Here is a 53,211-nt window from a genome sequence, read left to right as displayed (position 1 = left end):
ACGATCTCGCACTTGCCGAGAATGGTGCGTGAGGCCGCTCCAACCGGAAAGGCTTCCAGCGACAGGTCCTGCGGGCAGCCGGCATTGATCGCAGCAGCCGCCGCCGGGCCAGTAACGGCGAAGGCGACGTTGCGATGCGAGATGCCGACCGCCGAATGCAGCGCGGTCACTTTTGCGCAATCGGCGAGCGGATCCTTTCCGGCCTCGTCGATCAGAAACCATTCGTCCGGCCCGAGCCACAGTGCCGTACGGCCAGCCTTGGTCGCCGAGCTCTTCGGCTGCTTCGGCAAGGTCAACCCGAGCGCCTTCGACAGCGCGGCGACGGAAGCCTCCGGCGCGCGCAGCGAGATGCGCTCCGCCGGCGGCAGAACCTCGACCTTGACGTTCTTCGCCGAGACGCTGCGCCCGGCCTGTGCCGGACGGCGCTCAGCCGACGATGCGTTTGCTTTCGCAGCAGCCTTAGCCATTGAGGCGCCCTCCCGTCTCGTCGAAGAACACCATGCCGGTAACCTCCACTTCGATGACCCCGTTCGGCATCGGCACGTAGAGCGTCTCGCCCATCCGGTCGCGCCCGCCGGCGACCAGCGCCAGCGCGATCGAGCGGCCGCAATTTTCCGACCAGTAGCTCGAGGTGACATGGCCTATCATCTTCATCGGGATCGCCTGCTTGGGGTCGGCGACGATCTGCGCGCCTTCCTCCAGCACCACTTTCGGGTCCTTGGTCTTAAGGCCGACCAGCTGCTTGCGGCCCTTGGCGACAAGATCGGGCCGCGTCAGGCCGCGGATGCCGACGAAGTCGGTCTTCTTCTTGCCGACCGCCCAGTCGAGCCCGGCATCGTTCGGCGTCACCGTGCCGTCCGTGTCCTGGCCGACGATGATGTAGCCCTTTTCGGCGCGTAGCACGTGCATCGCCTCGGTACCATAGGCGGCAGCGCCATGCTTCTGGCCCTCGGCCCACAGCGCTTCCCAGACGGCCTGGCCGTAGTCGGCCGGCACGTTGACTTCAAAACCGCGCTCGCCGGTGAACGACATACGGAACAGCCTTGTCGGCACGCCGCAGATCTTGCCTTCGCGCACCGACATATGCGGCAGCGCCTCGTCCGACATGTCGATGCCTTCGACCAAGGGCGCGATGATGTCGCGCGACTTCGGCCCCTGCACGGCGATGACAGCCCATTGTTCGGTGATCGAGGTCAGCCAGACATTGAGATGCGGGAATTCGGTCTGGAGATAATCCTCCATATGGTTCATGACGCGCGGCGCGCCGCCCGTCGTCGTCGTCACATGAAAGCGGTCCGGCGCCAGCCGGCCGACGACGCCGTCATCATAGATGAAGCCGTCCTCGCGCAGCATGATGCCATAGCGGCAGCGGCCGGGCTCCAGCTTCTCCCACGGATTGGTATAGAGCAGCTCCATGAACTTGGCGGCATCCGGCCCGACCACTTCGATCTTGCCCAGCGTCGAGGCGTCGAACAGCCCGGCATTGGTGCGCACCGCAACGCATTCGCGGTCGACCGCGGCATGCATGTCCTCGCCGCCCCTAGGGAAATACCAGGCGCGCTTCCACTGGCCGACATCCTCGAACACAGCACCCTGCGCTTCGGCCCATGGATGGATCGCGGTTTTGCGCGTCGGGTCGAACAGCGGCCCGCGCGAATGGCTGACGATCGCGCCGAAGGTCACCGGCGTATAGGGCGCACGGAAGGTGGTCAGGCCGACCTCCGGGATCGGCTTGCCCAGCGTCTCGGCGGCAATCGCCAGGCCGTGCATGTTGGAGGTCTTGCCCTGGTCGGTCGCCATGCCGTTGGTGGTGAAGCGCTTGACGTGCTCGATCGAGCGCATGCCTTCATGCACCGCCTGGCGGATGTCCTTGGCGGTGACGTCGTTCTGGAAATCGACGAAGGCCTTGACCGTCTTGTCCGGTCCGGCGCCGGGCGCCGCGCCCAGCATGCCGCGCGACCAGCTTTCGCTCGCATCAACCTTCGGTGTGACTCCCTTGGCCGCCTTGGCGCCGGCGTCTTTCGCCGCCTTGGCGCCCGCCGCATAGGCTTCGTCGATCGACGCCGACAGCCCGTCCGTGCCGTTGCATGCTCCGACCGAGACGCAGTCCTGCGCGTAGGTGCCGGGCACGAAGCGCTTGGTCTCGTCGTTGAAGGCGACCTTGCCGCGCGATTGCGAGAACAGATGCACCGACGGCGTCCAGCCGGCCGACATCAGGATGGCGTCGACGGGAATGGTGCGCTCGCCGCCGCCATTCTTTGGCTGCACGGTCATCGAGGTCACACGCAATTTGCCGTCGGCGCGGATCACCGCGCGGCCGAAATTGATCTCGATGCCGAGCGCCCTCGCCTCGTCGATCACCGGCCCGGTCGGATGGTCGCGCAAATCGACGATCGCCGCGATGTTGACGCCGGCCTTCTTCAGGTCGATCGCCGCCGCGTAAGCCGAGTCGTTCGCGGTGTAGACGCCGACATTTTTGCCGACCGCCACGCCATAATGGTTGAGATAGATGCGTGCCGCCGAGGCCAGCATGATGCCGGGCCGGTCATTGTCGGCAAACACCATGTGGCGCTCGATCGAGCCTGTCGCCAGCACCACGCGCCTGGCGCGGACCTGCCACAGCCGCTCGCGCGGCACATCGTGGCCGGGGCTTTGCAGATGGTCACTGACGCGCTCGACCAGGGCGACGAAATTCTGCGCGTAGTAGCCGAAGGCCGTCGTGCGCGACAGCACGCGGACATTGTCCATGGCCTTGAGTTTCGCGATCGCGCCTTGCGCCCAGGCATAACCGTCCTGGCCATCGATCTTTGCGCCGGTCTCGAAGCGCAGGCTGCCGCCGAAATCCGCCTGCTCGTCGGCGAGGATGACGCGCGCGCCGGTTTCGGCAGCGGCAAGCGCCGCCGTAATTCCGGCCGCACCACCGCCCAGCACCAGCACGTCGCAATGCGCATAGCGCGACGAATAATGGTCGGGATCGGGCTTGTCAGGCGAAACGCCGAGGCCTGCAGCAGCGCGGATCTTCGGCTCGTACAGGCTCTTCCACGCCGCCTTCGGCCACATGAAAGTCTTGTAGTAGAAGCCGGCAGAGAACAGCGGTGACGCGATGTCGTTGACTGCGCCGACGTCGAAGGCGAGCGAGGGCCAGCGGTTCTGCGAGCTTGCGACCAGCCCGTCATAGAGCTCTTGCACGGTGGCGCGGATGTTCGGCGCCTTGCGCGCCGCGTCGCGCTCGATTTGAACCAGCGCATTGGGCTCTTCCGCCCCGGCCGACAGGAAGCCACGCGGACGGTGATATTTGAACGAACGTCCCACAAGATGCACGCCATTGGCGAGCAGTGCCGAGGCCAGCGTATCGCCTTCGATGCCGGTGTAGGACTGGCCGTCGAAGCTGAAGCGCGCGGTCTTTGCCTGGCTGAGCCGGCCGGCGCTCGGAATACGGAACGCGCCGCTCATTTGGAAGCTCCCGGCAACTTCGCAGGTTTCGGCTCGCCCGCCTTGTAGGTCATGACGAACTTGTCGGTGACGGTGTCACGCACCGCGTTGAAGAAACGCGCGCAGCCGTGAATGTGGCGCCAACGCTCATAGATGATGCCCTTGGGGTTCGAGCGGATGAAGAAGAACTTTTCGAAGTCGTCGTCGCTCTCGCCGGCAATATTGGCCGAGCGCGCAATATGCGCCTCGCCGGCGTTGCGGAACTCGAGCTCCGGGCGCTCTTCCTCGCAATAGGGGCAGCGGATGAGAAGCATGGTTTCCGATCCTTAGATTTCGCTAGGGCCGACAATGGTGCCGGGCGGCTGATCGCAGAGCGCTTCGCCCAAGGCGGCATAAGGCCCTAGTCGCCGAAGAAACTCCTTCAGGCTCGGTGTCTGGGCAAACATGCTGGTGCTGCCTAAACCGGCCAGATTGATTTTCTTGGGATCGAGCGTGATCAAGACGCCACGATCCCCGGGACCAGTGTCTTTGAGGTTAGGGTTCTGGGGCAGCCTTTCGAAGAAGAAAACAACCTTTTGGCTGCCCAGAAAGGTGCAGAGCAGGTAGCCGGTGTCGACCGAGAACGGCCAGTCCTTCTCGATGCCGACTTTGGAGATCGCTTGCGCCCGAAATTCATCTTCGGCCGCGACATACGTCAAATCCCCGCTCCATGACGAAGACAGAGCCGAGGCTGCGACTATGGCGAGCGCCAGCGAGCTCATCCGTAGACTCTCCGAAACGAGATGGTGGTGGCGGCATCCATCATCAGTGCGCCACCGCCGCCGCCGCTGCCTCGTCGATGAGGCGGCCGGTGCGGAAGCGCTCGATGGTGAAGGGCGCGTTGATCGGGTGCGGATCGTCCTTGGCAATGGTGTGGGCAAAGACATGGCCCGAACCCGGCGTCGCCTTGAAGCCGCCCGTGCCCCAGCCGCAATTGACGTAAAGGCCGGGCACCGGCGTCTTGGCCAGGATCGGCGAGCGGTCGGGCGTGACGTCGACAATGCCGCCCCACGAACGCAGCATCTTCATGCGCGTGAAGATCGGGAACATTTCGCAGATAGCGTCCAGGGTGTGCTGCAAGATGTGCAGGCCGCCGGTCTGCGAATAGGAGACATACTGGTCGGTGCCGGCGCCGATCACCAGCTCGCCCTTGTCGGACTGCGAGATGTAGGCATGCACCGTGTTGGACATCACCACGCACGGCACCACCGGCTTGACCGGCTCCGACACCAGCGCCTGCAGCGGATAGCTTTCCAGCGGCATGCGAACGCCGGCCATGTTCATGATCACCGAGGAATGGCCGGCGGCAACCACGCCCACCTTCTTGGCGCCGATGAAGCCGCGCGTCGTGTCGACACCCATGACCGCGCCATTGGCGGCGCGCTTGACCCCGGTGACCTCGCAATTCTGGATGATGTGCACGCCGCGCGCCGAAGCGCCGCGCGCATAGCCCCAGGCCACCGCATCATGGCGCGCCGTGCCGCCGCGGCGCTGGAGCGCTGCACCGACGACGGGATAGCGTGCCTGCTTCGAAATGTTGAGCGGCGGGCAGAATTCCTTGGCCTGCTCGGGCGTCAGCCACTCATTGTCGATGCCGTTGAGGCGATTGGCATGGACATGGCGCTTCAGCACCTGGATGTCGTGCACATTGTGCGCCAGCATCATGACGCCGCGCGCCGAATACATGACGTTGTAGTTGAGCTCCTGGGAGAGCCCGTCCCACAGCTTGAGCGCATGGTCGTAAATGCCGGCGCTCTCGTCATAGAGATAGTTGGAGCGGATGATGGTGGTGTTGCGGCCGGTGTTGCCGCCGCCGAGCCAGCCCTTTTCCAGCACCGCGACATTGGTGATGCCGTGCACTGTGGCGAGATAATAGGCGGTGGCCAGGCCATGGCCGCCGGCGCCGACGATGATGACGTCATATTCCTTGTTCGGCTCGGGCGAGGACCATTGTTCCTCCCAGCCCTTGTGGCCGCGCATGGCCTCGCGGGCGATGGCGAATACCGAATATTTTTTCAACGTTCCAGCCTCGCAAATGGCGGCAGGGGCATTCACTCGGCCCCGGCGCGCGAGGTGTATCACTAGCGAAACAGCGCTTCCACCCTTGCGCTGTTTGCGACGGCGCTTGCCGTTTTGCGCCGTGGCGGAAAAGACCGGCCCGGACTGGCAGCCAAGGTTACGTTCGGCCACACTGGCGGTCGCGAGACTCTGGAGGACAAGTATGGGCAACGCCTGGTGGAATCTGACGTTGCGCTTCCTGCTGGAACTTGCCGCTTTGCTTGGTCTCGGCATTGCCGGCTGGAGCCTCTCCGGCGGATGGTGGCGCTGGCTCCTCGCTCTGACCTTGCCGCTCATTGCAGCCGTGCTGTGGGGAACCTTCGCGGTGCGCGACGACCCAAGCCGGTCAGGTCGTGCGCCGGTGCCTGTGCCGGGTGCGGTGCGGCTGGTGTTAGAACTGGCGATCCAGTTTGGCGGTGCTGCCGGATTCTACGCCGCCGGTCACACGACCACGGGCATTATCGTCACGCTGCTCATCGCCATCAGCTACGCATTTTCGCTCGACCGCCTCGGCTGGCTGCTGAAGCAATAGTCAGGGCGGCTGTACCGCCATCATTCAGTTCAGCAAACCGAACAGTGCGCACGTATCGGGTGGCTCGCGCCGCCCCAGGCTGCGATTACCCATCCCGATTGCCGGCGCTGCTGGCGAAGAAAAAGGATGCAGAAAACGTTCGCACTCGCCAACAAGGTCGCCATCGTCACCGGCGCCAGTTCCGGCATCGGCCGCGCCACCGCGAAACTCTTTGCCGAGGAAGGCGCCAAGGTCGTGGTCGCCGCCCGTCGCCAGGCCGAGCTTGAGGCGCTGGTGGCTGAAATCGAGGACGCCGACGGCACGGCCATCGCGCTTGCCGGCGACGTCACCGACGAGGCCTATGCAAAAGCGCTTGTCGACCTGGCTCTCGAAACATTCGGTGGGCTCGATGTCGCTTTCAACAATGTCGGCTCCGTCGGCCCAATGGGTCCGATTTCGGAACTGTCGCTCGAGGGCTGGCGCGAGACGCTCGACGCCAATTTGACCAGCGCCTTTCTCGGCGCGAAATACCAGGTGCCGGCCATGGTCGAGCGCGGCGGCGGATCGCTGATCTTCACCTCCACCTTCGTCGGCCACACCGTCGGCCACACCGTCGGCATACCCGGCATGACCAGCTATGCCGCCAGCAAGGCCGGGCTGATCGGGCTGACGCAGGTGCTGGCCGCCGAATACGGCGCCAAAGGCGTGCGGGTCAACGCGCTGGTGCCGGGCGGCACCGACACGCCGGCAAGCATCACCAACGCACCGGGTGCCGGCCCTGAAGTGCTGGCTTTCGTCGAAGGCCTGCACGCGCTGAAGCGCATGGCGCAACCGCAAGAAATCGCCCGCGCGGCGCTCTTCCTGGCTTCGGACGCGTCGAGCTTCACCACCGGATCGGCGCTGTTTGCCGATGGCGGCGTCTCGATCACCCGGACGTGAAGCATTTCGCGGTCACAGCCTACCCCGATCAGCCATAGAGCCTCGAAACCGGACTTGCTTTTTCCTCGCGATTTGGCAATTCGGTTTCGAGTGAGGAGACGGATATGCTGCTGATCAGAACCTATGTCGCCCAGAGCGCAATCGAGGGCGTCGGCGTGTTCGCCGCCGAGCCGATCAAAAAGGGCGCCTCGATCTGGCGGCTCGATCCGGATTTCGACCGGCTGATCCCGATGGACAGATACGAAGCGGCCCCTCCGCATCTCCGCGAACTGCTCGACCGCTACGCCTATCCGAGCCCGGACCGCCCCGGCTTCATGGTCTATGAGGTCGACAATGGCCGCTTCATGAACCATGCCGAGCGGCCGAACACCGACTTTTCACAATATGGCGGCGCCACCGCCACCCGCGACATCGCCGCCGGCGAGGAGATCACCTGCGACTACGGCGAATTCTTTGAAGATTTCGCCCGGCTTCACCTGGCCAGCGCCTGATTGGCGCCCTATCTCGAGGCGACCGTGGCAAATTGGCGGTTGTCCTTCATTTCGAGTGTGGACAGAGCGGCCTGATTCTGCTATCAGCCGCCACAATTCGTGGTGTAAATCGCCGCGGAGGCATGTGGCTATTGCCGCTTGCCTGTTGATATCAAACCCGAAAGACAGGATTGCCCGTGCAGGTACTCGTCCGCGACAATAACGTTGATCAGGCGCTTCGCGCTCTCAAGAAGAAGATGCAGCGTGAAGGCATTTTCCGCGAAATGAAGATGCGCGGCCACTACGAGAAGCCTTCCGAGAAGCGCGCCCGTGAAAAGGCTGAAGCCGTTCGCCGCGCCCGCAAGCTGGCCCGCAAGCGCGCTCAGCGCGAAGGCCTGCTGCCGATGACGCCGCGCCCGGTTGCTGCCGGCGCCGCCGGTGGCCCTGGTGGTGCTCCGCGTCCGCCGCGGTTCTAACGCCAATTTTTCGTCCTTTTCGAAGGATATCAGAGGTGGCGCGATGCGGAATCGCCGCCACCTTTTTGTTTAGAGCGCCGCCTTTTTGTTAGAGGGCGTTCCCTTGAACGCGCAAACGACGCTCTAGATTTTGTTACGACAATCTGTGGACCCGGCCCGGAGGGGGACCTGGACTGAGCGACGCGACTGAAGTGAGGACAGGGCAGACATGAACGCAACCAGCGTAGAGCGCAGAACCACAATGCGCGGTTTCGCCCTGACGGCAGCCTTGCTCTCCGGCCTGGTGCTTGCCAGCTGCCAGAGCGTCCCGACCGGCGAGTTCAACAACATCGACAAGGCGCAAGGCTCGACCGAGAACATCTCCTCGCTGTCGGCGGTGATCCAGCGCAATCCGCAGGATCCGGAAGGCTACAATGTGCGCGGCTCGGCCTATGGCCGTGGCGGCCAGTACCAGGCGGCGCTGAAGGACTTCGACACCGCCATCCAGCTTAACCCGAATTTCTACCAGGCCTATTCGAACCGGGCGCTGATCCAGCGCTTCCTCGGCAACCAGTCCGCCGCCCTTGCCGACTACAACCGCTCGATCCAGATCAATTCGAACTACGACGCCGCCTATATCGGCCGCGGCAACCTCTACCGCAAAGCCGGCCAGACCCAGCAGGCCTTCAACGATTTCCAGAAGGCGATCCAGCTCGACACCACCGATGCCCGCGCCTACCACAATCGCGGCCTGATCTATCAGAGCCAGGGCCAGCACAAATTTGCCATCGAGGATTTCTCGACCGCCATCTCGCTGGCGCCGGATGCCGCCGAACCCTATAACGGCCGCGGCCTGTCCTATCTCGCCATGAATGACGAGGATAACGCCTTCTCCGACTTCAACATGGCCATCAAGCTCGACGGCAAGAACGCCGAGGCCTGGTCCAATCAGGCGCTGATCTACGAGCGCCGCGGCGACAAGGTCAAGGCGTCGAAAGCCTACCGCGAAGCCGTCCATCTCGACCCGACCTATCAGCCGGCCAAGGACGGCCTGTCGCGCACGTCGACCGCTGCCGCCGGCTGATATCCAGCCGGCGCGCCACCACCGGCGTCGACCTTTTTCAACAATGTTCCGTTCCTGATGCAGCGCCTCGCAAGGCGCTGCGCAGCAAAATCGCAATCTTTGCGTTCCAGAATGGAAGCCGGACCGCGACATCGGAACGGCACCGCGATGGATGAAAACGAGCTCCTGATCAAGCAGCAGATCGCCTGGCTTGAAACCGCCTCTCCCGACGATTGGCATCGGGCTGTGCTCGACTTCAACTGGGATTGGGATATCGACCCGCTGCTCTGGATCGCCCGCCAGCCGCAATGCGACAAGGCCACGGCCTTGACCATGTTCTGGCTGGGGCAGCCGGCCTATTACCTCATCCTGGCGGCGGAGAATGGCGGAACGGACGATAGCGACGCCCCGGTATGGGAGATGCTGAAGTTCATTGCCCAGCGCATCAATGCCAATGGCTATGTCCGTTCGAAGATCGCCTTCGACGTCGATGATTTCATAGAGCAGGATTTTGAAGAGCTGGTCGAGAAAGCCGGTCAGCTCGCCCACTCGCCGCTGAAGCCGCATCCCGATATGCGCCGCGCCCTTCGCGGACGCCGGCCCGTCAACGACATCGACTTCTACCAACGGTACCCCCAGGATTTACACGGCACGGTGCTGGTCGATTTGCCGGACCCAGGCCCGCTGGACAAGGCCTGGTCGGCGCTCGGGCGCTTGTGGCGCCACTGAGCTTTGGCCGACACGCCCTCACCCAATCTTAACCACCGATGGCAAAGCGTTAACCCTTGCCTTGATCGCGCCAAGTTTTCGGCGGAACGCTCCGGGCCATTCAACCGTTGTTGAAGGCAATTTTCGAAAGGACTGACCCATGATCAAGAAAATCATCTGTGCCGCAGCGCTCGCCACGACGCTGTTTGCCGTTCCCGCTAGCGCCGGCAAGCTTCAACTCGGCACGCTCGATTGCACCATCGACGGTGGCGTCGGCTACGTCGTCACGTCGAACAAGGGCGTCGACTGCACCTTCCGCCCGTACCACCATGGACCGTCCGAGAAATACACGGGGATGATCTCCAAGCTCGGCGTCGATCTCGGTCAGACGCATCAGGGCCAGCTGGTGTGGGCAGTTCTGGCCGCCACCCGCGGCCATGACGAGGGCGACCTTGCCGGCCATTATTACGGCGTCAACGCCGAGGCGAGCGTCGTGACTGGCGGCGGCGCCAATCTGCTGGTCGGCGGCCTGGACGGCGCCTTTGTGCTGGAGCCGCTCAGCGTTCAGGCGCAGACCGGCGTCAACGTGGCGGTGGCGGTGACCTCGCTGGAACTGATCCACTCGTTCAAGTAAGCATCGGCAAATAAGGATCGACTGATCCCTCTACGTGCGGCGCGGAACAGGATACTGTTTCGCGCCGCATGCATTTTGGGGGAACCGCCATGCTCAAGACCGTAGTCGCCGCCGCTATCATCGCCATTGCCTGGACAGGGCAGACCCGGGCGCAGGACCAGGGCCTCGAACTCGGCGTGCTCGATTGCGCCATCGGCGGCGGCACCGGCTTCATCTTCGGCTCCAGCAAGGATCTGAGCTGCACCTTCACGCCGGCCGACAAGAGCTTCTCGCCGGAGGCCTATTTCGGTGCCGTCAACAAATACGGGCTCGACATCGGCACCACCAAGCAGACGGTCATGCAGTGGCTGGTGTTGACGCCGCTGAAGAACATCTATGCGCCGGGTGCGCTGGCCGGTGACTATGTCGGCGCCAGCGCCGAGGTCACGGCGGCGGTCGGCGCCGGCGCCAATCTCCTGGTCGGCGGTTCCTCGCAGGCCTTCACCTTGCAGCCGCTCAGCCTGCAGACCCAGACCGGCATCAACATCGCCATCGGCGTCAGCCAGTTCCAGCTGCGCAGCACCGAGAACTGATCGGCGAAAAAAGCCGCTTGAACTCAACCGTGGTTGAGGTTTTACAAGCCTGCCCTGACTGAAACAGCGCGCATGGCCCCGCCGGAAACCCTTGCTGGCTTCTGGCGCCATGCGCCGACATAGAGATATGCAAGGCAGGGTAAAAAGAATGACTGACATCACCAGCAACAAAGTCGACTGGCGGGCATTGCGGGCAAGCGGCGACCTCGCTCGCTTCTGCTTCATCAGCCTCGGCATCCTGCTGCACGCCACCAACGAGACGATGGTGGCAACCGTCATGCCGGCCATGGTCGGCGACCTCGCCGGCGTGCAGTTCGTCGGCTGGTCGCTGGCCGTCTACGAGCTCGGCGCCATCGTCGCCGGTGCTGCCGCCGGGCGCATGGTCAGCTATGTCGCTCTGCGCTCCAACGTCACGGTCGCCGCTTTGCTCTATGCCGCCGGCGCACTGATCTGCGCCACCGCACCGTCAATGCCGGTGTTTCTCGCCGGCCGCCTGGTCGAGGGTCTCGGCGGCGGCGCGCTGGTGTCGCTGGCCTACGTCTCGGTCCAACGGCTGTTTGACCGCAACATCTGGCCGCAGCTGTTCGGCATCATGTCGGCGATCTGGGGCGTTGCCGCCTTCAGCGGCCCGATGCTCGGCGCCATCATGGTCGAGCTGTTGTCCTGGCGCTGGGCTTTCGGCGTCTTCGTGCTGGGCGGCATCGCCATGGCGCTGGCGAGCTTCATCGTGCTGAACACGCCGGAGGCGACAAAGCCGCAAGCCGCCGCCGGCACCTCGCCGCCCTTCCCCTTTGCGGCACTTGGCTGTCTCGCCATCGCCGTTGTGCTGATCGCCACCGCCGGCGTCGACGTCGCCCTGCTGCGCTCATCGCTGCTGCTCATCCTCGGCCTCGCCGGCCTGGCGTTCTTCGTCTTCGTCGACGCCATGAAGCCGCGCTCGCGGCTGTTCCCCTCGCAGCTGTTTTCGTGGCGCTCGCCGCTCGGCAGCGGCATGACCGTGGTTGCCGCCTTTTCGGTGGCGACCGTCTCCTTCTCGATCTACGGGCCGCTGCTGCTCACCACGCTGCACGGCATCCCGATCCTGACCACCGGCTACATCATCGCCGCCGAATCGATCGCCTGGTCGATCCTGTCGATTGCCGTCGCCAATGCGCCACTGGAGCGTGAGCGCCAGATCATCGTCATCGGCGCGCTGATGATTGCATCCGGCCTCGCCGGTTTCGCCTGGTCGATCCCGTCGGGATCGATCCCGCTGATCCTGGTCTGCGCCCTGCTGCAAGGCGGCGGCTTCGGCGTCACCTGGCCGTTCCTGACCCGCATCATCGTCGCCTCGGCTCGCGATGGCGAGCAGACGATCGCCTCGGCCGCCGTGCCGACCATGCAGCGCATCGGCTACGCCGTGGGTGCCGCCGTGGCCGGCATCATCGCCAATGCCAGCGGCTTCTCCGCCGGGCTGAACCGCGACGCGGCGGCCAGCGTCGCCGGCTGGCTGTTCCTTGCCTTCGTGCCGCTCGGCATTGTCGGCTGCCTGGCGGCGTTGCGGATGGCTTTGACGGCAGGCCGGCCGCAATTGGCGACAGGCTGAGGCCATCGCTGGATTGGCCGGTCGCCGGTAACCGGCCACCTCTCAAAGCAACGGAAGAACGCCGCGTATGTGATTGGCAAACGCCTCGACCGCGGGGGATCGCTCCGTGTCGGCAAAAGCAATCAGAATGCCAAGGCGCGGCAGTGGAGGCAGTGGCAGAACATGCAGGTCGGATGGCACCGCCTCCTGCGCCATCACGCTGATGGCGAGACCCGACCGCGCCACGGCGATCAACCCGGCAAGGCTGTTGCTGGCATAGGCGATCTTGTAGCGCAGCCCGGCGCGGGCCATGGCTTCGCACGCCGCTCTGTGGTCGACGGCATTCGACGCCGACAGCGCCAGCGGAACGGTTTCTCCGAACGCGTAGAGGTCGAGCGCCGGCTTGCTTCCCACCCAGACCAGCCGTTCCGTGCGCACGACGCCTTGTGCATCGTCTGCATCCGAAACCAGCGCGAGATCGATCTGGCGCCCGTTGAGAAGCGTCCGCAATTCGACCGTCGGCGCCGAAACGACCTTGATCTCGACATCGGGATACATCGTGCCGAAACTCTTCAAGAGCGCGGGAAAGAAGGCGCTGAGATAATCCTCGGGGCTGCCGAAAATAATCGAGCCGTGCAGGCCCTTGTCGGACAGCGCCGAGATCGCCTCGTCATGGAGTTTGAGGATGCGCTCGGCATAGGCGAGAAACCGCTCGCCGCTGCCGGTGAGCCGCACGCCGCTGCCGCTGCGATGAAACAGGTTCTGGCCCAGCGCCTCCTCGAGCCGCTGTATCTGCATGGTCACGGCCGACTGCGTGCGGCCGACCTGTATGGCGACCGCGCTCAGGGTCCCCGAATGAGCCGCCCGCACGAAGGTCGCCAGCAGTTTGAGATCGAGTGGAGCCTGCATATCAATTCCATTGATATCGGAATCCGATTACTATCAATTTTACTGCATTCGTACCATCGGCTATTTTTTGCTCCTCAACGGTTTGATGGAGCAGCGGCATGTCGAAAAACGCGGATCGCGAATTCTGGGCGGCGGCGCAGAAGCATTTGATCCGCTATGGCGGCAGCTTCGAACCCGCCATCATCGAGCGTGCCGCCGGCTCCTTCGTCTACGATGCCGACGACAGGCCGATCCTCGACTTCACCTCCGGCCAGATGAGCGCGCTGCTCGGCCATTCCCACCCCAGGATCGTTTCGACGGTGACACGCCAGGTCGAGAAGGTAGCCCACCTCTTCAGCGGCATGCTGTCGAGGCCGGTGGTCGAGCTTGCCGAACGGCTCGCAGCACTTGCGCCGGGGCTCGACCGGGTGATGCTGCTTTCGACCGGTGCGGAATCGAATGAAGCCGCGATCCGCATGGCGAAGCTGGTGACGGGAAAACACGAGGTCGTTGCCTTCTCGAAGAGCTGGCACGGCATGACGGGTGCGGCGGCCTCGGCGACCTACAGCGCCGGCCGCAAGGGCTACGGTCCGGCCACGGTCGGATCGCTCGCCATCCCCGCCCCCAACAGTTTCCGGCCGCGCTTCAGGAATGCCGACGACTCGCTGGACTGGCTGACTGAACTCGACGACGCCTTCGATCTCGTCGATAGCCAGTCGACCGGAAGCCTGGCGGCCTTTGTCGCCGAGCCGATCCTGTCGAGCGGCGGCATATTGGAACTGCCGTTGGGCTATCTGGCGGCGCTACAGCAAAAATGCCGCGAACGCGGCATGCTGCTGATCCTGGACGAAGCGCAGACCGGCATCGGCCGCACCGGAGATATGTTCGCCTTCCAGAGGGACGGCGTCACCCCTGACATTCTCACCCTGTCCAAGACCATCGGCGCCGGCCTGCCTCTGTCGGCCGTGATGACGACAGCCGAGATCGAAGACGCCGCGCATGAAAAAGGCTTCCTGTTCTACACCACGCATGTCTCCGACCCGCTGCCGGCGGCGGTCGGACTGGCAGTGCTCGATGTGGTGGAGGAGGAAAAACTGGTCGACCGCGCCCGGCATATGGGCGCGAAATTGTTCGACGGGCTGTCGCGGCTGAAGCAGCGGCATGACTGTGTCGGCGACGTGCGCGGGCGCGGCCTTCTGCTCGGCGTCGAGATCGTCAAGGACGGCAAGCAGCCGGACCACCAGCTCGGCGCCGTGATTGCGGCGGAAGCGTTCCGGCGCGGGCTCAGCATGAACATCGTCAAGCTGCCCGGCATGGGCGGCGTCTTCCGCATCGCCCCGCCACTGACCATCTCCGAACAGGAACTGGATCTTGGCTTGCGGATCATCTCGGAGTCGATCGAAGCCGGACTTGCAGCCAGCGCTCCCGGCATCGCCGCGGAGTGAGCCGGGCGGCTGGTGCGGCTGCTTAGACCACGATCGTCTTCAGCCGCTCGGCGATGAGCGCGGCGAGTCGCGCCGCCACTTCGTCCTTGCCCATTTCCGGCCATTCCTCGACGCCGGCTTTCGACACGATCCGCACCTTGTTGCGGTCGCCGCCCATGACGCCGGTGGGGCCGACGCCGCTTTCATGCGAGACATCATTGGCGACGATGAAATCGGCGCCTTTCTTCTTCAGCTTGGCCTCGGCATTGGCGATCAGGTCCTGCGTCTCGGCGGCGAACCCGACGACCAGTCCCGGACGCTTCTGGTGATGCCCCACGCCGGCGAGAATGTCGGGGTTTTCGACCATCTGCAGCGCCGGCGGCCCCTCGCCCGCCACCTTCTTGATCTTCTCGCCGGCCGTACCGGCGGTGCGCCAGTCGGCGACCGCCGCGACGAACACCGCGGCATCCGCCGGCAGCAGCTGCTCGACGGCCGCCTTCATCTCGGCTGCGGTCTCGACATGCGTCGTCGCAACGCCGGCCGGGTCGGCAATGCTGACCGGACCGGAGACCAGCTGCACATCCGCACCTAGTCTCGCCAGCGCTGCCGCAATCGCATGGCCCTGCTTGCCCGACGAGCGATTGGCGATGTAGCGCACCGGGTCGATCGGCTCATGCGTCGGCCCTGAGGTGACGATGATCCTGCGGCCGGCCAATGGCTTCGGCTTTGTGTCGAGCAATGCCTCGATCGCCGCGACGATCTCCAGCGGCTCGGCCATGCGGCCTTCACCGGCCTCGTTGCTCTCGGCCATCTCGCCCTTGGCAGGGCCGACAAAGGCAATGCCGTCCTTGGCCAACGTCAGACGGTTGCGGCGCGTCGCGGCATGCGACCACATTTTCGGGTTCATCGCCGGCGCCAGCAGCACCTTCTTGTCGGTGGCGAGCAGCACGGTCGAGGCCAGGTCATTGGCGTGGCCGTTGGCGAGCTTGGCCATCAGGTCGGCGGTGGCCGGCGCCACCACCAGAAGGTCGGCCTCGCGCGACAGCCTGATATGGCCGACATCATGCTCGTCCTTGCGGTCGAACAGTTCCGTAAAGACGTGGTCGGCCGAAAGCGCCCCGACTGACAAAGTGGTGACGAACTCCTGCGCGGCCGCTGTCATCACCACGCGCACCGCGGCACCGCGCTCGCGCAGCCGGCGGATCAGGTCGAGCGCCTTGTAGGCGGCAATGCCGCCGCCGATGATGAGGAGGATGCGCTTGCCGGAGAGAGAACCACGCGGCTGGGTCTTGCTCACCGCAGCAACGACCGGTGCTGCCGGGCTGCGTGCAACAGCCAACTCCCGCAGCGTTTCTTCGATCCGCTCGATGCGACCGGAGGGGCCAAGCTGGCCCTCGACCGCGGCACGGATCATCACCCGCGCCTGCTCTTCCATCGAGCGGTCATTCTCTGCTGCGAGTTGCCGCAGCAGGTCTTTCACGTCATCGTCGAGATTGCGGATGGTGATGCTGGCCATATGATTGCACTCTGCTCGACACAACCGGAAGCAATGATAGCAATGCAATCAGTTGGGGACAAGCCGCTCCTGGCAGACCGCTAGAACAGCTTCCAAGCGATATAAACCAGCGTCAGCGCAATCACCCACAGCGCCACTCGGCCGGAGCGCGTATAGCGCGCTTCGGCCTTGCCGATGGCGCGCGAGGTCGCCTCGTCGAAGCGCAGGCCATGCTCGGCCATCAGATCGATCTCGCGCGACAGCCGCTCGGTGCGGGCGACAAAGTCCGGCGCCTGGCGAGCGAGCGCCAGCAGCGCCTTGGCGCCGTCGCGCGCGTCCATGAGCAGGCCGCTCGGACCCAGATTGCCGGCGATCCACTGGCCGACCACCGGCTCGGCCGTCTTCCACATGTTGAAGGCCGGGTCGAGCGTGCGCGCCACGCCTTCGACCACCACCATGGTCTTCTGCAGCAGGATCAGTTCCGGCCGCGTCGCCATGTCGAACAGTTCGGTGACCTCGAACAGCAGCGTCAAAAGCTTGGCCATCGAGATCGTCTCGGCCGGCTGGCCATGGATCGGTTCGCCAATGGCGCGGATCGCCTGCGCGAAGGCAGCGACATTATGCTGGCGCGGCACATAGCCGGCCTCGAAATGCACTTCGGCGACGCGCAGATAGTCGCGGGTGATAAAGCCGTAGAGGATTTCGGCAAGGAACCGGCGCTCCTTCTTGCCGAGCCGTCCAGCAATGCCAAGATCGACGGCGACGATATCGCCGTTGGCCTCGACGAACAGATTGCCCGGATGCATGTCGGCGTGGAAGAAGCCGTCGCGCAACGTGTGGCGCAGGAACGACTGGATCAGGTTGGTGGCGATCGCCTTGAGATCGTGACCGACCGCCACGAGACCAGCCACGTCGTTCATTTTGACGCCGTCGACCCACTCCATGGTCAGCACGTCGCGGCCGGTGCGTTCCCAGTCGACCGACGGCACGCGAAAACCGGGATCATCCTTGGTGTTTTCGCCGAGCTCCGAAAGCGCAGCCGCCTCGAGCCTGAGATCCATCTCGACCTTGGTGGTCTGCGCCAGCGTCTCGGTCACCTCGACCGGCCGCAGCCGGCGCGACGACGGGATGTATTTCTCCTGCAGCCGCGCGGCGAGGAAATAGCTCTCCAGATCCTGGAAGAAGCGGCGGCGCACGCCCGGCCGGATCACCTTCACCGCCACCTTGGTATCGACGCCATCATGGATGGCTTGCGCCGGATGAACCTGGGCGATGGAGGCCGCCGCCACCGGATCGCCGAACGCGGTATAGAGCTCGCCGATCTTGCGCCCGAGCGAGCCCTCTATCGCCGCCACCGCTTCCGCCTGCGGAAAAGTGTGCATCTTGTCCTGCAGCATGGCGAGGTCGAGCGCCATGTCGTTGCCGACGACATCGGGCCGCGTCGCCAGGAACTGGCCAAGCTTGACGTAGGAGGGCCCGAGCCGGACCACCGCCTTGGCCAGCCGGTCGCTGCGCTCGTAGGCGAGCGCGCGGCGGCGAGTGAACAGCCTGGCCATGCGCCAGCCGAATTTCGGCAGGCCGGTGAGTTCGTCGCCCGGAAGTGCTGCGATCACGCCCTCGCGGACCAGCACCCAGCCGGCCCGTGCCAGCCGAAAGGCGGCGCCGACGCTGCTCATGCCCGGACCTGCTTCAAAGAGACCTGCTGCAAACTGTCCTGCCTCAAAGCTTCCAGCCCGAATGCAGGGCGGCAATACCGCCGGAATAGTTGCGGAACGAAACCCGCTCGAAGCCGGCGCGGGTGATCATCGAAGCAAAGTTCTGCTGGTTGGGGAATTTGCGGATCGATTCGACCAGATAGGAGTAGGGTTCGCCGTCGCCGGTCACCATCTTGCCGATCTGCGGGATGGCGTTGAACGACCAAGCTTCATAGACCTTGTCGAGCAGCGGCATTTCGACCTCGGAAAACTCCAGGCACAAAAAGCGCCCACCGGGCTTCAGCACGCGGAAGGCTTCCGTCAGCGCGACATCGATGCGCGGCACGTTGCGGATGCCGAAAGCGATGGTGTAGGCGTCGAAGGTGCCGTCCGCAAAAGGCAGTTCTTCGGCATTGGCCTCGACGAAATCGGTGCTTCCGGAGAGGCCCTTCTTCTCAGCCCGGTCGCGGCCGACGCCGAGCATCGAGCCGTTGATGTCGAGCACTGTGGCATGCGCGTTACCGTGGCTGGCGTCGACGATGCGGAAGGCGATGTCGCCGGTGCCACCGGCCACGTCGAGCACTTTCCAGCCTGGACGTTTCGGCGGATTGAGCCATGTCACCATGGCGTCCTTCCACAGCCGGTGCAGTCCAGCCGACATCAGGTCGTTCATCAGGTCGTAGCGGTTCGCCACCTTGTGGAAAACGTCGTTGACCAAGGGCTGCTTGTCGCCTGGCCCTACGCTCTTGAAACCATAGGAGGTTTCCATGCCGCCCGCGGCCGTGGTTCTCTCAACTGACATTATTTTGATCCGTCATAAAACCGGCGGGACCATAGCCGATCGATGGTGCGGGCGCTATTGTTTAAGGCGCGGTGTTCAGCCGCGCTTCCAGGTGGTGGGCTTTTTCGACCTGGACTGACAGACGGGATGTTTGAATGCCTTTGAAAGCAGAACTGCACTGCCACATTGAAGGGGCAGCGGCGCCCGAGCTCGTCATTCGCCAGGCGCAGAAATACGGCAAGGACACCTCGCCCTATATCCAGAACGGTTCCTTCGTCTGGCACGACTTCACCTCCTTCCTCGCCGCATACGATTTTTCCGCCGATTTGTTCCGCACCGAGGAGGACTATGCCCGCCTCGCCGACCATTATCTGACCAGCCTGGCGCGCGACGGCGCCATCTATTCCGAGGTGTTCACCTCGCCCGACCATGCCGTCAGGGCCGGCCTGTCGCCCAAGGCCTACACGGACGCACTCGGCGAAGGCATGCTGCGCGCCAAGGCCAAGACCGGCATAGAGGGCCGCATGATCGTCACCGGCGTGCGCCATGTCGGCGTCGAATCGATCGAGCAGGCGGCGCGCTTCGCGGCGCGCTGCGGCAACCCGCTGGTCACCGGCTTCGGCGTCGCCGGCGACGAGCGCATGGGCGAGATGGAGGATTATGTCCGTGCTTTCGAGATCGCCCGCGAGGCCGGCCTCGGCATCACCATCCATGCCGGCGAACTGACCGGATGGGAGACGGTGCAGGCAGCCCTCGACTACATCCGCCCCTCGCGCATCGGCCACGGTGTGCGCGCCATCGAAAACCCCGATCTGGTGCGGCGCATCGCCGACGAGGGCATCGTGCTCGAGTGCTGCCCCGGCTCCAACATCGCGCTAAAAGTCTACGACAGTTTCGCCGATCACCCCTTTCCGGCACTGCAGGCTGCCGGCTGCAAGGTGACGCTGAACTCCGACGATCCGCCCTATTTCTGGACCTCGCTGAAGCGCGAATACGACATTGCCGCCGAGCATTTCGCTATGAACGAAAAGGCGCTGACCGCCGTCACCAAAACGGCGATCGAGGCGGCTTTCGTCGACAGGAAGACCAAGACTGCGCTTCTGGCACGTCTGAACAGCGCCGCGCGCTGACCGCTTCCCGACGATTTCCCGCGACAAAACTGTGGCCGGTCACGCCCAAGCGGTTCCTTGGCCGGCGCATTGTCGCTAGGGTCTTTCCCAAGCAGCGAAAAATTCAGGAGCAACCCATGCAGGGCGTCACCGTCGTCGACCACCCGCTTGTCCAGCACAAGCTGACCATCATGCGCAAGAAGGAGACGTCGACCGCCGGGTTCCGGCGGCTGCTGCGCGAGATCTCGCTGCTGCTCGGCTATGAGGTCACCCGCAACCTCGAACTGACGACGACCACCATCGAGACGCCGATAGAGACCATGGAGGCGCCGACGCTGGAGGGCAAGAAGCTGGTCTTCGCCTCGGTGCTGCGCGCCGGCAACGGCCTGCTCGAAGGCCTGCTCGACCTGGTGCCGGCGGCGCGCGTCGCCCATATCGGCCTCTACCGCGACCACGAGACGCTGGAGGCGGTGGAATATTTCTTCAAGGCGCCGAGCGATCTCGCCGACCGGCTGGTGATCGTCGTCGACCCGATGCTGGCGACCGCCAATTCGGCGATCGCGGCCATCGACAAGCTGAAAGGGCGCGGCGCCACCAACATCCGCTTCCTCTGCCTGCTGGCGGCGCCCGAAGGCATAGAGCGCTTCACCAAGGCGCATCCCGATGTCCCGGTCTTCACCGCCTCCATCGACCGCCAGCTCAACGAGAAGGGCTACATCATGCCCGGCCTCGGCGATGCCGGCGACCGCATGTACGGGACCAAATGACGGCGGCTGGCAAAGCCGGCTGACGCTTCCTCGTTTACCGCCCGTTTACGCAAAGCCTCGGTTTCGGGCAGGCGTTAAAGCGGCAAACACCATGTGCGGACAAGAATGGGCCTTCACGAAGGTCCATTCATGCTGCGCAAGCTTGTCATTCTTGGCGTGTTCGCCGGAACATCGGCGTCGATCCCGATTGTCTACCAGTCGAACCCGCAAATACTGGACAGTCTGCTGAAGTCGACGGTTGCCAGCAAGCCGGCCGCCGAACCGCCGCCCGAGCTGAAACTCGCTTCGGTTCCCGACAAACCGGCCGCACCGCTGCCCACCGGCCGCAAGGTATTGGTGGCGGCCGACGAGCGCGGTCATTTCACCTCCGCCTTCAAGCTCAACGGCCGCCAGGTCGACGGCATGATCGACACCGGCGCCACGCTGGTCGCCATCAACACCTCGACGGCGCGGCGCATCGGCATCTCGCTCAACCCGTCGGATTTCAGCCATCAGGTCAACACCGCCAACGGCGCGATCAGAGCGGCCGTGGTCAACATCGACCGTCTGCAGATCGGCAAGATCAGCGTCGACAACATCCAGGCGGTGGTGCTCGACGACAGGGCGCTGCAGACCAACCTGATCGGCATGAGCTTTTTGCAGCGGCTGGCAAAATACCAGGTCGAAAACGGCACCTTGCTGCTCGTGCAGTAGGCTACCTCCACTAACCGCGCGCCAGCACCCGGCGGATGACAGTCTTGTCGGCGGCCGGCTTGGAGGCGCCGACCGTATAGGCCGAAAGCACGGCGGCCGCGGCTGCCTCGGCCTCCGCATGCGTGCGGGCATGGACCAGCGCCAGCGCATCGCCGGCCCGCACCTCGGCGCCGATCGGCAGCAGCCTTGTGATCCCGACCGCATGGTCGATCTTGTCGTCCGGCCGCGTCCGCCCGCCACCGAGCCCGACTACGGCAAGGCCGATATCGCGGGTGGCGATCCCGCTGACAAAGCCATTCCCGGTCGCCTTGACCGCAAACTCTACCGCCGCCTTGGGCAGGTATTTCTCCGGCTTCTCGACAAAATCGGCGGGGCCGCCAAGGGCGGCCACCATGCGGGCGAAAATGGCCGCCGCGCGGCCGCCGGCGAGCGTCTCGGCGGCCCGCCTGAGACCATCTTGCTGCGACGAAACCAGCCCCGCCGATTGCAGCATCTCGGCCGCCAGCGCGAGCGTCACATCCTCCAGCCGCTTGTCGCGGAACCGTCCGGTGAGGAAGTCGACGGCATTGCGCACCTCGACCGCATTGCCGGCCGCCGACGCCAGCGGCTCGTTCATGCCGGTGACCAGCGCCGAGGCCTTCAGGCCGGCGCCATTGGCGACCTCGACCAGACTGTTGGCCAGTGCGGTGGCATCGCGCGACTTCTCCATGAAGGCGCCGTTGCCGACCTTGACGTCGAGAACCAGCGAACCCAGGCCGGCCGCCAGCTTCTTCGACAGGATCGAGGCGGTGATCAGCGGCACCGATTCCACCGTTCCGGTCACGTCCCGGATCGCATAGAGGCGGCGGTCGGCGGGCGCCAGATCGGCGGTCTGGCCGATGATGGCGCAGCCGGTCTCCAGCACCGTCTTGCGAAAGCGCGCCACATCTGGCTGGCTGATGTAGCCAGGGATGGCATCCATCTTGTCCAGCGTGCCGCCGGTATGGCCGAGCCCCCGGCCGGAAATCATCGGCACATAGGCGCCGCAGGCGGCGACGATTGGCGCCAGCATCAGCGAGACATTGTCGCCGACGCCGCCGGTCGAATGCTTGTCGGTGACCGGACCCGGCAGGTCCGACCAGTCGAGCACGTCGCCGGAATCGCGCATCGCCAGTGTCAGCGCCACCGCCTCGTCGCGGCTCATGCCGTTGAAGAACACCGCCATGGCGAACGCGCCGACCTGACCGTCCGTGACGCTGCCCGAGGTTACGCCGGCGACGAAGGCCGCTATCTCCGGCGCCGACAGTTTCTGGCCGTCGCGCTTGCGACGGATGATTTCCTGCGGAAGCATCAGGCGTCGTCGCCCTTCGGCTCCGGCAACCCGTCCTGGAACAGATGCGCAAGGATCGTCGCCAGCCGCGCGCCACCGATCGGCGCCATGTCCTTGGTCTCCTGGTGCGACAGCTCCGCCCCGGTCATCCCGGCGGCGAGGTTGGTGATCACCGAACAGGCGGCAACGCGCAGGCCGAAAAAGCGGGCGAGGATGACTTCCGGCACGGTCGACATGCCCACCGCATTGGCGCCCATGATGCGCGCCATGCGGATTTCTGCCGGCGTCTCGAAGCACGGGCCGGAAAACCACATATAGACGCCCTGGTGCAGCCTGGTTCCGGTGGCTTTTGCGGCGCGTTCGATCGCCGCGCGCAAGCCGATGTCATAGGCTTCGGTCAGGCCGACGAAGCGTCGGTCGCTGGGCTCGCCGATCAGCGGGTTGGAGCCGGAGAAATTGATATGGTCGGTGATCATCATCACCGATCCCGGCGGCATGTCGGGATCGACCGAACCGGCGGCATTGGTCAGGATCAGCTTGGTGATGCCGATGCCGGCGAGCACTTCCAGCGCCGGCCGCATCGCCGCGGCAACGCCGTGCTCGTAATAGTGGGCGCGCCCCGACAGCATCAGAACCGGCGTGCCGGCAAACAGCCCCGCCACCACCTCGCCGGCATGGCCGGTAACGCCGCTGCGGGGGAAACCCGGCAGGTCGGCATAGGAAACGCGCACGGCATTTTCGACCTGATCGACAAGCCCGCCAAGGCCCGAGCCCAGCACCATCGCCGTGGTCGGCGCCAGCCCGTCCAGCTTCTCGACAAGATGGTCCAGAGCTTCTTTCATGTCAGCCAATCTTCATTTCAAAATGTCGCCACGGAATCCGTAGGGCAGCATGTCGCCCATGGTCACGGTCTCGACCACGCCGCCATTGTCGCAGAGGTAGAGTTTGGTGTCCGGCCGGCAGAACTCCGCCAGCCTTTGCCGGCAGCCGCCGCAGGGCGAGCACTTCGCCATGCGCGAGGCAATGACGGCGATCTCCACGATCTTGCCGCCACCGCCCATGATGTAATGGCCAAGCGCCGTGGTCTCGGCGCACCAGCCTTCCGGATAGGAGGCGACCTCGATGTTGGCGCCGGTGAAGACACGGCCGTCCTCGGTGCGCAACGCCGCACCCACCGGAAACTTCGAATAGGGCGCGTAGGCCTTGCCCATGGCTTCCTGCGCGGCTTCGAACAGATCATGCGACATATCTGGTGTTCTCTCCGACGATCATGGTCAAAACCCGGCGCTTTGCGTTTTCCTCGCGCCTTTCACGCACCGAGCCGCACGTTCGGCTCAGCGTTCTCAGACTAGCGTTAGCGGATCACCGTTCCTTGACATAGGGCACCCCGCCGGCGCGTGGCGGGATCGCCTTGCCGATGAAGCCGGCCAGCAGGATGACGGTCAGCACATAGGGCAGCGCCTGCATGAACTGCACCGGCACCTTGCCGATGAGCGGCAGCGGCGAGCCCTGCAGGCGGATCGCCGCAGCGTCGAGGAAGCCGAACAGAAGGCAGGCGAACATGGCGTTGACCGGCCGCCATTTGGCGAAGATCAGCGCCGCCAGCGCGATATAGCCCTTGCCGGCGGTCATGTCCTTCACGAAGCCGCCATTCTGCACCATCGACAGATAGGCGCCGGCGATTCCAGTGAGGATACCGGTGCAGATCAGCGCCCGGTAGCGCAGCCAGGCGACCGAAATGCCGGCGGTGTCGACAGCGGCCGGGTTCTCGCCGACGGCGCGCAGGCGCAGGCCGAAGCGGGTGCGAAACAGCACCCACCAGGTGAACGGCACCATGGCGAAAGCGAGATAGACCAGGATCGAGTGGCCGGACAGAAGCTCGGAATAGATCGGTCCGATGATCGGCACATCGTGGATCGCGGCGGCACCAGGCAGAGTGATGGCCTCGAAGCGCTCGCCCGGCTGCAGCGCCGGCGTCCGCCCGCCTTGCTGGAACCACGCCTGGCCCAGAATGATGGTCGACCCGGCGGCGACGAAGTTGATCGCCACGCCGGAGACGATCTGGTTGCCGCGATGGGTGATCGAGGCAAAGCCGTGCACCAGCGCAAAGGCGACCGACATCACGATCGCCATGCCGAGACCGAGGAAGGCGGAATGGAAGACCGAAGCTGCGGCTGCACCGGCGAAGGCGCCGACCAGCATCTTGCCTTCCAGTCCGATGTCGAAGACGCCAGCGCGTTCGGAATAGAGGCCGGCGAGGCAGGCGAGCAGCAGCGGCACCGACAGGCGGATCGTCGAGTCGAGTATCTGCACGATGGCGATGAACACATCCATCTCAGGCGCCCTTCCCTTTGACCGCTTCAATGCCGACCGACCTTGGACTGAACGAGGCGAACAGCGCCTGGACATAGGGCCGGAACATGTGCTCCAGCGCACCGGCGAACAGGATGACGAGACCCTGGATGATGACGATCATGTCGCGGGAAATCGCGGGCATCTCGAAGGCAAGTTCGGCGCCGCCCTGGTAGAGCATGCCGAACAGGATCGCCGCCAGCACGATGCCGACCGGATGCAGCCGGCCCATCAGCGCCACGGCGATGCCGACGAAACCGGCGCCGGAGACGAAATCGATCGCCACATTGTGCTGGTCGCCCATCACCGGGTTCAGCGTCATCATGCCGGCCAGCGCGCCCGAGATCATCATCGCGATGATGATGATGCGGGTCTCCGAAATGCCGGCATAGCGCGCCGCTTTCGGGCTATGGCCATAGGTGCGCATTTCATAGCCGAGCTTGGTGCGCCAGATCAGCAGCCAGACCAGGAAGGCCATCACCAGCGCCAGCAGGAAGCAGATGTTGAATGGCGCCGAGCGGATCTTGGCGCCGAACAGTTCGATGATCCAGTTGAGCTTGGGCAGTTCGGCCCCCGCGAGGAAGTTGCGCGTCTGCGGCGCCTGCGACGCCGCCGGCTTCAACGGCCCGACCAGGAGGTAGACCATGATCGAGGCGGCGATGAAATTGAACATGATGGTGGTGATCACGATGTGCGAGCCGCGCTTGGCCTGCAGATAGGCCGGGATCAGCGCCCACAGCGCGCCGACCGTCGCCCCGGCGGCGATCGCCAGCGGAAACGTCAGCCACCATGGCAGCACGCTGTCGAAGGCCAGGCAGACCACGCCGACGCCGAGGCCGGCAATATAGGCCTGGCCCTCGGTGCCGATGTTGAACAGGCCGCAATGCGCGGCCACCGCCACCGACAGACCGGTGAAGATGAAGGTGGTGGCGTAAAACAGCGTGAAGGCGATGCCGGTTCCCTTGCCGAAGGCACCTTCGACCAGGATGACGGCCGCGCGAAACGGGTTCTCGCCGACCAGCATGACGACGAAACCGGCAACGATGAAGGCCACCGACAGGTTGATCAGCGGGATCAGCCCATAATCGGCCCAGGCCGGCAATTTGGCGTAAGGCGTGCTCATTCTGCAGCCTCCTGGCGCTCGACGCCGGCCATCAAGAGGCCAAGTTCGCCTTCGGTCGCCTCGGGGCCGCGCTCGCCGACGATGCGGCCGGCAAACATCACCAGGATGCGGTCGGACAGCGAGCGGATCTCGTCGAGTTCGACCGACACCACCAGCACCGCCTTGCCCTGGTCGCGCATGGCGATCAGCCGCTTGTGGATGAATTCGATGGCGCCGACATCGACGCCGCGCGTCGGCTGGCCGACGATGAGAACACCCGGGTCCTGTTCCATTTCCCTCGCCAGCACGATCTTCTGCTGGTTGCCGCCGGAGAAATTCGCCGTCTTCAGGCGCGGATTGCCGGGACGGATATCGTATTTCTCGATCTTGTCCTTGGCGTCGGCCATGATCGCGTCGATGTTGAGGAACGGCCCTTTGAGGTAGCGCGGGTCGTCATGATAGCCGAGAATCGAATTCTCGTTCTCCTCGAAGGCCAGCACCAGCCCGACATGGTGGCGGTCCTCCGGCACATGGGCGAGCCCGCGGTCGCGCAATTCGCCGGGATCGGCCTTGCCGGTGAGGTCGATCGGCTTGCCGTCGAGCATGACAGAGCCGGAAACGGCATGCCTGATGCCGGAAATCGCCTCCAGCAGTTCGGACTGGCCGTTGCCGGCAACACCGGCAATGCCGACGATCTCGCCGGCTTTGATATCGAAGGAGATGTCGTCGACCATGGTGACGCCGCGGGAATCCTTCACCGTCAGGTTCTTGACCGCGAGCTTGACGGCGCCGGCTTCCGCTTCGCCTTTTTCGACCCGCAGCAGCACGCGTCGCCCGACCATCAGCTCGGCGAGTTCCCCCACCGTCGTCTTGGCCGTTTCGCGCGTCGCCACCATCGTGCCCTGGCGCATGACCGAGACATTGTCGGTGATGGCCATGATCTCGCGCAATTTGTGGGTGATCAGCACCACCGTTTTTCCCTGGTCCTTCAACTGCTTGAGGATGCGGAACAGATGGTCGGCCTCGGCCGGCGTCAACACGCCCGTCGGCTCGTCGAGGATGAGGATTTCGGCGCCGCGATACAGCGCCTTGAGGATTTCGACGCGCTGCTGCAGGCCGACCGGCAATTCCTCGATGATGGCGTCGGGATCGACTTCCAGCCCGTATTCGCGTTCGAGACGCTCCAGCTCGGAGCGCGCCTTGGCGATGCTCTTTTTCAACAGCGCATCGCTCTCGGCGCCGAGGATGATGTTTTCCAGCACGGTGAAATTGTCGACCAGCATGAAGTGCTGGTGCACCATGCCGATGCCGAGCGCGATGGCGTCATTCGACGTCTTGATCGAGGCCGTCTTGCCGCCGACGCGGATCTCGCCGCTGTCGGCCTGGTAGAAGCCGTAGAGGATCGACATCAGCGTCGACTTGCCGGCGCCGTTCTCGCCGACAATGCCGTGGATGGTGCCGCGCGCGATCTCCAGGTTGATGTCGCGATTGGCGCGCACGGCGCCAAAACTCTTGTTGATGCCGATCAGCTCGATTGCGGCTTGCGCCATGCAGCCTGTCCCACTCTTATTTTTTTATCGCTTGGTCAAAACGCCTAGCATGATGCCCCACCCGTGCCAATTGGCGGCGCAGGCACACTCTCGACAAATCCCTGTACGATTGTCAATTTCGAACGTGACCTGAGACCTTCACATTCACTAATATACAAAGCTCAATGTCGCAGCATTGTGCAGCTGCGTCCGCCAGAACCGAAGGATTTTCTCGATGATCATGCCTGCCGACCGGCTGACGACGCTGGAAATCCGCGCCACTGAACAGGAAAAGACCATTGAAGAACTGTCCGGCCAGATTGCCGAGCAATGGCAGGTCATCGAACGCATGCAGCGCAAGCTCGACGCGCTGGCCGAGCGTTTCCTGGCGCTGGAAGAGCAGTCGTCGCCTGACGTGCCGATAACCAAACCGCCGCACTGGTAGCAAGGAGAGGCAGATGGCCAGTGAGAGCGATCGCGTTGCCCGTGCCGGCGACTATGTGCTTGGCCTGATGAACGACCGCGACCGGGAACGCGCCGAGCGCGACCTCGAGATCGACCCCGCCTTCCGCGACACGGTGATGCGGCTGGCCGAGCGCATGCATGTCTTCGACCGCGCGGAGCCGTCGGGCGGCAGCGACCGCTGGCGGCTGATCTCGCAGCGCATCGCCGAAATGCCGCAAATGCGCGTGGTCGGCCAGGACGAGATGAAGCCGACGCCGGTGATCAGCAGGCTGGAGCGCCGCCCCTACGGTGTCGGCGTGCATTCGCTTGGCAGCCGACGAGGCGCCGTCATCGCCATAGTGCTGATCGTGGTGTTTGCGCTGGGATATCTCGTCGGACAGCTATAGTGTGAGCTCGCGGAACATCAGAGCCATTGGTCCGCCATCCTGCTCGAAGGATTGTACCTCCACCCAGTTGAGCGCTGCGTAAAAGCGGCGCGCTTGCCACGTGTAGAGATAGAGCCTGGCAACGCCCGCCGATGCCGCATGGGCTTCGACCGCTCTGACCAGCGCTGTGCCGATACCCCGTCCCCGATGGCCTTGGTCAACGATCAGCCCGGCAAGCCATGGCGTCAAATCATGCGCCGGATCGATCTCGTTGCGTACCAGCAGACAACTGCCGATTGGCAGGCCCTGGTCTCGCGCAACGAACGCGGCCTCGAACCCGTCGCTGGCCAGCAATTCGCGAAGCCCGGCTGCGTCTTCCGCCAAAGTTCGTCCGGTACCCGCAAAGAACGCGGCAAGCCGCAGCCTTGCGACGGCCTCCACGTCGCGCTCCGCCATGGCTTCGATTGTGGTCGGCATCGCAGTTGCACCTCAAAAACAAAACCGCCGGGCTCTCACCCGGCGGTTCCAAACCTCAGCGCTTGCCGATCAATACGGGCAGGCGTTGTCGGCGGTGTAGTCGTGCACCTGGATCGTGCCGGCAATGATGTCGGCCTTGGCCTTTTCGACCGCCGCCTTCATCTCGTCAGTGACCAGCGCCTTGTTGTTGTCGTCCATGGCGTAGTCGACGCCGCCTTCCTTGAGGCCGAGATTTTGCAGGCCGCCTTTGAAGGTGCCGTTCTTGCCGTCCATGAAGGCGGTGTAGACGGCCACGTCGACGCGCTTCAGCATCGAGGTCAGCACCTTGCCGGGCTGCAGGCCGTTCTGGTTGGAATCGACGCCGATGCCGAGCTTGCCGGCATCCGCCGCCGCCTGCAGCACGCCGACGCCGGTGCCGCCGGCCGCTGCATAGACCACGTCGGAGCCCTGGTCGATCTGCGTCTTGGCGATCTCGCCGCCCTTGGCCGGATCGTTCCACGCCGCCGGGGTGTCACCGGTCATGTTCTGGATGACGTCGGTCGCACCGGCAGACTTGGCGCCGCCGACATAGCCGCATTCGAACTTGCGGATCAGCGGAATGTCCATGCCGCCGATGAAGGAGACCTTCTTCGTCTTCGAGGCCATCGCCGCCAGGATGCCGACGAGATAGGAGCCTTCGTTCTCCTTGAAGACAAGCGAGCGGACATTGGGCATATCGACGGCGTCGTCGATGATGGCGAAGTTGAGGTCGGGATATTCCTTGGCGACCACCTTCAGCGCATCTTCCCAGGCAAAGCCTGCCATGACGATCGGGTTGCGGCCGTCCTCGGCGAAGCGGCGCAGCGCCTGCTCGCGCTGCGAGGCGTTGGACACTTCGAACTCGACATAGGCGGTGCCGGTTTCGGTCTTGAACTTTTCGGCGCCGTGATAGGCAGCCTCGTTGAAGGATTTGTCGAACTTGCCGCCGAGATCGTAGAGGATGGCCGGCTGGACATCCGCGGCGAAAGCCGGAAGAACCATTGCGGTTGCGGCCAGGAGGCCGAGAACGATACGTTTCATGTGATCCACACCCTGTCGGTTATTCTTTTCCGTTACGCGCCGCCCGCCTGCCCGGTTCTCCGGCAGGCGTGCGACATCAGCCAGGAGCGTACTCCCCTCCCGCTCCGGGCAATCTGGCACGGCCCGAAACAAAATTCACGCGGAATTTTGACCTTTTGGAAAAGCATGCCCAAGGCGGTGACAGCCGTGGGCGGGAGCCGCCTTGTCGTCGCAAGTCCGCCCGGAACAATCCGTCAGCCCGGCGCGAATTCTCCGCCTCGCCGCCGGCGCCGGTAGCCGATCGCGTAGAGCAGCAAGGCAAGTACCGCGAACACGGCGAAGCCCGGCTGGGCCAGTACCCAGGCGATGCCGCCGTCCCAGACGATCGGATTGGCCTTGGCGCGCACGAAGGTCTCGAAGGCCGCGCGGGTGTCGGGCGAAACCGCCAGCCAGCTCGAATTGAGCGGTGTCATGACCAGTGCGGAGGCCGCCACCGAGCGCGTCGCGTCAAGCACCGCCATGATGACGGCGACCGAAAGGGCGACCATGGCCGCGAGGCGAAACAGAAAACGCAACATCGAAATCTTCCTCCGGTCCTCAAGCTCCTCCCGAGGACCTTCCGGTCAAGACGAGGAATAGAATGCGTACGCCCGGCGCGCAATTGGCTTACGCGAATTTGAAGCCCCCGTCCGCCTATATGGTCGCCTTTCGGCTGCGCCGATGGACGAGCCAGACGGCAAGGATGCCGCCGGCAATGGCGCCGACCACCAGCCCGGCAAGGCCGATGAACACGGCAAAATAGCCGCAGCCGCCCTCAAAACAGCTGATGTCGGTGACTTCGGCGATGACAGCACCCAGCCCAAAGCCGGCGACGGCGCCGACGATCGCGCCAAGAATGATGCCGAGCAGGGCTGCGGCAATCGAGGCGAAGGCTGACGGCGCTTGCGCTGCCGGCCTGGCATAGACAGCCGCGGGTCCCGCGTCGCGGCGCAGCAGGTAGATGCAGAACAAGCCAATGCCGATTTCGGCGGCAGTGATGGCCAGGCTTCTGGCGGAGAACACGAATTCCGGCACAGCCAGCACATAGACCTGCCTTGCCAGCAGAAAGACGATGACGGCGATCTGCCAGAAGGTGAAATGGCGCGGGAAGTGCGCCGAACGGCCGAAGGCGAGGCCGAGCAGATAGAGGCCCCACAGGATGGTGACGATATCGAAGGCCAGCGCGCCAAGGACGAAATAGAAGACCGTGTCCGGCAGGCCGGAACTGCCGACCAGCCACCAGGCCGAAACCAGCCCATAGACCGACAACGCCATGACGAAGAGGAGCCAGACCACCGGGATGAAGGACAGGTCCGAACGCCCGGGCGGCGGCAGCCCGCCCGGCACACCACTGCCTTGCACGCCTCCGGCCGGCGTTGCGCTGGCCGGCTGTTCATTGCTCGATGTCATGTCCGGACGTTGCCCCCGCAAAGCCTCCGCCTCACTCGACAGCCGGCCCGGGGCGAAGTCAAGCGCGGCCGGCCCTGCCGCCTTGCCTGTGCACACCATTCGCAACCGAGGCGCCCTTGAAGCGGAGGCGTTGCCGGCCCGAGGAAACGATGCATGGCCGGCAAAGCGAATAGACTGCCGTTATGGCTTGGCATTCGGCGCCGGATCGACTAGATGAGCCCCGCGCCTGTTTGATTGACGGGCGCCGGGAAGGGCATCCGCTGGTTGGCGGCGCCCGTGACGCGGGTCTCCCCCGCACTTCCCAAAGGGATGCATCTCCCCAACCCGCGCGGCAAAACAGGCCGGCGCGAATGCAAGGACGGAGAGGTGGCCGAGTGGTTGAAGGCGCACGCCTGGAAAGTGTGTTTACGGGAGACCGTAACGCGGGTTCGAATCCCGCTCTCTCCGCCAATGTTAATGATTTTATTACTTTTTTTGGCGTTTTTATCCCGATGCCATAACCCAAAAAACCCGGCCGATGCGGCTAAACCTTCATGTGATCCGATAGCGCCTTCGTTTAGCGCACTAATACCCTCGCACAATTGAGGAACGGGGCCGCCGTTGGTAGTTTTACAGATGTCGGCCATCTCCTCCCTCCCAAGCGATGGCGGTACCAAGCTCACCCCCGAGCTTGAAATCAACCCGCTGCCTCCCTCCCCCAAGGCAGCGGGTTTTTTCGGCGCAGAACGGATACATCAAAGAGCCCCGCCGAAGCGGGCTGTGTCGTTTGCGGTGCTGAGCGGCTAGGCGTTCCAGGGTGTATCCTCGTCCGCAGTCTACGGCCTCAATGTCTTCGTCGGCGACGGCAACCAATGCATCGGCAAGGATCATGGTGTCCCAATCATCACGAAGGCGGCGCTGATCAAGCAACCTCACGCTGCGGCGCCGGCCATCTCTTCGTCCATGGGGCTGTGAGAATGTGCTACGATCCAGCGAGCTCTGAGGCTTAAGTCAGGATAATCCCGAATAGTTCCGCTGGGAGGCAGACCATGACAAAGGTGCGTCACGTCTCATTTGCGGTCCTTGGCACATTTACCGCGATGCTGGGGTTAGCGGGCAACGTAGATGCTGAGGATGCATCTCCGACAATCGTCACCCTCGGAGACAGCTACATCAACGGCCACGGAATAGAGGCACCAGCTGACGCATTTGCGGCTAAGCTCAAGTCGGCGCTGGGCGCCGACGGGCACCAAGTGACAATTGTAGAGGTCGGGTACACAAACGACAGCAGGGTGGGTCTCCGTTGGTTGACGAAATCGAGCGGCGGCCTTGACCTGCAGGCGACCCCTGCAAACAACGTTCTCACTGTCGAACTGGGGCAGAACGATTGCGGGCTTCTCGACCTCGAGCACACGCGAGCGAATCTCGACCAGATTCTGGGTATTCTCGACGACAAGCGGGTTCCAGTGCTGGTCGTCGGAACCGCGGCCTATGCCTATTGCGGGGCTCCCTATGCCGAGCCGTTTTCAAAAATGTTTTCCGAGCTGGCGGCCAAGCATGGCGATTTGCTCTACGCCGACTTCAAGAAGGGGGTGACGGGGAATCCGGATCTGCTGCAATTTGACTACGACCACCCCAATGCAGCGGGCGAGGCGATCATCGTCAGGAATATGCTCCCTGTGGTTGAGGCGCTCCTCGCACAAGTGCAACCGCATTGAGCACCCGTCTGAAGAACGAGCGAGGACGACGGGAATTTACCTTTACCCCGGATCCCTGGGAATATCTGTCTCGATCGCAGCGTTACGAAATCCGCGCGGCCTTGGCGCAAGGTTGCGCACCTAAGCCCGCTCCCATAGACACCTCTACATGACAAGGGGTGCCGCTGTACCAATCCTGGGCATTCGCGTTGACAGATAAGACAAGGCACGTCAGCGCGATCCATCTTCGTGCCAGTCCCATGACACCCTCGCTGCTGGCACCGGCCATCGGTGTGCCCTATGAAGGCGGCAACGCCCCCAACATTGCCGCCTTGGCTCTCCCTCTGCCGTCGCTAGCCCTCGCGATAGACAAGCAGCAGCATCATCATCGCCGCTGATCCGGCTGGTGCTTTCGTCGGCAGGCTCGCCGCGAGCGCTCTAAGCGTTAGGTCGTTCATGGATGAGATATCAATGGAACTAATACCCGGTTGTGCGCGTAATAGCGTGCAACTGGTGGGGCATTAACAAATGATGGTCGGGGCGATTCTGATCGTTGAAGACGAGCCGCTTATTCTGCTCGATGTCGAAACGGGGTTGCAGGAAGCTGGCTTCGAAGTGGTAGCGGCCCACAATGCGGCGGAGGCGATTGCTGCTTTCGACGCGGAGCCGGACAGGTTCAAGGCTCTTGTCACGGACATTCGATTAGGCGCTGGTCAATCGGGCTGGGACCTGGCTAGGCATTTGCGGCAAGCCAAGCCCACCCTCCCAGTGATCTATATTAGCGGTGACAGTGCTGTTCATTGGGGCGCTGAGGGCGTTCCTGGCAGCGTGATGATCTCCAAGCCGTTCGCCCTGCCCCAAATCATAACCGCGTTGTCGACGCTCCTAAATGCGCAGCCGCCTGCACCTGAAGCTTCGAATTAGAGCCGCAAGAGGAAGCTTACAATCCGTATGGTCGCTGCTTCCTAGCGCTTACTTCCGAACAATCCAGTCTAGCAACTCGGGATCGACGTCATCGCTGCCTTTATAGGCGCGGATCAAAAGCGCGGCGTGTTCTCGCCAGCGCTCTTCGGGTATTTTCTCTTCGATGACGGATTTCTTAAAGGCGCTGCGCAGCACCTCGCACTCGTAAGATGAAACCCGAACCCTATCCATCGCCGCTGCCCTCGCAATGGGAAAGCGATTTATAGGTCCGCTGAAATCCGTTTTTCAAATCAATTTCGGCTAGAGGTGTAACTGCCACCACGTTTATTAGGATTTGCTCATCCTTGACGCCGGCGCCCGCTGCCCCAGAATCCTGGCATGGCTCGGGGAGATATCAAAGTAGGCGATGAAGTCGCTGTCACTGCGGTTGTGCGCGGCCGGGTGACGCCCGATCGCATCAGCGTGACGATCCCTCCTATGCGTTCACGCATTCGGTGTGGATTCCACTTCGAATGCGGGTGATCGGCCAGCATATAGATCTAACCGGCCATGTCACTCGTATCGGGTGACGATAAGCCTCCGGCCGTTGGTGACGGTCGACGCCGAGCATGTCCGCCTGGTGGAAAGCTACGTCCCGCCCAACCGAAAAAGGCCGCTTGTCCGCAGCCCATCCCGAAAATGATAGGGGCGCCGAGCCTCTGGGATCTTTTTTCTTTCGACTGGAAATTTATTGAGGCCGCCGCGTTGTGGGTGCGCGCGGACGAAGGGGATTCAAGGTGCAGGTTTTTGATAGGCTTGAAGCGTTACTGGATGCGGGCGATCCATCCGCCGCTCTGGAAGAGGCGCGAGCTTCGATGCTTCAGATCAAGGGGCGGTCGAACGTGGTCTCGCGCGCGATCGACGATTTTTTGATCGACTTGATGACCCTAGCATTCGTCACCGAAGCCTTTGGCAACCATCTCGCAGATGCGGTACACAAGCTCGCTCGGCGAAGGCTCTCAAAAGTCAGACTGCTGATTACCTGACGGGCGCCAGCGCTCGTTCAACCTTGCCCGCCGTCGAGCACCGTATGGGCCCGGGCGTCTCTTTGCGCCTCGCTGTGGCCTGCAGGGAGCGTTTCTGAACACGCTCCCTAAAACTTAGCAACCTTCCGCTTTCAGGGATCGCACCATCCGCACAACCACCGGGTCATACGGGACTTTTTCCGATCTGCTGTAATTTATGGTGAAGAGTGCGGCACGGTCGCTGCAGATCGCGATAGCGCGGACATATCGAATCTGGCCACTTTTAATGCCCGAGTAACTGGCCCACCTCGGGGTGACGCGCCGATAAGTCAGCTTCCACCCACCCTTTTCGTCCACAATCATGCGGTGCTCGACCTCGGCGGGAAAAGTGGCGTTTCCGAGTCTGGCACCCCAGACAGCAAGGAAGGCATCGTTTTCGCCTTGAAAAGCGGCGCCTTGATCTGAACGCTGAGTCAGAACAAAACCCGGCGGAACATCAAATGTGAAGCCGAATTGCCTGACACCGAATTGCTGCCACGCCTGCGCCAGAAGAAGCGTGCTGCAAAATAGGACCGGAACGAGGCTGAGCAGAAAACGAACCATGGCGGGAAAATGGTAGCCCCGCGATTCCGTTCCATTAGCAAGAAATGAGATTTCGAAGACACTAGGCCCGATCGGGAAACCGCCTTTCGCGGCCAAGCGACTGAGCGTGCGTCTAACCGTATTTTGCATAGGCCACGATATTAGTCTGCGGCTCCCGCAACCCCCCTTGGCGCGCTCGAGATCGAACTTATCACCTTGGCTTGGGGGCAATCCAAGAATTCATGATTTATCTCTTGTAGTGTTCGTTCGCTCATTTCACTCTGTGCCAACCCCAGCAGCTTTCCACTGTCTTTCGCGCTGAAGCCGTTTGCCATCAGTTTCTTGTAGTGCACCAGCATCTCTGCCGGGACTGCGAAGCCACGTCGAAAGTCTGACGCGGCTTTCTGGGTGCGGGTGATGCCCAACTGGCTGGCCGTAGCCTTAACAGAAGCCACGCTACAGCTAAGCCGTGTGGCTATCACTTTCGGGCTCTCGTTGTTTGCATACCCTTCCTTGATCGCAATCCGTCGTTCTGTCATTTTCATTCGCACTTGCCCGTCTTCTAGTCCACGATCAGGCCGAGCGGCCCGCTATAAGATCCCAAAACCCGCCGCTCCATTCACCGCAGCGGCGGGTCCAGAAGATGCCGGGGGGTTGATGTGACCCGACGCTAACGAACGGTCGAGACGCTCAGATGTTCCTGCGGCTTCGATCCCAAGGGTCATGGGTACAAGGCGCGTTCTATGCCGCCGCTCTCCTGCTCCGGCGAAGCGTCGGATGCGCTCTGGCGGCTCGCTGTGGCCTGCCGGCAGCGGTTCTGAATACGTTCCCCCGAAGAAAAGATGCGTCCGCGCTGCTTCTCTGCCTCACGGTCAGCCTGTACCTGCAGCAGCGGCTGCCAATCGTCGGCTTGGAGAAGAAATTACGGGGAACATATTAGCCATATCGAATGTTAAGTGCTCCTGAACAGCCGCAAACAGCTCTCAGCAGATGAATTAAGGGCAGCGCGATCCCTACTGAACTGGTCGCGAGTCCGACTTGGCGCGAAGGCCAATCTTAGCGAAATGACGATCAGCGATTTCGAGAACGGCGTTAGGAAACCGCGGCCCCACAACATCGAGGCGGTGCGCCTGGCGTTTGAGGACGCCGGAATTGTATTCACCGCAAAAGGTTCTCCATCGCTGGCCAACACTGAAGGTGATAGCGGCCTCGACACCTGACAGTCGATGCCGCCACGGTCCAGATGGGGGCGAAATACCGCCGGCCGAGAGGAACGGAGCCGTTGCGGCAGAAGCCAGCTTGCTTAGTCGGGGATGTGTCGGGTCGCCTTCCTCAGGGTTCCATCGGATAGACGATTCTAGAGGGTCGATACCGGGATTGCTTATCGAAGGAACCAAAAAACGAGCAGTGCGACGGAGGCAAAGAATAGAGTTCCGGCGGCTACCAACACCCCTTTGCTGGCCTCCCGCCGCGGCTGGGGGTCGGGGACGAGCTTTTTAGGATTCGCCTCTTCGTTCATGGGAGCTAAAGTTGCGGCAGCAAATTAGGTTCCGCTAATCCTTGACTGCTCAAGAACCCGCCGCCCCATTCACGGCGGCGGCGGGTCGATCCCGCTTTTTGGGCTGGACCTGCAGCAGGCGAATTTGAGGGAACTGCGCCTGCTGTAAGCAGAAACCTTTGACGATCACTTACGTTCCGGATGCATGAGTCCTTGGGACATTGCGCCGATTTCTTCGTCGATCTCTTGGCCCGGAATGCCTTGGATTTCCGCTGCCCGTTTTGCGTCCACAACCATATCTGTCACCAGCAGCACCGGCCCAGTAATCGGATCGTCGGGTAAATGGTCCGATACCCAATGGTAGAGAAAATCGCTGCCTCGCCTGCTCATTCCTCCCGAAAATCCTGAAGGGAAGCGTGCCGCAAGTCTGCCTCACCGCGCAGGTTCTTTACCCGGTCAGGCCCGGTTTTACCCATTGGGCGGCCGGCCGCTTCATGCACTTCGGCGCCGGCCCAGCGTGCTTCTGGACGCGCTTCCAGAGTCGTTCGTGGATTTCCCAGCCGGAGTTGATGAAGGCAAAGCCGACATAGCGGCCGGTGCCGCGCTCGGTCATAAGGGCAAAGGCCGGTTGGCCGGGCTCGCGGCTCGACGCCGAGCAAGTCGTATTCGCCGATGGTGTAACCCTCCGCTTTCAACGAATTGCTCGGTCGCCCGCTCCGGCAAACGCTTGGCCCTGCGCTTCGAAACCATTCCTTCAAGCCCGGCCTGATCGACAAGATGGATATTGCCGCAGCATCGCCTGGGAGGGACTGGTTTCGCTTGGCCATCCTGGAAGATCGCTTTCAAGCGAACGAGAATTGCGCCACTAGGCCTCTTAGGTCGACGGTTCCGGCGGTTTTGCGCAACATCGCACTAGCCTTCGGGCGCGGAAATCGGTCCAATCCCGGCAAATTCAGCCAGGCAATGGGCTGTCGACACGAGCCCTGATTTCCGTGCTCGGTGGAATCTGCTCCGATTTCCCATGCCTCTCCACGGCAACATGAGTGACGGGCTCGTGCGGCGGATGCGGGCGCTCGTGGAGACGCGTTCCCTTTGCCCAGAGAAGCAGCGCCTCCCAGTGAATGCCGATTGTGACCTTCAGCGTCACAAGAGGGTAGGCCAAGAACGTCGCCGCCAGTGTCGCGTCGCTGAGCGGACGCCGCTTGCCCGAGAAACTGGCGACTATCAGAGGTCCCTGACTGTCACTGCCGGTAATGTGAACCGACACGACCTCCTCGGGGGGGCCGATCCGGAAGCGATATTGCATGCCCATGCCAAGGAAAGGCGAGACGTAGAGACGCTTGGCGCAATGTTGGTCCACGAAACCTTTGCGTTCGCCATCCTCGACAGGGATCAGATAGGTGTGGCGCTGCCCAAACGTATTGTTGACCTCATAAAGGATGGCGGCGAGCCCGCCCCGCCGGCGGTAGCAGAAATAGACGCTGAGCGGATTGAAGGCATAGCCAAGCACCCTTGGCATCGACAGAATCCGCACGGCACCGCCGTCGATCTCGATTCCGGCCATGTTCAGTTGGCGCTCGACATAGGCCTTGAGGGCGCCGCCGGAACCGTCGCCGTGGTCCCGGTCGGCAAAGCTCAAAAAATTGAACCGGTTGCGCGAGAAGAGCCATAGCCTTGCAGCTAGATTGTCGATCTCGTCGAGGTCAAGTAGCAGAAAGAACATACGGTAGGACAGCCTGTGCGGGCGCGGTTTCAGGCGCTGGTGCATGACCCTGCCGGTATAAAGGGCTGATTGAACATCTGGCATCAGGCGGCTGCCAGATCAGGCCGCTCAACGGCTGCCGAAAGGTGGATCCTGCCCGATTCGTCCACCACATCCCAAGGGCGCCGGATGCCACCCAGCGCCTCGGCCACGGCAAGGCCGGACTGCAGTCCGTCCTCGTGAAAACCGGCTCCGAAATAGGCGCCGCAGAACCAGGTGTTGCGGACCCCTTGGAGCGACCAAAGTTTCTTCTGGGCGCGCATAGCGGTGGTGTCGAATGCCGGGTGCTCGTAGATCACGCTATGTTTTACCGCGCGAGCCTCGGGTTCCATAGCGGGGTTGAGCGTGACAAACAGCGGCAGTTGGTCAGGCAGGGACTGCAGCCTGTTCATCCAGTATGTGACCGAGAGCTGGCGGGTTTCACCGCGTGTATCGGCAAGGTAATTCCAGCTCGACCAGGCCCGCTTCCTGCGCGGCATGAGGCGGGGATCCGAGTGCAGCACGGCCTCGTTTCGACTGTAGCCGAAGCTACCCAGCAACTGCTTCTCCTCGTGGCTCGCGTCGGGAAGCATGGCCAGCGCCTGGTTGGCATGGGTCGCTACCACGACCTGGTCGAAGCGTTGCTCGACGCCGTCAATATCGGTGAGCCATACCGCTCCCGAGTTCCGCGCAATGCAACGCACGCGACGCCCCAGGAATATCCGGCCGGTAAATCGACCAGCCAAATTATCGACGTAATTGCGACTGCCGCCATCAACCGTCCGCCACATCGGACGGCCGGCAAACTTCAGCAAGCCGTGATTGTCGCAGAACCGGATAAAGGCGGCGGCCGGGTAGTTCCCGACTTCCGCCGCCGGCGTCGACCAGATCGCGGCTGCCATCGGGTACAGGTGGTCCTCGCGAAATGCTGCCCCATAACCTTTGGCATCCAGATACTCGGCAAGGCTGCTCTCGCCGATCCGTGAAATGTCGTAGGGCGCTTCGCGATAGAATCGAAGCAACTCCCTCAGCATCTGCCAGAACCGTAGGCGTGTGACGTTGCCGGGATGTGCAAGAAGACCGCCCAACCCGGTCCCGGAATATTCCAGGCGGCCGCCGTCCAGCGAAACCGCAAATGACATCTCGGATGGCTTGGTGCGCACGCCTATATGGGCAAAAAGAGCCGTCAGATTGGGATAGGTTACCTCATTGTAGACGATGAATCCGGTGTCCACCTGGGTTCCGCCGGCATTGACAGTGTTGCTGTGGCCGCCAAGCCGGGTATCTGCTTCGAACAACGATACGTTGTGGCGCTGCGAAAGCAGCCACGCCGCCGACAGTCCGGATATCCCACTGCCGACGACCGCTATGTCCATCGGACGATCCGTGACCAGGCGTTTGCCCACTGCCGTCATACGCACGCTCCAGTTTCCAGTGGAAGGGGTTGCCCTCCTATCCTAACTTCAACTTCTACGCGGCCGCGGGCGGCATGGATCACAGTCGGGTGGAATGCCGCGGACATTGTGATCCGAACGCCCTGGCAGCGCGTATCAGGGCGCATGTATGCATCGAGATACGAGTTCATTGCCGGCACGGTTTCGCGTACGTTCGATCGCACGAGGATCGAACTAGCGATGACCATGCGCACTGATACGGAGTCGCTGTCGGCCGAGGAAGCCAAGCGTCTGCTCTCCGCGGTAGCGGAGCGACGCGATCGCTCGGCTTTTGCCTTACTCTTTGGCTTCTACGCCCCGCGACTAAAGGCCTTTATGATGCGATCCGGCATGGCGGTTTCCAGCGCCGAGGACATCGCGCAGGAGACTATGCTGCTGGTCTGGAAGAAGGCCTCATACTACGATCCGGCGCGCGCCGGGGTCTCGACGTGGATATTTACGATCGGCCGCAACGTGCGGATCGATCGGCTACGCCGGGAAAGCCGACCTGCGGCCGTTGCCAGCGCTTTCGACCCCTCGGACGAGCCCGACAGCCCGGTTTCGGGTGAGGCGGCTGTGATTGCCGCAGAGCGCGAAGAACGCGTGCGCTCTGCGGTTGCCCTGTTATCTCCCGAACAGGCCGATATCCTGCGGCTGTCATTCTTCGGCGACAAACCTCAATCGGAAATAGCGAACCAGCTTCGCATCCCGCTCGGTACCGTTAAATCGCGCGTGCGGCTGGCACTCAGCCGCCTTCGCCTGATCCTGGACGACCTCAAATGATCAATCATCATCCAAGCGACGAGACGTTGCTCCGCCAAGCCAGTGGCTCCCTGGAGGCCGGACCGCGAATCGTTGTGGCGGTTCATATCGGCGGTTGCCCGGCCTGTGCCGAACGAATTGCGCAATTCGAAGCCACAGGCGGCTTTTTCCTCGACGAAATAGAACCGCAAGCGATGAGCGAAGATGCCTTGGACCAGCAGATGGCGAAGATCGAGGTCGACGGCGAAAGGCCGGAGGAGCATCCAAGGCCGGCGCGCGCCGATATCGGCATCCGCCTGCCTGCGGCTCTGGATGGGTGCGGCGTTGGTCCATGGCGCTGGATCGGTCCCGGAGTGCGCTGGAGCCGGGTGACGGTCCCGCAAGATGCTGGAGCAAATGTCATGCTGCTGAAGGTGGCGGCCGGGCGCAGGATGCCGGAGCATACCCATTCCGGCTACGAGTACACTCAAGTGCTGAAGGGCTCGCTTTCCGACGCGCGTGGCCGCTACGGTCCTGGCGACCTGGATGAGGCTGACGATGAGGTTCAGCATCAGCCGGTAGTAGACGAGAGCGGGGAGTGTATATGCATCGCCGCCCTCGAGGGGCAGATGAGGCTGCGTGGCTTCTTTGGACGATTGATCCAACCTCTGCTTGGCGGTTGAGACGTTCCATGAGCGTCGCTACCCCCCTCGTCCTTGCTGCTATCTGTCTTTCGGTGACCATGGTGGCGGCGTGGTCTATTGCTCTGAGAACGGATCGGTCGGGGTGGATCGACGCGATCTGGTCATTCGCCGTCGGCATCTTCGGCGCTTTGGCGGCACTTCTCGTTTCGACCGATGACAGCTCAGTGCATCGGCAGTGGCTGGTCGCCATTCTCGCACTCGCCTGGTCGCTGAGGCTAGGCCTCCATGTCGCCAACCGGACCGCACGCAGCGGCCACGACGATCCGCGCTACCAACAGCTGAAGGAACAATGGGGCTCCAGCTTCCGCGCCAGGCTGTTTTGGTTTCTGCAGGTCCAGGCCGCGGCCGCTTTCCTGCTTGTGCTGTCGATTGTAGCCGCTGCCCACAATCCCGCCTACACCTTCGGTGCAAATGATTGGACCGGTGTAATGCTAATGCTGCTGGCGGTAGGCGGCGAGGCGACGGCCGACCACCAGTTGAAGGCCTTTCGAGCGGACCCCGCCAACAAAGGCCGGGTCTGCGATGTGGGCCTTTGGCACCTGTCGCGCCACCCCAACTATTTCTTCGAATGGCTGGCTTGGCTCTCCTATGTGGTGATCGGCTTCGATCCTTCAGGTCGCTATGCATGGGGATGGATCACGCTGGCCGGCCCTGTCCTGATGTACTGGCTGCTTGTCCATGTATCGGGCATCCCGCCGCTTGAGGCTCATATGCTGCGCTCGCGTGGCGAGCCTTTTCGCCGCTACCAGACGCGCGTCAATGCGTTCTGGCCAGGCCCACCAAAGGCGGCTGCCGCCGACTGGAGGAGATGAGGATGAGCCTGATCGCATCCGCAATCCGCGCTGTCGAGCGCGCCCCGTTGCCAGACGCCGCCACCCGCTACGGCATTGAGGTTCTCGTCGGTCGGACACGGCGGCGGCTGGCGGCGGGGCCCTCAGTCGACGACGGACGCTTTGCCAAAGACATGGCTGGCCGCTCCATAGCCGAGCACACGGCAGCAGCGAACGAGCAGCACTACGAGCTGCCGCCGGAGTTTTTCGCGCTGACGCTTGGTCCCCGCCGCAAATATTCTTGCTGCCTGTATCCGACGGGGAGCGAGACATTGGCCGAGGCGGAGATCGCCGCGCTGGAGCAGACCGTTGACCATGCAGGGCTTCGCGACGGTCAGTCGATCCTCGAACTCGGCTGCGGCTGGGGTTCGCTGACGCTGTTCATGGCGCAGCGTTTTCCTTCGGCCCGAATCGTAGCGGTGTCGAATTCGACGCCGCAGCGACTTTACATTCAGGCGGAGGCGACAGCACTCGGGCTGCGCAATATCGAGGTCATCACCGCCGACATGAATGAATTCCAGCCGCCAGCGCGGTTCGACCGCGTGGTATCGGTTGAAATGTTCGAGCACATGTCCAACTGGCGCGACCTGCTCGACCGTATCCGAACCTGGCTCCAGCCCGAAGGTCGGCTGTTCGTCCACATCTTCAACCATCGCCATAGCCCGTACCGCTTCAATCAACGCGATGACGCCGACTGGATCGCTCAGCACTTCTTCACCGGTGGCATCATGCCGAGCCACAAACTTATCAGCCAATTCCCGGATTGCTTCTCGATCGAGCGCGATTGGCGTTGGAACGGCCAGCAATACGCACGCACCGCCCGCGACTGGCTCGCGCGCTTCGACGCGAACCGCGGCCCGATCGACGCCATCCTTTCGGCTGTCTACGGCGCTGATGCGTCGCTCTGGCGTCGGCGCTGGCGGCTGTTCTACTTCGCCACCGAGGGCCTGTTCGGCCATGCCGGCGGCAAGGAGTGGGGCGTTAGCCACTACCTGCTCCGGCCGGCAGGCTGACATGCCAGGCTTCGCGCGCCTTTGGCGGGGGATCACCGCCTATGCCGCGCATGACGATCCGCTGACGGCCGCCGCTAACTGGATTGCGCTGGTTGTCGCCTGGAACCAGCCCTTCTACCCTTTCTATCTATGGGCGGTGGTCGGCGGCGATAAGGTCGCGCCGTCATTTCTCACTTTTCTGTCGACGCCCTTCTTTCTCGCCGTTCCGGCAGTTGCGAGACGGCATCCGCTCGCCGGGCGCCTCATGCTGCCGCTGGCAGGCATCGCCAATGGCGTCCTCAGCACCAAGGCGTTCGGTATCGGGTCGGGGGTCGAGATATTCCTCGTTCCTTGCGCGCTGATCGGCGCTGCCTTGTTCAGGCCTTCCGAACGGCCAATCGGGCTCGCTGTCGTTGCGCTCTGCGCTGCAGCCTACTTCATACCTGAGCGCGTATTCGGTCAGCCACTGGCCGACTATAGCGCTGCCGAGAATAATGGCATGGTCGGGCTCAACGCCTTGAGCGCCGCGACATTGATCGTGTTTGTCGGCTTGCTTTTGTCGGGCGCCGTCGCGGCGTCTGAGGAGCCCGACGTCAGGCGCCGCGCAGAAAATAGCGGGTCAGCAGAAAACCAAGAACCGCCGCCACCGCGCTGAGCAGAGAACCCCAGCAAATATCGGCCACCGTGATGATAGCCGGCCAGCCGCGTACGGTTGCCTGGTTGGTAAGATCGTAGGTCGCATAGGCGAAGAACCCATAGAGCGCGCCATAGACTGCCGCTGTAGTCCACTTGCCGGTCGAGAATGCCGGGGCGGTAGCAAAGACGATGATGCCCCCGATGTAGATCAGATAGAACAGGGCGGCTGGCGCGAGATTGACGTCGTCCACCAATATGTCCGCGAGATAGCGGCGGTAGAGGCGCTGCGACATCGTGGTTAGCCAGAGTGCATCAATGGCAAGGAAGGCGACCAGGGTGGTTGCATAGGCGACCGTGTAGCGGATCATGAAGCTGTTTCCTTTGCACTCGATATCTTGGCCTTGTCTTTTATGGACTGGTAAAGGATCAATGCCCTGTCTCGTGCGGCGCCATGATCAATGATCGGATTTGGGTAAGTCTTGCCGAGCTCTATTTTCACATGTGTCAGCAAGGTAGCTGGCGCCTCCCACGGCCGGTGGATGTAGCGGTCGGGCAAGCCAGCGATCTCCGGAACATAGCGGCGTACATAGTCGCCATGCGGGTCGAACTTTTCGCCCTGAAGGACAGGGTTGAAGATTCGAAAGAAGGGCGCGGCATCCGCGCCTGATCCGGCTACCCACTGCCAACTTGCGGGATTGTTCGCCGGGTCCGCGTCGACAAGAGTGTCCCAGAACCATCTCTCCCCTTCCCGCCAGTCAATCATCAGATCCTTGATGAGAAAGGAGGCGGTGATCATGCGCACGCGGTTGTGCATCCACCCAGTTCGCCAAAGTTCGCGCATGCCTGCGTCCACGATTGGGTAGCCAGTCATCCCGGTTTGCCAGGCCTTTGTCGCCTGGCTGTCGCGGTGCCAGGAGAAATCCTCGAATTCCGGGCGGAAACTCTGCTCGTGCAGGTGAGGATTGTGAAAGAGGAGATGGTAGGAGAACTCTCGCCAGCCGATTTCCTTGCGAAATTTCGCCTCTCCAGCCTTGTCCGACCTCCGCAGTGCGGCAAATATTTGAACTGGCGTGACTTCGCCGAAGGCTAAATGGGGTGAGAGGCGCGAGGTGCCCCGAATGGAGGGTATATCGCGTCGGTTTTCGTAGTCAGCCAAATCCTCATTGTTGAAGGCTTGCAGTCGGTGCCGAGCGCCAGCTTCGCCAGGGGTCCATCGATCTGCAAGCCCTTCCGCCCAATCAAGCGTTTTGGGAAGGAGGTCGAGGTCCTGCAGGGACAGGCCGTCGAACTTGCCCTCCCAGCCGTTGATTGATTTCGGTGCATCGATCGGATCGCGTAGGGCGCTCCCACTATTCAGTGCCTTCCAAAAAGGGGTGTAGACTTTGTAGTATCCGCCTGAGCCAGTCTTGAGCAGGGAGGGCTCGTGGAGCAGCGCGCCATCGAAGCTTTGCGCGATCAGCCCGGCTTCGCGAAGTTTCGTCTTCAGCGCCGAGTCTACAGCCGCTTCAGCCGGGTGGTAACGACGATTCCAGTACACACAATCCGCACCGCTCGCCGCAATGGCCGTGGTGACGACATCTCGTGTTTTGCCCCAGGCTAAAATAAGCTTCGCGCCGGCACTTTGCAGGCTCTGGCTCAGCGCGACCAGCGAATGGTGTAGCCACCAGCGGCTTGCTGCCCCCATCGGCCTAGTTCGCTGTATGTCTTCGTCAAGAATGAAGAGCGCCAGAACATGTCCATTCCGGTTGGCCGCAGCCGCAAGGGCGGCATTGTCGCTAACGCGGAGGTCACGTCGAAACAGTACAATGGTCGGCGCCGAACGTGACCTGCCATTCATTGTGTGGCCCGATTCACTTTGCCGGCGTCCAGCTGGTATTTTTGCAGATCACTCCACCGATGACACAGCCTCGCGTCGTCAACCCTTTGCCGGCAACCCGTAGGGTCATCGAAAATGTGAGCTTTCGCTTGGGGTCATAGGCGGTCCCCTTCAAGGTGCTGCCGGAATTCGGCTTGAGCGTCATGATCAGTTTGTCGCCAACGTCTTCGCCTTTACTGGTATCCCTGATCCAGAGATTGGTTGCGCACAGTTTCTCTCCGCAAGGAGCAATCCTGACGAGAGCATTGCCGTCATCCCTCAACCACACGCCGCGGGCGTCGGATAGAACGTCGGCATGCGCCATTGCTGAAACAAGCGTACCCACTGCGAATGCAGCTATCCCTTTCATCGACCAAGTCTCCGTACGCCCAATTCGCATTGTACGTCGCGACGGTGGGCGTGGATCACCTGATCCGCGGAAGCAGCCAACGCCCGCCATAACTCATGAGCAACTGTGGGGTAGGTCCGTGTCACATAGACATTCGCAATGACCGCTTCGGACCGTATGGCGACGTCCTGCTCAGTCACCAATGATGTCCGCTTTCTGGCAGCGGCGCAGCTGTCTTCAACGGCCGGGATAAGGCGCGAAGCCGCCATTTCTCAATGAGCCCGCCGCAATTCACCCGCCAGAACGGCGGTGTCGAGCAAGCAGAGAGGGCGATAACGCGACGTCTTCCTCCTCAAGGGGGCGGCTCCCCTTCTCGGCAAGTCGCTTACGCCTCTGTTCGCGGAAGGCGGTCAAGCCACATCGCGTGATGCCATAGAAGAACAGGCCAAAAATCAGCCCCAGTGGCACCGCGCCGAACAGCATCGGCTTTAGCACCGGTTCCCACAGTTGCGAAATTGAATGGGCTTGGAACATCTCACTCAGATGCGCTGGCGGGCCGTTTCGCACGTGGCCGTTCAACATGATCTTGCCGGCTTCCCAGGACGCTCCCGCAACAAGCGGGAATGTCAGCGGGTTACCAAAGACAAATGTTCCTAAACCTCCTGCCACCATGTTTCCCGCGATGAGCCAGCACACAATGGCGGCAATGGCGAAATGGGATCCCACCGGAAAGAATGACGCGAAAATGCCAGCCGCTACCCCAGCCGCGACCGCGTGTGGAGTGGCATTCAGGCGCAGAATGCGCTTTGAAAAATATTGAAGCGAGCGTGAGAACGACCGGCGCGGCCACACATAAGTGCGTAAGCGCTCGAAGAGACCATCAGGATTTCGGCGTCTAAAGAGCATCTCTTGCCCACCTAAAACGCAGTCTGAAGTTGATGCATTGATGTCGTCTCGTTGAAAAGCAACCTTTCCGCTTTGTTCTGAATTTGGATCAGCCAAGAGCCGCGTCGAGAATTGCAATCGGGCACCGCCTTGCCGGTGAGTAATGACTTCAGTCCACCTGGTGGATGGCCCGCGCCGGTTAGGGCGCGGGCCATTTCCAGCTATTGACTGATAACGATCCGCTGCCTGTCACGATTCTGGGCATAGGTGCCCTTGTCATAAGCGGTCTGCGCCTCAAGCTGGTCTTTGGTGAAATTGGTGTAGAGATAGCGATTGCCGTCCTTGTCGGCCATGAACTTCAGCTTCTCAAGGCCCACGGCCACCTGTTTTTCGCCCATGCCGAGGAAACCGCCGACGTCGACGATCACGGCATCAACCTTTTTGTCTGTGCTTAGAACCACGTCGCCAATCTCGCCGACCTTCGCATCATCAGCGCCATAGACGGTGGTGCCGACAAAGTCATTGGTGCTGATCTTGTCCACCGGCAACTCGGTCAGCGACGCCTTGTCGATAGCAGCTGTTGCTGTGTTGTCGGTCGTTGTAGCTGCAGGTTCGTTGTTGGCCGAGGCGGCGGCATTTGAAGCCGTCGTGTCGTAAGCCTTGAGGTCGAAGTCGGGCTGCGCGGTGAGGTCTTCCTTGCTGGTCTTAGCGACCAGCCAGCGTTCACCCTTCTTCTCGACCCATTCAGCCTTGCTGAAATCGTAAGCGACGTTCTTTTCACCAATGCCCAGGAACCCGCCGACGCCGATGACAATATATTTGGCTTTGCCGTCGTTGGCGATGACGATGTCTTTCACATCGCCGATCTTCGCGGCATCGTCAGCGGCACTGTCGTAGACGTCGGCGCCAATGATCTTGGTGACCAGGGTTCCTTCCGCCGTTGTCGCAGGCGACGCAGTTCTTGTCGTCGTTGCGGCGGGCTTTGTAGCATCTTCGGCTGTGGCTCCCGTGGCCCACACACCGGCTGTGAGGAGCGTGGCTATTGCTGTGGTAGCCAAGAGTTTGCGGAGCATGTTACGTTTCCTTTGTGCGTTAAGTGTTGATGCACGCCGCGTTCGACTTAACTGATTGCAACCGTTGGCCGAACGCGGCACCTTGCCATTTCACAACGGGCTTGGTGAGACACGGTTCCTTTCGCCGGCCGAATGCATTCTCAATTCGTCGGAAGGCCGCAAACTCCCAGCATCTTAGGGAACAGCAACCTTCTGGGAGCGGAGAATGGCGCACTCTTCCACCCTCAGCTTGATCATCGTGAGGTGCATGTGAGGCGACCGACTCCATCGGGCGCCTGGAGGCGCTATGTTTCATCCCAGAGGCTAGGATGGACTGTCCGCAGCCATGAAAGCCCTGAGGATCAATTTGTCCTGTTGATCGACGTAACCGCAAGGTTCGTCAGCTTGTTGTTGGTGGCTTTTTCCTGGTCGAGGATCTCGCTGAGCAACTTGTGCGCCTCATCATGCCCAAGGTCCTTTGCCCATTCCCGCAGCGAGCCGTACCGAGATATCTCATAGTGCTCGACTGCCTGGCAGGCCGCCAGCAGGCCGGAGTCGAGGGCCGTTCCTGACGCCTCCTCCATCAGCCCGTCGGCTTCCTTGATGAGGCCCTCAATCGCGTCGCACTTCTCGCCAGACGCCTTCATGCCTATCGACTTGAACACCTGCTCGAGCTTCTTGATCTGCCCCTTCGTCTCCTCGAGATGGTCCTCGGCTGCTTTCTTTAGCTTGGCGTCCTTCACGGCCGCAGCCACCTTGGGCAATGCCTTGGTAATCGCGTTCTCCGCGTAATACATGTCTCGGAGGGTATGTTCGAAAATATCGCCTAACGTTTTCATTGCGGTGCTCCTTGCCCGAATTGGCTTCCGGTGAAAGAGCGGGCAAGGTAAAAGGTTCCGTGCCTTTCACTTGGCCGTGGCACGTCCTGGCAGGTGTCACCTGGCTTATAGGGGAATTGCGACAGCTTACTGCGTGGTCAGAGATGAAGACCCAGCATTAATGCGGTCAGCGCTGCGCTCGCGGGTGTACCGCCACCAGCACAACAACTCCACCAAGGTTAGACTTGCCCTGCGCGAGGAGGGGCTTCAAAAGCTGGCTCGGACAGCTCAGTAGGACTGCGAAGTCGACCTGAACCCGAGGGATTGAGCGTCGCAAGAGGGTTGTGAAAAACGCGTGATCCCTAGGACCACGCGCCTCAATCACCAGTATGAACGTGCAAGCTCGATTATTGGATCAGCGTCTAATCATTCGAGCGACGGCAATCAAAATGCATGCACCGATAAAGCCGGCGACAAGATAGCCAAGCCAGCCGCTCAAAGATAAGCCCAGCAGCCCCAGAAGGACGTTGGCAACGATGGCGCCAACGATCCCCAAAATGATGTTCATGAGCACTCCCATATTGCTTTTCATGAACATCTCGGCGAGCCAGCCGGCGATACCGCCGATGACGATAGCAGCTATCCAACCAACACCTGGATTTTCCATGTTTTCCCCTTTCCTTGAACCTAAATTGGTTCGGCGGAGAACGTGCCATAAGCCAATAAAGTTCCGCGGGTGCAACTGCCAGATTCCGCCTACCTCTGGAGGTGGCGACGAAGCAGTCGGATGTTGCGGTTGTTGGCCTTAAAATAGATATCGAAGATTGAACCGAGAATAGGAACGCTTCCCCCAACCGTATCAAGCAGCACGTTCCCTAGCATGCGGGCGACCAAGCCATTTCCAGCACCGCAGTTTCGGGCTCGCATGACGATATATGCCGAGACCAGACCCGTCGCCACATCTCCCAGTACGGGTACCAGACCCACCAGGGCATCCAGTCCAAAACGAATTGATGTTCCTGGGATGCGCCAGCGGGAATCAAGCAATGCGGCCAGTAAATCCAACTCGACAATTGCTCTTGCCATCTCAGACTCGCGATGGCCCTCCCGGCTCGTTTCGGCGGCCAGACGTGTGCGATTTAACAAATTGCCCCGGACTAGGGCTGTTGCTCTAGACATCGCTCTGGCCGGTTGAATTTTGTGGCCTACGCATGGGCACGTCATCAAGCAGGGTCGTCTCATCCGAGCCTCGCGTCGGCTCAGGGGGCAAGTTACCATTTGGCGTCATCTTGTTGACCGCCTCGGGCAAATCCCGGGTTATCCTGCTGATGAGTTCCTCGCGCGAAAGGCCGGTCTGCATTGAAAGGGACGTCAGCGTGTCTTCGTCTATTGCCGCTTCCACGTCGCTCGGCTGGATAGGCTGGTTTGGCCCGGTGCCAACCCAAGAATCGACCTTCGAGCCTGCCCCTGCCCCCCTGAATCGGTCCAAGATGTCACCAAGGGCTGTCCCCGAGACGCCATTCGAAATCTGATCCAGAATCCCGCCTTGCGGGTCGTTTGGATTTCGATCTCCCACCCCACGGATCATGTCGCCGATCTTGTCGCGATTCTGGTACGCTAGGACGCCGAGCATCGCGATCGCCAATCTTCCAAGATTTGCCATTGGTACCTCCACCGTTAAAGAGGAGAAGGGCTTAACCTTACAAAGGTTCCGCCAGCGACGATCTAATGCTTTTGACCGCGTTCGAGAAATGCGCCCGAATGACGAGTCCAAAATCCGGACTTCATTCCGCCTGAGCCGACCGTCTGATTTCGGAAACGACCAGGAGACCTCAATCCCAGACACCAGGCGCAAAGCAGGCATTTAGGGGCGGATGAATGCTCTCCATCGCCCTATCGCGGCGGATGTGACCGAGGCTCAGGCGACGTCGATCTTGTATGCACGGTTGCGCGCACAGTGGCTTGCGCTCATTCTTAAGTCAGCCAGCACCCGCGCCTCGTTCAAGCCAAACTGGTCAGGCCCAGCGACAGCCGCGGCAAGTCCTCCAGACCTGCCGCTGGGGCCGCCCTGCGCCGACAGACGCGCCGGGCGACGGGGAACGTCAAGGTCCCGGTCTCTTGTGAGTGAAGAAGCCAGCACCTCTTCGAGCGCGGGCCGATCGGAGGCCCGGTCTTCGGCGAGCGATGCAGGGCACCACCCGCCGCAGGTCTCAACCATCAGCGGCAGCTAATGTTCCATCAAGCCACGTTCTCCCACCGGAACCTAGCCGGGCTGCCGGCGTTTCAACTGCTGTGCAACCAAGGAGGCCAAGGCCATGGATTGGAACCGCGTTGAAGGTAACTGGAAGCAGGTCAAGGGCAAGGTCAAGGAACAATGGGGCAAGCTGACTGACGACGATTTGGACCGCATTGCCGGCAAGCGCGATCAGCTCGAAGGAAAGATTCAGGAGAGATACGGCATCGAGAAGGACCGGGTCCGGAGAGACATCGATGACTGGTACTCGATGCAAGGTTGGTAGATCGGATCTCTCTTCAAGAGCTGCATTTCCAAGGGCGCCCCATCAGGCGCCCTTTTTGTTGATTCATTACACTTTCCAGATCACCCGGCGGTCAGCTTCGTAGCGCACATACTCGCCGCCAGTAGGCTTGACGGTGGCCTGGTCAGCGAACTCCGGTGCTCGCTGGCGACACAGCAACGGTTTCGAGATGGTGGACACAGGGGGGCGCGTAGGCGGGCGCCGAGTGGAGCACTCCGGCTAGGCACTAATTTGGATGGGTGACCGTCTTCGTTGCCTCTTCTTCCAGCGTCCGAAGCTTTTCTCGAATCTCCTCGGGCTCCGCATGCTCTAATCCGACGACGTCATTCCTTGTTTCCCTCAGCGAGATAATAATCTCATCAAGTTTTGCGTGGATGGCGGCTGTGTCGCGATAGCCTTGGATCAACACAACCCCGGTGATTACGATGGCCGCAACCGACAATGCGTAAGTGACTACATTTGTCAGGCCAAATGGGACCAGCGCAGTGCACAGCAGCATGGCTATGAGCAGGACATAAAAACCCGGGGGGCGGGATAGAAAGTCCCCCACTGCAAAGAGGAAGCGGTTCATGACCATCCCGAAGTCAAGAAGACTATCAATGCCGTGACGGCTACGCAAATAGGCACGGCCGCGAGCCAGCTCGCCTCTAGGAACCGAGTCTCCTTGTCACGAAGCATTGAATATCCTCCTCTTCTCTGCAAGCCCCGGAGAACACCCCGCCGCTCGTGGCTGGAGTGGCGGCCATTTCGCATTACTCGAGGATCTGCATGAATTACGGGCGTCAGGGTCAACGACCACTGCGTGGTCTCGTCAACCGCCACTTGAAGGGGCTGGGGCGGCAGGCTTCGCCGGCTCGGGTGGAGCTTCTACCTTTGGAGCTTCCACCTTTGGCGCTTCAACCTTGACGTTGATGTCCCGGCTGCCGCCGCCATGGATGTTGATGGCGCCAGTAAGTATTAGCAAGACTACAATTGCAATAAGGCCAAGAACAACAGCAATCGCAGTGCCGCCACTACCGCCGGAGTTAACAACAGTTGGGCCGTCAGCCATGGCTCCCTCTCCTATTTTAGTTGCTTAGATTTGTCCAACGGGCGCCAATGCACGGAGTTCCACCATTAGGGCTAGGGTCTACGCGAGATAGGCCTTTGGTCCGACAAACTTCGGGCTAAAGCCCCACGACAGGAACAATCTGCGGCTATCCAAGTTCGATTTCTTGGCGAGCAGGCATGGTGCTGCCGCCATGTTCAACGAGGAGAAAATCATGAGAATGCACCTCACAAGCGCCGCCGCGGCGGCGGTACTGTTGGCCGGCGTTGGCGCTGTCGCAGCGCAGGATGTCATCATCACACCTGAACAGGACACGGTCGTCCGTGAATACGTAAAAAAGCAGCCGCTCGCCTCGGTGAAGATCCCCGGCGTCGAACTCAATATCGGGACGGCTCTGCCTGACACGGTGGAACTTCATGAGGTCCCGAACGTCAAGTATCGGTACGTTGTGGTCGACAACCGCACGGTCCTGGTTGATCCGGGCACCCGGAAAATCATCAAGGTCTACGACCAAGGTCTACGAC

63 protein-coding genes and 1 tRNA gene (1 of these 64 only partly in view) are annotated in these 53,211 nt (G+C 62.2%); 27 read left to right on the top strand and 37 right to left on the bottom strand.

All coding sequences use genetic code 11. The features are described 5' to 3' along the window. The 5 genes in view from AC1DZ8_RS10045 to AC1DZ8_RS10025 are tightly spaced (at most 43 nt apart) and all read right to left on the bottom strand, a layout consistent with a single transcriptional unit that may run on beyond the window. A protein-coding gene (locus AC1DZ8_RS10045) for a sarcosine oxidase subunit gamma (RefSeq protein WP_477303832.1) crosses the window boundary here: on the bottom strand, positions 1–467 show its 5' portion. The gene continues 106 nt to the left of window position 1, outside the view; the window shows 467 of its 573 coding nt (coding positions 1–467); it begins with the start codon at positions 465–467; its stop codon lies off the left edge, out of view. After that, complete coding sequence (locus tag AC1DZ8_RS10040) at positions 460–3,453, bottom strand: sarcosine oxidase subunit alpha (RefSeq protein ID WP_477400820.1); 2,994 nt, start codon at positions 3,451–3,453, stop codon at positions 460–462. The genes AC1DZ8_RS10045 and AC1DZ8_RS10040 overlap by 8 nt, the downstream gene beginning before the upstream one ends. After that, entirely contained in the window at positions 3,450–3,746 is a 297-nt protein-coding gene (locus tag AC1DZ8_RS10035) for a sarcosine oxidase subunit delta (RefSeq protein WP_477303836.1), read from the bottom strand. The genes AC1DZ8_RS10040 and AC1DZ8_RS10035 overlap by 4 nt, the downstream gene beginning before the upstream one ends. A gap of 12 nt (positions 3,747–3,758) precedes the next feature. Continuing rightward, positions 3,759–4,193, bottom strand: coding sequence for a hypothetical protein (locus AC1DZ8_RS10030; protein ID WP_477303838.1), 435 nt, complete (start codon positions 4,191–4,193; stop codon positions 3,759–3,761). Between the two features lie 43 nt (positions 4,194–4,236). Next, positions 4,237–5,490, bottom strand: a complete 1,254-nt coding sequence (locus AC1DZ8_RS10025; RefSeq protein WP_112559217.1) for a sarcosine oxidase subunit beta — start codon at positions 5,488–5,490, stop codon at positions 4,237–4,239. Between the two features lie 202 nt (positions 5,491–5,692). On the opposite strand from AC1DZ8_RS10025, the gene AC1DZ8_RS10020 reads away from it, so the two are divergent. From AC1DZ8_RS10020 to AC1DZ8_RS09980, 9 genes are all read left to right on the top strand, one after another. Then, on the top strand, positions 5,693–6,061 hold the full coding sequence (locus tag AC1DZ8_RS10020; protein WP_477303841.1) for a YrdB family protein: 369 nt from the start codon (positions 5,693–5,695) through the stop codon (positions 6,059–6,061). Positions 6,062–6,187: 126 nt separating this feature from the next. Then, positions 6,188–6,979 (top strand): SDR family oxidoreductase, encoded by a 792-nt coding sequence (locus AC1DZ8_RS10015; protein WP_477303842.1) that lies wholly within the window; start codon positions 6,188–6,190, stop codon positions 6,977–6,979. A 104-nt stretch (positions 6,980–7,083) separates the two neighbouring features. Further along, positions 7,084–7,470 carry an SET domain-containing protein-lysine N-methyltransferase gene (locus AC1DZ8_RS10010; RefSeq protein WP_112559216.1) on the top strand — a complete coding sequence of 129 codons (387 nt, stop codon included), beginning with the start codon at positions 7,084–7,086 and terminating at the stop codon, positions 7,468–7,470. Between the two features lie 176 nt (positions 7,471–7,646). Then, positions 7,647–7,925, top strand: coding sequence for a 30S ribosomal protein S21 (gene rpsU / locus AC1DZ8_RS10005; RefSeq protein ID WP_023671138.1), 279 nt, complete (start codon positions 7,647–7,649; stop codon positions 7,923–7,925). Positions 7,926–8,133: 208 nt separating this feature from the next. After that, on the top strand, positions 8,134–8,988 hold the full coding sequence (locus AC1DZ8_RS10000; RefSeq protein WP_477303845.1) for a tetratricopeptide repeat protein: 855 nt from the start codon (positions 8,134–8,136) through the stop codon (positions 8,986–8,988). 57 nt (positions 8,989–9,045) lie between these two features. Beyond that, positions 9,046–9,696, top strand: a complete 651-nt coding sequence (locus tag AC1DZ8_RS09995) for a DUF4274 domain-containing protein (protein WP_477303847.1) — start codon at positions 9,046–9,048, stop codon at positions 9,694–9,696. Between the two features lie 139 nt (positions 9,697–9,835). Next, positions 9,836–10,309 carry a DUF992 domain-containing protein gene (locus AC1DZ8_RS09990; RefSeq protein WP_477303849.1) on the top strand — a complete coding sequence of 158 codons (474 nt, stop codon included), beginning with the start codon at positions 9,836–9,838 and terminating at the stop codon, positions 10,307–10,309. Between the two features lie 89 nt (positions 10,310–10,398). Beyond that, entirely contained in the window at positions 10,399–10,881 is a 483-nt protein-coding gene (locus AC1DZ8_RS09985; RefSeq protein WP_477303851.1) for a DUF992 domain-containing protein, read from the top strand. A gap of 148 nt (positions 10,882–11,029) precedes the next feature. Continuing rightward, complete coding sequence (locus AC1DZ8_RS09980; protein WP_477303853.1) at positions 11,030–12,466, top strand: MFS transporter; 1,437 nt, start codon at positions 11,030–11,032, stop codon at positions 12,464–12,466. A gap of 42 nt (positions 12,467–12,508) precedes the next feature. Here the strand turns inward: AC1DZ8_RS09980 and AC1DZ8_RS09975 are convergent, their stop codons facing one another. After that, on the bottom strand, positions 12,509–13,354 hold the full coding sequence (locus tag AC1DZ8_RS09975) for a LysR family transcriptional regulator (RefSeq protein ID WP_477303855.1): 846 nt from the start codon (positions 13,352–13,354) through the stop codon (positions 12,509–12,511). A 98-nt stretch (positions 13,355–13,452) separates the two neighbouring features. On the opposite strand from AC1DZ8_RS09975, the gene AC1DZ8_RS09970 reads away from it, so the two are divergent. After that, positions 13,453–14,778, top strand: coding sequence for an aspartate aminotransferase family protein (locus AC1DZ8_RS09970; protein WP_477303857.1), 1,326 nt, complete (start codon positions 13,453–13,455; stop codon positions 14,776–14,778). Between the two features lie 22 nt (positions 14,779–14,800). Here the strand turns inward: AC1DZ8_RS09970 and coaBC are convergent, their stop codons facing one another. From coaBC to ubiE, 3 genes are all read right to left on the bottom strand, one after another. Then, the gene (coaBC, locus tag AC1DZ8_RS09965; RefSeq protein WP_477303859.1) at positions 14,801–16,273 is read right to left on the bottom strand and encodes a bifunctional phosphopantothenoylcysteine decarboxylase/phosphopantothenate--cysteine ligase CoaBC; all 1,473 of its coding nucleotides are present in this window, start codon (positions 16,271–16,273) and stop codon (positions 14,801–14,803) included. 80 nt (positions 16,274–16,353) lie between these two features. After that, complete coding sequence (gene ubiB / locus AC1DZ8_RS09960) at positions 16,354–17,928, bottom strand: 2-polyprenylphenol 6-hydroxylase (RefSeq protein ID WP_477400815.1); 1,575 nt, start codon at positions 17,926–17,928, stop codon at positions 16,354–16,356. Positions 17,929–17,971: 43 nt separating this feature from the next. Beyond that, entirely contained in the window at positions 17,972–18,748 is a 777-nt protein-coding gene (gene ubiE, locus AC1DZ8_RS09955) for a bifunctional demethylmenaquinone methyltransferase/2-methoxy-6-polyprenyl-1,4-benzoquinol methylase UbiE (protein WP_477310266.1), read from the bottom strand. Between the two features lie 134 nt (positions 18,749–18,882). On the opposite strand from ubiE, the gene AC1DZ8_RS09950 reads away from it, so the two are divergent. The 3 genes from AC1DZ8_RS09950 (at position 18,883) to AC1DZ8_RS09940 (ending at position 21,296) form a co-directional block, all read left to right on the top strand. Further along, positions 18,883–19,857, top strand: coding sequence for an adenosine deaminase (locus AC1DZ8_RS09950; RefSeq protein WP_477310268.1), 975 nt, complete (start codon positions 18,883–18,885; stop codon positions 19,855–19,857). 116 nt (positions 19,858–19,973) lie between these two features. Further along, the gene (upp, locus tag AC1DZ8_RS09945; RefSeq protein ID WP_095084682.1) at positions 19,974–20,603 is read left to right on the top strand and encodes a uracil phosphoribosyltransferase; all 630 of its coding nucleotides are present in this window, start codon (positions 19,974–19,976) and stop codon (positions 20,601–20,603) included. 129 nt (positions 20,604–20,732) lie between these two features. Beyond that, positions 20,733–21,296, top strand: coding sequence for a TIGR02281 family clan AA aspartic protease (locus AC1DZ8_RS09940; protein ID WP_477310270.1), 564 nt, complete (start codon positions 20,733–20,735; stop codon positions 21,294–21,296). Between the two features lie 10 nt (positions 21,297–21,306). On the opposite strand, the gene deoA is transcribed toward AC1DZ8_RS09940, so the two are convergent. From deoA to AC1DZ8_RS09910, 6 genes are all read right to left on the bottom strand, one after another. After that, complete coding sequence (gene deoA / locus AC1DZ8_RS09935) at positions 21,307–22,626, bottom strand: thymidine phosphorylase (RefSeq protein WP_477310272.1); 1,320 nt, start codon at positions 22,624–22,626, stop codon at positions 21,307–21,309. Then, positions 22,626–23,447 (bottom strand): purine-nucleoside phosphorylase, encoded by an 822-nt coding sequence (locus AC1DZ8_RS09930; RefSeq protein ID WP_477400812.1) that lies wholly within the window; start codon positions 23,445–23,447, stop codon positions 22,626–22,628. The genes deoA and AC1DZ8_RS09930 overlap by 1 nt, the downstream gene beginning before the upstream one ends. A gap of 12 nt (positions 23,448–23,459) precedes the next feature. Next, positions 23,460–23,852, bottom strand: coding sequence for a cytidine deaminase (gene cdd / locus AC1DZ8_RS09925; RefSeq protein WP_477310276.1), 393 nt, complete (start codon positions 23,850–23,852; stop codon positions 23,460–23,462). A 115-nt stretch (positions 23,853–23,967) separates the two neighbouring features. Next, on the bottom strand, positions 23,968–24,939 hold the full coding sequence (locus AC1DZ8_RS09920) for an ABC transporter permease (protein ID WP_023671125.1): 972 nt from the start codon (positions 24,937–24,939) through the stop codon (positions 23,968–23,970). A 1-nt stretch (position 24,940) separates the two neighbouring features. Then, positions 24,941–26,080, bottom strand: coding sequence for an ABC transporter permease (locus AC1DZ8_RS09915; RefSeq protein ID WP_477310279.1), 1,140 nt, complete (start codon positions 26,078–26,080; stop codon positions 24,941–24,943). After that, positions 26,077–27,609: an ABC transporter ATP-binding protein gene (locus AC1DZ8_RS09910; RefSeq protein ID WP_477310281.1), complete on the bottom strand. Its 1,533-nt coding sequence runs from the start codon at positions 27,607–27,609 to the stop codon at positions 26,077–26,079. The genes AC1DZ8_RS09915 and AC1DZ8_RS09910 overlap by 4 nt, the downstream gene beginning before the upstream one ends. A gap of 214 nt (positions 27,610–27,823) precedes the next feature. Here AC1DZ8_RS09910 and AC1DZ8_RS09905 point away from each other — a divergent pair, with 214 nt between their 5' ends. Then, the gene (locus tag AC1DZ8_RS09905) at positions 27,824–28,033 is read left to right on the top strand and encodes a SlyX family protein (RefSeq protein ID WP_477310283.1); all 210 of its coding nucleotides are present in this window, start codon (positions 27,824–27,826) and stop codon (positions 28,031–28,033) included. Between the two features lie 13 nt (positions 28,034–28,046). Beyond that, entirely contained in the window at positions 28,047–28,439 is a 393-nt protein-coding gene (locus AC1DZ8_RS09900; RefSeq protein ID WP_477310285.1) for a hypothetical protein, read from the top strand. On the opposite strand, the gene AC1DZ8_RS09895 is transcribed toward AC1DZ8_RS09900, so the two are convergent. The 4 genes from AC1DZ8_RS09895 to AC1DZ8_RS09880 form a co-directional block, all read right to left on the bottom strand. Beyond that, entirely contained in the window at positions 28,434–28,895 is a 462-nt protein-coding gene (locus AC1DZ8_RS09895; RefSeq protein ID WP_477310287.1) for a GNAT family N-acetyltransferase, read from the bottom strand. The two genes, AC1DZ8_RS09900 and AC1DZ8_RS09895, sit on opposite strands and share 6 nt — an antisense overlap. Positions 28,896–28,964: 69 nt before the next feature. Next, on the bottom strand, positions 28,965–29,954 hold the full coding sequence (locus tag AC1DZ8_RS09890) for a BMP family lipoprotein (RefSeq protein WP_477286027.1): 990 nt from the start codon (positions 29,952–29,954) through the stop codon (positions 28,965–28,967). A gap of 233 nt (positions 29,955–30,187) precedes the next feature. Next, positions 30,188–30,511 (bottom strand): hypothetical protein, encoded by a 324-nt coding sequence (locus tag AC1DZ8_RS09885; protein ID WP_477310289.1) that lies wholly within the window; start codon positions 30,509–30,511, stop codon positions 30,188–30,190. A gap of 115 nt (positions 30,512–30,626) precedes the next feature. After that, the gene (locus tag AC1DZ8_RS09880) at positions 30,627–31,382 is read right to left on the bottom strand and encodes a hypothetical protein (RefSeq protein ID WP_477310291.1); all 756 of its coding nucleotides are present in this window, start codon (positions 31,380–31,382) and stop codon (positions 30,627–30,629) included. A gap of 360 nt (positions 31,383–31,742) precedes the next feature. Between AC1DZ8_RS09880 and AC1DZ8_RS09875 the strand changes: the two genes are divergently transcribed. From AC1DZ8_RS09875 to AC1DZ8_RS09865, 3 genes are all read left to right on the top strand, one after another. Beyond that, positions 31,743–31,832 (top strand) — tRNA-Ser (locus tag AC1DZ8_RS09875). A 578-nt stretch (positions 31,833–32,410) separates the two neighbouring features. Beyond that, positions 32,411–33,079 carry a GDSL-type esterase/lipase family protein gene (locus AC1DZ8_RS09870; RefSeq protein ID WP_477310293.1) on the top strand — a complete coding sequence of 223 codons (669 nt, stop codon included), beginning with the start codon at positions 32,411–32,413 and terminating at the stop codon, positions 33,077–33,079. Positions 33,080–33,586: 507 nt separating this feature from the next. Further along, positions 33,587–33,982, top strand: coding sequence for a response regulator (locus AC1DZ8_RS09865; protein WP_477400808.1), 396 nt, complete (start codon positions 33,587–33,589; stop codon positions 33,980–33,982). A 48-nt stretch (positions 33,983–34,030) separates the two neighbouring features. Here AC1DZ8_RS09865 and AC1DZ8_RS09860 read toward each other — a convergent pair whose 3' ends face one another. Next, positions 34,031–34,177: a hypothetical protein gene (locus AC1DZ8_RS09860; protein ID WP_477310297.1), complete on the bottom strand. Its 147-nt coding sequence runs from the start codon at positions 34,175–34,177 to the stop codon at positions 34,031–34,033. Positions 34,178–34,758: 581 nt separating this feature from the next. Between AC1DZ8_RS09860 and AC1DZ8_RS09855 the strand changes: the two genes are divergently transcribed. Beyond that, on the top strand, positions 34,759–35,007 hold the full coding sequence (locus AC1DZ8_RS09855) for a hypothetical protein (protein WP_477310299.1): 249 nt from the start codon (positions 34,759–34,761) through the stop codon (positions 35,005–35,007). 114 nt (positions 35,008–35,121) lie between these two features. On the opposite strand, the gene AC1DZ8_RS09850 is transcribed toward AC1DZ8_RS09855, so the two are convergent. Both AC1DZ8_RS09850 and AC1DZ8_RS09845 read right to left on the bottom strand, forming a co-directional pair. Further along, on the bottom strand, positions 35,122–35,685 hold the full coding sequence (locus AC1DZ8_RS09850; RefSeq protein ID WP_477400806.1) for a hypothetical protein: 564 nt from the start codon (positions 35,683–35,685) through the stop codon (positions 35,122–35,124). Positions 35,686–35,729: 44 nt separating this feature from the next. After that, complete coding sequence (locus AC1DZ8_RS09845; RefSeq protein ID WP_477310743.1) at positions 35,730–36,113, bottom strand: hypothetical protein; 384 nt, start codon at positions 36,111–36,113, stop codon at positions 35,730–35,732. A 411-nt stretch (positions 36,114–36,524) separates the two neighbouring features. Between AC1DZ8_RS09845 and AC1DZ8_RS09840 the strand changes: the two genes are divergently transcribed. After that, positions 36,525–36,788: a helix-turn-helix domain-containing protein gene (locus tag AC1DZ8_RS09840; RefSeq protein ID WP_477310745.1), complete on the top strand. Its 264-nt coding sequence runs from the start codon at positions 36,525–36,527 to the stop codon at positions 36,786–36,788. Between the two features lie 464 nt (positions 36,789–37,252). Here AC1DZ8_RS09840 and AC1DZ8_RS09835 read toward each other — a convergent pair whose 3' ends face one another. The 4 genes from AC1DZ8_RS09835 to AC1DZ8_RS09820 all read right to left on the bottom strand — a co-directional run bounded on the left by AC1DZ8_RS09835 (position 37,253) and on the right by AC1DZ8_RS09820 (position 40,183). After that, on the bottom strand, positions 37,253–37,456 hold the full coding sequence (locus AC1DZ8_RS09835) for a hypothetical protein (protein ID WP_477310747.1): 204 nt from the start codon (positions 37,454–37,456) through the stop codon (positions 37,253–37,255). Between the two features lie 58 nt (positions 37,457–37,514). After that, positions 37,515–37,679 (bottom strand): hypothetical protein, encoded by a 165-nt coding sequence (locus tag AC1DZ8_RS09830; RefSeq protein ID WP_477310749.1) that lies wholly within the window; start codon positions 37,677–37,679, stop codon positions 37,515–37,517. 339 nt (positions 37,680–38,018) lie between these two features. Then, positions 38,019–38,876: a DUF1365 domain-containing protein gene (locus AC1DZ8_RS09825; RefSeq protein ID WP_477310768.1), complete on the bottom strand. Its 858-nt coding sequence runs from the start codon at positions 38,874–38,876 to the stop codon at positions 38,019–38,021. Continuing rightward, on the bottom strand, positions 38,873–40,183 hold the full coding sequence (locus AC1DZ8_RS09820; RefSeq protein WP_477310751.1) for an NAD(P)/FAD-dependent oxidoreductase: 1,311 nt from the start codon (positions 40,181–40,183) through the stop codon (positions 38,873–38,875). Before AC1DZ8_RS09820 ends, AC1DZ8_RS09825 begins: the two co-directional genes overlap by 4 nt. A 258-nt stretch (positions 40,184–40,441) precedes the next feature. Here AC1DZ8_RS09820 and AC1DZ8_RS09815 point away from each other — a divergent pair, with 258 nt between their 5' ends. From AC1DZ8_RS09815 to AC1DZ8_RS09795, 5 genes are read left to right on the top strand one after another with little or no spacing between them, the layout of a single operon-like run. Beyond that, positions 40,442–41,023, top strand: coding sequence for a sigma-70 family RNA polymerase sigma factor (locus tag AC1DZ8_RS09815; protein ID WP_477310753.1), 582 nt, complete (start codon positions 40,442–40,444; stop codon positions 41,021–41,023). After that, on the top strand, positions 41,020–41,664 hold the full coding sequence (locus AC1DZ8_RS09810) for a ChrR family anti-sigma-E factor (RefSeq protein ID WP_477310755.1): 645 nt from the start codon (positions 41,020–41,022) through the stop codon (positions 41,662–41,664). The genes AC1DZ8_RS09815 and AC1DZ8_RS09810 overlap by 4 nt, the downstream gene beginning before the upstream one ends. Positions 41,665–41,672: 8 nt before the next feature. Next, positions 41,673–42,497: a DUF1295 domain-containing protein gene (locus tag AC1DZ8_RS09805; protein WP_477310757.1), complete on the top strand. Its 825-nt coding sequence runs from the start codon at positions 41,673–41,675 to the stop codon at positions 42,495–42,497. 2 nt (positions 42,498–42,499) lie between these two features. Continuing rightward, positions 42,500–43,528, top strand: a complete 1,029-nt coding sequence (locus AC1DZ8_RS09800) for an SAM-dependent methyltransferase (RefSeq protein ID WP_477310759.1) — start codon at positions 42,500–42,502, stop codon at positions 43,526–43,528. A gap of 1 nt (position 43,529) precedes the next feature. Continuing rightward, a complete protein-coding gene (locus AC1DZ8_RS09795; protein ID WP_477310760.1) occupies positions 43,530–44,162 on the top strand; it encodes a hypothetical protein in 633 nt (210 codons plus the stop codon). On the opposite strand, the gene AC1DZ8_RS09790 is transcribed toward AC1DZ8_RS09795, so the two are convergent. The 9 genes from AC1DZ8_RS09790 to AC1DZ8_RS09750 all read right to left on the bottom strand — a co-directional run bounded on the left by AC1DZ8_RS09790 (position 44,101) and on the right by AC1DZ8_RS09750 (position 50,765). Then, complete coding sequence (locus AC1DZ8_RS09790; RefSeq protein WP_477310762.1) at positions 44,101–44,511, bottom strand: DUF2177 family protein; 411 nt, start codon at positions 44,509–44,511, stop codon at positions 44,101–44,103. The genes AC1DZ8_RS09795 and AC1DZ8_RS09790 overlap by 62 nt on opposite strands. Then, entirely contained in the window at positions 44,508–45,980 is a 1,473-nt protein-coding gene (locus tag AC1DZ8_RS09785; protein ID WP_477310764.1) for a cryptochrome/photolyase family protein, read from the bottom strand. The genes AC1DZ8_RS09790 and AC1DZ8_RS09785 overlap by 4 nt, the downstream gene beginning before the upstream one ends. Positions 45,981–45,993: 13 nt before the next feature. Further along, a complete protein-coding gene (locus AC1DZ8_RS09780; RefSeq protein ID WP_477310766.1) occupies positions 45,994–46,368 on the bottom strand; it encodes a DUF2147 domain-containing protein in 375 nt (124 codons plus the stop codon). Positions 46,369–46,638: 270 nt separating this feature from the next. After that, a complete protein-coding gene (locus AC1DZ8_RS09775; RefSeq protein ID WP_477401041.1) occupies positions 46,639–47,253 on the bottom strand; it encodes a DUF2062 domain-containing protein in 615 nt (204 codons plus the stop codon). A 200-nt stretch (positions 47,254–47,453) separates the two neighbouring features. After that, positions 47,454–48,305, bottom strand: a complete 852-nt coding sequence (locus AC1DZ8_RS09770) for a PRC-barrel domain-containing protein (RefSeq protein WP_477400801.1) — start codon at positions 48,303–48,305, stop codon at positions 47,454–47,456. A 341-nt stretch (positions 48,306–48,646) separates the two neighbouring features. Further along, positions 48,647–49,123, bottom strand: a complete 477-nt coding sequence (locus AC1DZ8_RS09765; protein ID WP_477310898.1) for a YciE/YciF ferroxidase family protein — start codon at positions 49,121–49,123, stop codon at positions 48,647–48,649. Positions 49,124–49,517: 394 nt separating this feature from the next. After that, positions 49,518–49,769: a GlsB/YeaQ/YmgE family stress response membrane protein gene (locus tag AC1DZ8_RS09760; protein WP_477310900.1), complete on the bottom strand. Its 252-nt coding sequence runs from the start codon at positions 49,767–49,769 to the stop codon at positions 49,518–49,520. 89 nt (positions 49,770–49,858) lie between these two features. Then, positions 49,859–50,188: a DUF4112 domain-containing protein gene (locus tag AC1DZ8_RS09755; protein ID WP_477310902.1), complete on the bottom strand. Its 330-nt coding sequence runs from the start codon at positions 50,186–50,188 to the stop codon at positions 49,859–49,861. A gap of 85 nt (positions 50,189–50,273) precedes the next feature. After that, positions 50,274–50,765 carry a YidB family protein gene (locus tag AC1DZ8_RS09750; RefSeq protein ID WP_477310904.1) on the bottom strand — a complete coding sequence of 164 codons (492 nt, stop codon included), beginning with the start codon at positions 50,763–50,765 and terminating at the stop codon, positions 50,274–50,276. A 652-nt stretch (positions 50,766–51,417) separates the two neighbouring features. On the opposite strand from AC1DZ8_RS09750, the gene AC1DZ8_RS09745 reads away from it, so the two are divergent. Further along, positions 51,418–51,621: a CsbD family protein gene (locus AC1DZ8_RS09745; protein ID WP_025583583.1), complete on the top strand. Its 204-nt coding sequence runs from the start codon at positions 51,418–51,420 to the stop codon at positions 51,619–51,621. Positions 51,622–51,865: 244 nt separating this feature from the next. On the opposite strand, the gene AC1DZ8_RS09740 is transcribed toward AC1DZ8_RS09745, so the two are convergent. Together AC1DZ8_RS09740 and AC1DZ8_RS09735 are read right to left on the bottom strand one after the other, a co-directional pair. Beyond that, positions 51,866–52,210: a low affinity iron permease family protein gene (locus tag AC1DZ8_RS09740; protein WP_477310906.1), complete on the bottom strand. Its 345-nt coding sequence runs from the start codon at positions 52,208–52,210 to the stop codon at positions 51,866–51,868. A gap of 240 nt (positions 52,211–52,450) precedes the next feature. Continuing rightward, on the bottom strand, positions 52,451–52,690 hold the full coding sequence (locus AC1DZ8_RS09735; RefSeq protein ID WP_477310908.1) for a hypothetical protein: 240 nt from the start codon (positions 52,688–52,690) through the stop codon (positions 52,451–52,453). A 211-nt stretch (positions 52,691–52,901) separates the two neighbouring features. Here AC1DZ8_RS09735 and AC1DZ8_RS09730 point away from each other — a divergent pair. Continuing rightward, positions 52,902–53,211: DUF1236 domain-containing protein (locus AC1DZ8_RS09730; protein WP_477400798.1), on the top strand; the 310-nt coding region annotated here is incomplete at its 3' end.

Source organism: Mesorhizobium sp. P2_F7, assembly GCF_056403695.1.
Note: the sequence above shows the minus strand (reverse complement) of the source record. Positions and strands in the feature narration are given on the sequence as shown.

Excerpts from the sequence above, each read along its gene's own strand:
- AC1DZ8_RS09765 (WP_477310898.1), bottom strand. The coding sequence starts at position 49,123 with ATGAAAACGTTAGGCGATATTTTCGAACATACCCTCCGAGACATGTAT.
- AC1DZ8_RS09800 (WP_477310759.1), top strand. The coding sequence starts at position 42,500 with ATGAGCCTGATCGCATCCGCAATCCGCGCTGTCGAGCGCGCCCCGTTG.
- AC1DZ8_RS09810 (WP_477310755.1), top strand. The coding sequence starts at position 41,020 with ATGATCAATCATCATCCAAGCGACGAGACGTTGCTCCGCCAAGCCAGT.
- AC1DZ8_RS09770 (WP_477400801.1), bottom strand. The coding sequence starts at position 48,305 with ATGCTCCGCAAACTCTTGGCTACCACAGCAATAGCCACGCTCCTCACA.
- AC1DZ8_RS09740 (WP_477310906.1), bottom strand. The coding sequence starts at position 52,210 with ATGAACCGCTTCCTCTTTGCAGTGGGGGACTTTCTATCCCGCCCCCCG.
- AC1DZ8_RS09915 (WP_477310279.1), bottom strand. The coding sequence starts at position 26,080 with ATGAGCACGCCTTACGCCAAATTGCCGGCCTGGGCCGATTATGGGCTG.
- cdd (WP_477310276.1), bottom strand. The coding sequence starts at position 23,852 with ATGTCGCATGATCTGTTCGAAGCCGCGCAGGAAGCCATGGGCAAGGCC.
- AC1DZ8_RS09785 (WP_477310764.1), bottom strand. The coding sequence starts at position 45,980 with ATGAATGGCAGGTCACGTTCGGCGCCGACCATTGTACTGTTTCGACGT.
- AC1DZ8_RS10020 (WP_477303841.1), top strand. The coding sequence starts at position 5,693 with ATGGGCAACGCCTGGTGGAATCTGACGTTGCGCTTCCTGCTGGAACTT.
- AC1DZ8_RS09995 (WP_477303847.1), top strand. The coding sequence starts at position 9,046 with ATGCAGCGCCTCGCAAGGCGCTGCGCAGCAAAATCGCAATCTTTGCGT.
- AC1DZ8_RS10030 (WP_477303838.1), bottom strand. The coding sequence starts at position 4,193 with ATGAGCTCGCTGGCGCTCGCCATAGTCGCAGCCTCGGCTCTGTCTTCG.
- AC1DZ8_RS09735 (WP_477310908.1), bottom strand. The coding sequence starts at position 52,690 with ATGGCTGACGGCCCAACTGTTGTTAACTCCGGCGGTAGTGGCGGCACT.
- AC1DZ8_RS09910 (WP_477310281.1), bottom strand. The coding sequence starts at position 27,609 with ATGGCGCAAGCCGCAATCGAGCTGATCGGCATCAACAAGAGTTTTGGC.
- AC1DZ8_RS09820 (WP_477310751.1), bottom strand. The coding sequence starts at position 40,183 with ATGGACATAGCGGTCGTCGGCAGTGGGATATCCGGACTGTCGGCGGCG.
- AC1DZ8_RS09990 (WP_477303849.1), top strand. The coding sequence starts at position 9,836 with ATGATCAAGAAAATCATCTGTGCCGCAGCGCTCGCCACGACGCTGTTT.
- AC1DZ8_RS09760 (WP_477310900.1), bottom strand. The coding sequence starts at position 49,769 with ATGGAAAATCCAGGTGTTGGTTGGATAGCTGCTATCGTCATCGGCGGT.
- AC1DZ8_RS10015 (WP_477303842.1), top strand. The coding sequence starts at position 6,188 with ATGCAGAAAACGTTCGCACTCGCCAACAAGGTCGCCATCGTCACCGGC.
- AC1DZ8_RS09775 (WP_477401041.1), bottom strand. The coding sequence starts at position 47,253 with ATGCTCTTTAGACGCCGAAATCCTGATGGTCTCTTCGAGCGCTTACGC.
- AC1DZ8_RS09975 (WP_477303855.1), bottom strand. The coding sequence starts at position 13,354 with ATGCAGGCTCCACTCGATCTCAAACTGCTGGCGACCTTCGTGCGGGCG.
- AC1DZ8_RS09970 (WP_477303857.1), top strand. The coding sequence starts at position 13,453 with ATGTCGAAAAACGCGGATCGCGAATTCTGGGCGGCGGCGCAGAAGCAT.
- AC1DZ8_RS09885 (WP_477310289.1), bottom strand. The coding sequence starts at position 30,511 with ATGTTGCGTTTTCTGTTTCGCCTCGCGGCCATGGTCGCCCTTTCGGTC.
- AC1DZ8_RS09930 (WP_477400812.1), bottom strand. The coding sequence starts at position 23,447 with ATGAAAGAAGCTCTGGACCATCTTGTCGAGAAGCTGGACGGGCTGGCG.
- AC1DZ8_RS09940 (WP_477310270.1), top strand. The coding sequence starts at position 20,733 with ATGCTGCGCAAGCTTGTCATTCTTGGCGTGTTCGCCGGAACATCGGCG.
- AC1DZ8_RS09750 (WP_477310904.1), bottom strand. The coding sequence starts at position 50,765 with ATGGCAAATCTTGGAAGATTGGCGATCGCGATGCTCGGCGTCCTAGCG.
- AC1DZ8_RS09920 (WP_023671125.1), bottom strand. The coding sequence starts at position 24,939 with ATGGATGTGTTCATCGCCATCGTGCAGATACTCGACTCGACGATCCGC.
- coaBC (WP_477303859.1), bottom strand. The coding sequence starts at position 16,273 with ATGGCCAGCATCACCATCCGCAATCTCGACGATGACGTGAAAGACCTG.
- AC1DZ8_RS09895 (WP_477310287.1), bottom strand. The coding sequence starts at position 28,895 with ATGCCGACCACAATCGAAGCCATGGCGGAGCGCGACGTGGAGGCCGTC.
- AC1DZ8_RS09845 (WP_477310743.1), bottom strand. The coding sequence starts at position 36,113 with ATGAAAATGACAGAACGACGGATTGCGATCAAGGAAGGGTATGCAAAC.
- deoA (WP_477310272.1), bottom strand. The coding sequence starts at position 22,626 with ATGCTTCCGCAGGAAATCATCCGTCGCAAGCGCGACGGCCAGAAACTG.
- AC1DZ8_RS09795 (WP_477310760.1), top strand. The coding sequence starts at position 43,530 with ATGCCAGGCTTCGCGCGCCTTTGGCGGGGGATCACCGCCTATGCCGCG.
- AC1DZ8_RS09900 (WP_477310285.1), top strand. The coding sequence starts at position 28,047 with ATGGCCAGTGAGAGCGATCGCGTTGCCCGTGCCGGCGACTATGTGCTT.
- AC1DZ8_RS09890 (WP_477286027.1), bottom strand. The coding sequence starts at position 29,954 with ATGAAACGTATCGTTCTCGGCCTCCTGGCCGCAACCGCAATGGTTCTT.
- AC1DZ8_RS09755 (WP_477310902.1), bottom strand. The coding sequence starts at position 50,188 with ATGGCAAGAGCAATTGTCGAGTTGGATTTACTGGCCGCATTGCTTGAT.
- AC1DZ8_RS09870 (WP_477310293.1), top strand. The coding sequence starts at position 32,411 with ATGACAAAGGTGCGTCACGTCTCATTTGCGGTCCTTGGCACATTTACC.
- AC1DZ8_RS09880 (WP_477310291.1), bottom strand. The coding sequence starts at position 31,382 with ATGACATCGAGCAATGAACAGCCGGCCAGCGCAACGCCGGCCGGAGGC.
- ubiB (WP_477400815.1), bottom strand. The coding sequence starts at position 17,928 with ATGAGCAGCGTCGGCGCCGCCTTTCGGCTGGCACGGGCCGGCTGGGTG.
- AC1DZ8_RS09815 (WP_477310753.1), top strand. The coding sequence starts at position 40,442 with ATGACCATGCGCACTGATACGGAGTCGCTGTCGGCCGAGGAAGCCAAG.
- AC1DZ8_RS09805 (WP_477310757.1), top strand. The coding sequence starts at position 41,673 with ATGAGCGTCGCTACCCCCCTCGTCCTTGCTGCTATCTGTCTTTCGGTG.
- AC1DZ8_RS09835 (WP_477310747.1), bottom strand. The coding sequence starts at position 37,456 with ATGAGCAGGCGAGGCAGCGATTTTCTCTACCATTGGGTATCGGACCAT.
- AC1DZ8_RS09905 (WP_477310283.1), top strand. The coding sequence starts at position 27,824 with ATGATCATGCCTGCCGACCGGCTGACGACGCTGGAAATCCGCGCCACT.
- ubiE (WP_477310266.1), bottom strand. The coding sequence starts at position 18,748 with ATGTCAGTTGAGAGAACCACGGCCGCGGGCGGCATGGAAACCTCCTAT.
- AC1DZ8_RS10010 (WP_112559216.1), top strand. The coding sequence starts at position 7,084 with ATGCTGCTGATCAGAACCTATGTCGCCCAGAGCGCAATCGAGGGCGTC.
- AC1DZ8_RS09745 (WP_025583583.1), top strand. The coding sequence starts at position 51,418 with ATGGATTGGAACCGCGTTGAAGGTAACTGGAAGCAGGTCAAGGGCAAG.
- AC1DZ8_RS10000 (WP_477303845.1), top strand. The coding sequence starts at position 8,134 with ATGAACGCAACCAGCGTAGAGCGCAGAACCACAATGCGCGGTTTCGCC.
- AC1DZ8_RS09790 (WP_477310762.1), bottom strand. The coding sequence starts at position 44,511 with ATGATCCGCTACACGGTCGCCTATGCAACCACCCTGGTCGCCTTCCTT.
- AC1DZ8_RS09950 (WP_477310268.1), top strand. The coding sequence starts at position 18,883 with ATGCCTTTGAAAGCAGAACTGCACTGCCACATTGAAGGGGCAGCGGCG.
- AC1DZ8_RS10040 (WP_477400820.1), bottom strand. The coding sequence starts at position 3,453 with ATGAGCGGCGCGTTCCGTATTCCGAGCGCCGGCCGGCTCAGCCAGGCA.
- AC1DZ8_RS09830 (WP_477310749.1), bottom strand. The coding sequence starts at position 37,679 with ATGACCGAGCGCGGCACCGGCCGCTATGTCGGCTTTGCCTTCATCAAC.
- AC1DZ8_RS09780 (WP_477310766.1), bottom strand. The coding sequence starts at position 46,368 with ATGAAAGGGATAGCTGCATTCGCAGTGGGTACGCTTGTTTCAGCAATG.
- AC1DZ8_RS10035 (WP_477303836.1), bottom strand. The coding sequence starts at position 3,746 with ATGCTTCTCATCCGCTGCCCCTATTGCGAGGAAGAGCGCCCGGAGCTC.
- AC1DZ8_RS09985 (WP_477303851.1), top strand. The coding sequence starts at position 10,399 with ATGCTCAAGACCGTAGTCGCCGCCGCTATCATCGCCATTGCCTGGACA.
- AC1DZ8_RS09865 (WP_477400808.1), top strand. The coding sequence starts at position 33,587 with ATGATGGTCGGGGCGATTCTGATCGTTGAAGACGAGCCGCTTATTCTG.
- AC1DZ8_RS09980 (WP_477303853.1), top strand. The coding sequence starts at position 11,030 with ATGACTGACATCACCAGCAACAAAGTCGACTGGCGGGCATTGCGGGCA.
- upp (WP_095084682.1), top strand. The coding sequence starts at position 19,974 with ATGCAGGGCGTCACCGTCGTCGACCACCCGCTTGTCCAGCACAAGCTG.